56 protein-coding genes (1 of these 56 running past the window's edge) are annotated in these 56039 nt (G+C 62.3%); 22 read left to right on the top strand and 34 right to left on the bottom strand.

Annotated elements, in window-relative coordinates:
• Positions 1–851, top strand: an 851-nt coding sequence (locus LJE98_RS13540; protein ID WP_229575758.1) for a porin, incomplete at its 5' end; no start/stop codon positions are given.
• A gap of 125 nt (positions 852–976) precedes the next feature.
• On the opposite strand, the gene LJE98_RS13545 is transcribed toward LJE98_RS13540, so the two are convergent.
• Both LJE98_RS13545 and LJE98_RS13550 read right to left on the bottom strand, forming a co-directional pair.
• The gene (locus LJE98_RS13545; protein ID WP_229575759.1) at positions 977–1837 is read right to left on the bottom strand and encodes an alpha/beta fold hydrolase; all 861 of its coding nucleotides are present in this window, start codon (positions 1835–1837) and stop codon (positions 977–979) included.
• An 87-nt stretch (positions 1838–1924) separates the two neighbouring features.
• Positions 1925–3994, bottom strand: coding sequence for a lytic transglycosylase domain-containing protein (locus LJE98_RS13550; protein WP_229575760.1), 2070 nt, complete (start codon positions 3992–3994; stop codon positions 1925–1927).
• A gap of 221 nt (positions 3995–4215) precedes the next feature.
• On the opposite strand from LJE98_RS13550, the gene dapA reads away from it, so the two are divergent.
• The gene (gene dapA, locus LJE98_RS13555) at positions 4216–5100 is read left to right on the top strand and encodes a 4-hydroxy-tetrahydrodipicolinate synthase (protein WP_229575761.1); all 885 of its coding nucleotides are present in this window, start codon (positions 4216–4218) and stop codon (positions 5098–5100) included.
• A gap of 366 nt (positions 5101–5466) precedes the next feature.
• Here the strand turns inward: dapA and LJE98_RS13560 are convergent, their stop codons facing one another.
• Positions 5467–5811, bottom strand: coding sequence for a hypothetical protein (locus tag LJE98_RS13560; protein WP_229575762.1), 345 nt, complete (start codon positions 5809–5811; stop codon positions 5467–5469).
• 324 nt (positions 5812–6135) lie between these two features.
• On the opposite strand from LJE98_RS13560, the gene smpB reads away from it, so the two are divergent.
• Entirely contained in the window at positions 6136–6612 is a 477-nt protein-coding gene (gene smpB, locus LJE98_RS13565) for an SsrA-binding protein SmpB (protein WP_229575763.1), read from the top strand.
• 312 nt (positions 6613–6924) lie between these two features.
• Here the strand turns inward: smpB and LJE98_RS13570 are convergent, their stop codons facing one another.
• Complete coding sequence (locus LJE98_RS13570; protein ID WP_229575764.1) at positions 6925–7509, bottom strand: NYN domain-containing protein; 585 nt, start codon at positions 7507–7509, stop codon at positions 6925–6927.
• Between the two features lie 295 nt (positions 7510–7804).
• Between LJE98_RS13570 and rpoZ the strand changes: the two genes are divergently transcribed.
• From rpoZ to era, 8 genes are all read left to right on the top strand, one after another.
• The gene (rpoZ, locus tag LJE98_RS13575; protein WP_229575765.1) at positions 7805–8206 is read left to right on the top strand and encodes a DNA-directed RNA polymerase subunit omega; all 402 of its coding nucleotides are present in this window, start codon (positions 7805–7807) and stop codon (positions 8204–8206) included.
• A gap of 97 nt (positions 8207–8303) precedes the next feature.
• Positions 8304–10532 (top strand): RelA/SpoT family protein, encoded by a 2229-nt coding sequence (locus tag LJE98_RS13580; RefSeq protein WP_229575766.1) that lies wholly within the window; start codon positions 8304–8306, stop codon positions 10530–10532.
• Positions 10533–10762: 230 nt separating this feature from the next.
• Positions 10763–10912: a DUF3563 family protein gene (locus tag LJE98_RS13585; protein WP_229575767.1), complete on the top strand. Its 150-nt coding sequence runs from the start codon at positions 10763–10765 to the stop codon at positions 10910–10912.
• 126 nt (positions 10913–11038) lie between these two features.
• On the top strand, positions 11039–11620 hold the full coding sequence (locus LJE98_RS13590; RefSeq protein ID WP_229576018.1) for a DUF2062 domain-containing protein: 582 nt from the start codon (positions 11039–11041) through the stop codon (positions 11618–11620).
• A 1-nt stretch (position 11621) separates the two neighbouring features.
• Positions 11622–12026: a holo-ACP synthase gene (gene acpS / locus LJE98_RS13595; RefSeq protein WP_229575768.1), complete on the top strand. Its 405-nt coding sequence runs from the start codon at positions 11622–11624 to the stop codon at positions 12024–12026.
• A gap of 97 nt (positions 12027–12123) precedes the next feature.
• On the top strand, positions 12124–12861 hold the full coding sequence (gene lepB, locus LJE98_RS13600) for a signal peptidase I (RefSeq protein ID WP_229575769.1): 738 nt from the start codon (positions 12124–12126) through the stop codon (positions 12859–12861).
• Positions 12858–13583: a ribonuclease III gene (gene rnc, locus LJE98_RS13605; RefSeq protein WP_229575770.1), complete on the top strand. Its 726-nt coding sequence runs from the start codon at positions 12858–12860 to the stop codon at positions 13581–13583. Before lepB ends, rnc begins: the two co-directional genes overlap by 4 nt.
• 10 nt (positions 13584–13593) lie before the next feature.
• Positions 13594–14535, top strand: coding sequence for a GTPase Era (gene era / locus LJE98_RS13610; protein WP_229575771.1), 942 nt, complete (start codon positions 13594–13596; stop codon positions 14533–14535).
• Positions 14536–14556: 21 nt separating this feature from the next.
• Here the strand turns inward: era and LJE98_RS13615 are convergent, their stop codons facing one another.
• The gene (locus LJE98_RS13615) at positions 14557–15720 is read right to left on the bottom strand and encodes an AbrB family transcriptional regulator (RefSeq protein WP_229575772.1); all 1164 of its coding nucleotides are present in this window, start codon (positions 15718–15720) and stop codon (positions 14557–14559) included.
• A 105-nt stretch (positions 15721–15825) separates the two neighbouring features.
• Here LJE98_RS13615 and LJE98_RS13620 point away from each other — a divergent pair, with 105 nt between their 5' ends.
• Both LJE98_RS13620 and recO read left to right on the top strand, forming a co-directional pair.
• Positions 15826–16461 carry a TetR/AcrR family transcriptional regulator gene (locus tag LJE98_RS13620; protein WP_229575773.1) on the top strand — a complete coding sequence of 212 codons (636 nt, stop codon included), beginning with the start codon at positions 15826–15828 and terminating at the stop codon, positions 16459–16461.
• Positions 16462–16514: 53 nt separating this feature from the next.
• Positions 16515–17288 carry a DNA repair protein RecO gene (recO, locus tag LJE98_RS13625; RefSeq protein ID WP_229575774.1) on the top strand — a complete coding sequence of 258 codons (774 nt, stop codon included), beginning with the start codon at positions 16515–16517 and terminating at the stop codon, positions 17286–17288.
• Here recO and LJE98_RS13630 read toward each other — a convergent pair.
• The 5 genes from LJE98_RS13630 to LJE98_RS13650 form a co-directional block, all read right to left on the bottom strand.
• Positions 17216–17470, bottom strand: coding sequence for a hypothetical protein (locus tag LJE98_RS13630; protein WP_229575775.1), 255 nt, complete (start codon positions 17468–17470; stop codon positions 17216–17218). The two genes, recO and LJE98_RS13630, sit on opposite strands and share 73 nt — an antisense overlap.
• Positions 17471–17871: 401 nt before the next feature.
• Positions 17872–19092: an MFS transporter gene (locus tag LJE98_RS13635; RefSeq protein WP_229575776.1), complete on the bottom strand. Its 1221-nt coding sequence runs from the start codon at positions 19090–19092 to the stop codon at positions 17872–17874.
• A gap of 135 nt (positions 19093–19227) precedes the next feature.
• Positions 19228–20073 (bottom strand): MOSC domain-containing protein, encoded by an 846-nt coding sequence (locus LJE98_RS13640; protein ID WP_229575777.1) that lies wholly within the window; start codon positions 20071–20073, stop codon positions 19228–19230.
• 13 nt (positions 20074–20086) lie between these two features.
• Complete coding sequence (locus LJE98_RS13645; protein WP_229575778.1) at positions 20087–20740, bottom strand: HD domain-containing protein; 654 nt, start codon at positions 20738–20740, stop codon at positions 20087–20089.
• Between the two features lie 66 nt (positions 20741–20806).
• Complete coding sequence (locus LJE98_RS13650; RefSeq protein ID WP_229575779.1) at positions 20807–23581, bottom strand: DUF2339 domain-containing protein; 2775 nt, start codon at positions 23579–23581, stop codon at positions 20807–20809.
• A gap of 231 nt (positions 23582–23812) precedes the next feature.
• On the opposite strand from LJE98_RS13650, the gene nadA reads away from it, so the two are divergent.
• The 4 genes from nadA (at position 23813) to LJE98_RS13670 (ending at position 27955) form a co-directional block, all read left to right on the top strand.
• Complete coding sequence (gene nadA / locus LJE98_RS13655; RefSeq protein ID WP_229575780.1) at positions 23813–24883, top strand: quinolinate synthase NadA; 1071 nt, start codon at positions 23813–23815, stop codon at positions 24881–24883.
• Positions 24884–24908: 25 nt separating this feature from the next.
• Positions 24909–26501, top strand: a complete 1593-nt coding sequence (locus LJE98_RS13660) for an L-aspartate oxidase (RefSeq protein ID WP_229575781.1) — start codon at positions 24909–24911, stop codon at positions 26499–26501.
• 13 nt (positions 26502–26514) lie between these two features.
• Positions 26515–27420 carry a carboxylating nicotinate-nucleotide diphosphorylase gene (gene nadC / locus LJE98_RS13665; protein WP_229575782.1) on the top strand — a complete coding sequence of 302 codons (906 nt, stop codon included), beginning with the start codon at positions 26515–26517 and terminating at the stop codon, positions 27418–27420.
• A 292-nt stretch (positions 27421–27712) separates the two neighbouring features.
• The gene (locus LJE98_RS13670; RefSeq protein WP_229575783.1) at positions 27713–27955 is read left to right on the top strand and encodes a hypothetical protein; all 243 of its coding nucleotides are present in this window, start codon (positions 27713–27715) and stop codon (positions 27953–27955) included.
• Between the two features lie 58 nt (positions 27956–28013).
• On the opposite strand, the gene LJE98_RS13675 is transcribed toward LJE98_RS13670, so the two are convergent.
• From LJE98_RS13675 to LJE98_RS13715, 9 genes are all read right to left on the bottom strand, one after another.
• The gene (locus LJE98_RS13675; RefSeq protein WP_229575784.1) at positions 28014–28904 is read right to left on the bottom strand and encodes a mechanosensitive ion channel family protein; all 891 of its coding nucleotides are present in this window, start codon (positions 28902–28904) and stop codon (positions 28014–28016) included.
• A gap of 61 nt (positions 28905–28965) precedes the next feature.
• Positions 28966–29928: an NUDIX hydrolase gene (locus tag LJE98_RS13680; protein ID WP_229575785.1), complete on the bottom strand. Its 963-nt coding sequence runs from the start codon at positions 29926–29928 to the stop codon at positions 28966–28968.
• On the bottom strand, positions 29925–30461 hold the full coding sequence (locus tag LJE98_RS13685) for a tyrosine phosphatase family protein (protein WP_229575786.1): 537 nt from the start codon (positions 30459–30461) through the stop codon (positions 29925–29927). Before LJE98_RS13685 ends, LJE98_RS13680 begins: the two co-directional genes overlap by 4 nt.
• Complete coding sequence (locus LJE98_RS13690; protein WP_229575787.1) at positions 30458–31087, bottom strand: HD family hydrolase; 630 nt, start codon at positions 31085–31087, stop codon at positions 30458–30460. Before LJE98_RS13690 ends, LJE98_RS13685 begins: the two co-directional genes overlap by 4 nt.
• A gap of 1 nt (position 31088) precedes the next feature.
• A complete protein-coding gene (locus LJE98_RS13695) occupies positions 31089–31922 on the bottom strand; it encodes a YgfZ/GcvT domain-containing protein (protein WP_229575788.1) in 834 nt (277 codons plus the stop codon).
• Positions 31923–32017: 95 nt separating this feature from the next.
• Positions 32018–32758 (bottom strand): hypothetical protein, encoded by a 741-nt coding sequence (locus LJE98_RS13700; RefSeq protein WP_229575789.1) that lies wholly within the window; start codon positions 32756–32758, stop codon positions 32018–32020.
• Between the two features lie 19 nt (positions 32759–32777).
• Entirely contained in the window at positions 32778–33035 is a 258-nt protein-coding gene (locus tag LJE98_RS13705) for a hypothetical protein (protein WP_168801212.1), read from the bottom strand.
• A 94-nt stretch (positions 33036–33129) separates the two neighbouring features.
• Complete coding sequence (locus LJE98_RS13710; RefSeq protein ID WP_267499063.1) at positions 33130–33507, bottom strand: TIGR02301 family protein; 378 nt, start codon at positions 33505–33507, stop codon at positions 33130–33132.
• Positions 33508–33554: 47 nt separating this feature from the next.
• Positions 33555–33980 carry an NUDIX hydrolase gene (locus LJE98_RS13715; protein ID WP_229575791.1) on the bottom strand — a complete coding sequence of 142 codons (426 nt, stop codon included), beginning with the start codon at positions 33978–33980 and terminating at the stop codon, positions 33555–33557.
• 134 nt (positions 33981–34114) lie between these two features.
• Between LJE98_RS13715 and LJE98_RS13720 the strand changes: the two genes are divergently transcribed.
• Entirely contained in the window at positions 34115–34879 is a 765-nt protein-coding gene (locus LJE98_RS13720; RefSeq protein WP_229575792.1) for an SOS response-associated peptidase, read from the top strand.
• A 73-nt stretch (positions 34880–34952) separates the two neighbouring features.
• Here the strand turns inward: LJE98_RS13720 and LJE98_RS13725 are convergent, their stop codons facing one another.
• The 3 genes from LJE98_RS13725 to LJE98_RS13735 all read right to left on the bottom strand — a co-directional run bounded on the left by LJE98_RS13725 (position 34953) and on the right by LJE98_RS13735 (position 36910).
• A complete protein-coding gene (locus tag LJE98_RS13725) occupies positions 34953–35090 on the bottom strand; it encodes a hypothetical protein (RefSeq protein WP_229575793.1) in 138 nt (45 codons plus the stop codon).
• A 194-nt stretch (positions 35091–35284) separates the two neighbouring features.
• A complete protein-coding gene (locus LJE98_RS13730) occupies positions 35285–36145 on the bottom strand; it encodes a CDP-alcohol phosphatidyltransferase family protein (RefSeq protein ID WP_229575794.1) in 861 nt (286 codons plus the stop codon).
• A gap of 12 nt (positions 36146–36157) precedes the next feature.
• Positions 36158–36910, bottom strand: coding sequence for a phosphatidylserine decarboxylase (locus LJE98_RS13735; protein WP_267499053.1), 753 nt, complete (start codon positions 36908–36910; stop codon positions 36158–36160).
• 190 nt (positions 36911–37100) lie between these two features.
• On the opposite strand from LJE98_RS13735, the gene LJE98_RS13740 reads away from it, so the two are divergent.
• Complete coding sequence (locus LJE98_RS13740; protein ID WP_229575796.1) at positions 37101–38384, top strand: GGDEF domain-containing protein; 1284 nt, start codon at positions 37101–37103, stop codon at positions 38382–38384.
• 17 nt (positions 38385–38401) lie between these two features.
• Here the strand turns inward: LJE98_RS13740 and LJE98_RS13745 are convergent, their stop codons facing one another.
• Both LJE98_RS13745 and LJE98_RS13750 read right to left on the bottom strand, forming a co-directional pair.
• Complete coding sequence (locus LJE98_RS13745; RefSeq protein WP_229575797.1) at positions 38402–40291, bottom strand: ABCB family ABC transporter ATP-binding protein/permease; 1890 nt, start codon at positions 40289–40291, stop codon at positions 38402–38404.
• Positions 40292–40405: 114 nt separating this feature from the next.
• The gene (locus tag LJE98_RS13750) at positions 40406–42472 is read right to left on the bottom strand and encodes an Ig-like domain-containing protein (RefSeq protein ID WP_229575798.1); all 2067 of its coding nucleotides are present in this window, start codon (positions 42470–42472) and stop codon (positions 40406–40408) included.
• A 158-nt stretch (positions 42473–42630) separates the two neighbouring features.
• On the opposite strand from LJE98_RS13750, the gene LJE98_RS13755 reads away from it, so the two are divergent.
• Positions 42631–43251 carry a TIGR00730 family Rossman fold protein gene (locus LJE98_RS13755; RefSeq protein ID WP_229575799.1) on the top strand — a complete coding sequence of 207 codons (621 nt, stop codon included), beginning with the start codon at positions 42631–42633 and terminating at the stop codon, positions 43249–43251.
• Positions 43252–43308: 57 nt separating this feature from the next.
• Here LJE98_RS13755 and rarD read toward each other — a convergent pair whose 3' ends face one another.
• Positions 43309–44205 (bottom strand): EamA family transporter RarD, encoded by an 897-nt coding sequence (gene rarD / locus LJE98_RS13760; protein ID WP_229575800.1) that lies wholly within the window; start codon positions 44203–44205, stop codon positions 43309–43311.
• A gap of 224 nt (positions 44206–44429) precedes the next feature.
• Positions 44430–45335: a LysR family transcriptional regulator gene (locus LJE98_RS13765; protein WP_229575801.1), complete on the bottom strand. Its 906-nt coding sequence runs from the start codon at positions 45333–45335 to the stop codon at positions 44430–44432.
• Positions 45336–45435: 100 nt separating this feature from the next.
• Between LJE98_RS13765 and LJE98_RS13770 the strand changes: the two genes are divergently transcribed.
• Positions 45436–46611, top strand: coding sequence for an MFS transporter (locus LJE98_RS13770; protein WP_229575802.1), 1176 nt, complete (start codon positions 45436–45438; stop codon positions 46609–46611).
• Between the two features lie 11 nt (positions 46612–46622).
• Here the strand turns inward: LJE98_RS13770 and cimA are convergent, their stop codons facing one another.
• From cimA to cysS, 5 genes are all read right to left on the bottom strand, one after another.
• Positions 46623–48239, bottom strand: coding sequence for a citramalate synthase (gene cimA / locus LJE98_RS13775; protein WP_229575803.1), 1617 nt, complete (start codon positions 48237–48239; stop codon positions 46623–46625).
• A 25-nt stretch (positions 48240–48264) separates the two neighbouring features.
• On the bottom strand, positions 48265–49224 hold the full coding sequence (pip, locus tag LJE98_RS13780; RefSeq protein WP_229575804.1) for a prolyl aminopeptidase: 960 nt from the start codon (positions 49222–49224) through the stop codon (positions 48265–48267).
• 1 nt (position 49225) lies between these two features.
• The gene (locus LJE98_RS13785; RefSeq protein ID WP_229575805.1) at positions 49226–49717 is read right to left on the bottom strand and encodes a GFA family protein; all 492 of its coding nucleotides are present in this window, start codon (positions 49715–49717) and stop codon (positions 49226–49228) included.
• Positions 49714–50181, bottom strand: coding sequence for a GFA family protein (locus LJE98_RS13790; RefSeq protein WP_229575806.1), 468 nt, complete (start codon positions 50179–50181; stop codon positions 49714–49716). The genes LJE98_RS13785 and LJE98_RS13790 overlap by 4 nt, the downstream gene beginning before the upstream one ends.
• A gap of 134 nt (positions 50182–50315) precedes the next feature.
• Positions 50316–51800 (bottom strand): cysteine--tRNA ligase, encoded by a 1485-nt coding sequence (gene cysS / locus LJE98_RS13795; RefSeq protein WP_229575807.1) that lies wholly within the window; start codon positions 51798–51800, stop codon positions 50316–50318.
• Between the two features lie 309 nt (positions 51801–52109).
• On the opposite strand from cysS, the gene LJE98_RS13800 reads away from it, so the two are divergent.
• Positions 52110–53351 (top strand): sensor domain-containing diguanylate cyclase, encoded by a 1242-nt coding sequence (locus LJE98_RS13800; protein ID WP_229575808.1) that lies wholly within the window; start codon positions 52110–52112, stop codon positions 53349–53351.
• Here LJE98_RS13800 and LJE98_RS13805 read toward each other — a convergent pair whose 3' ends face one another.
• The 3 genes from LJE98_RS13805 to purF all read right to left on the bottom strand — a co-directional run.
• Complete coding sequence (locus LJE98_RS13805; RefSeq protein ID WP_229575809.1) at positions 53352–54230, bottom strand: DMT family transporter; 879 nt, start codon at positions 54228–54230, stop codon at positions 53352–53354. It lies immediately after the preceding gene.
• Between the two features lie 55 nt (positions 54231–54285).
• A complete protein-coding gene (locus tag LJE98_RS13810; RefSeq protein WP_229575810.1) occupies positions 54286–55026 on the bottom strand; it encodes an SDR family NAD(P)-dependent oxidoreductase in 741 nt (246 codons plus the stop codon).
• 126 nt (positions 55027–55152) lie between these two features.
• On the bottom strand, positions 55153–56039 hold the 3' portion of the coding sequence (purF, locus tag LJE98_RS13815; RefSeq protein WP_229575811.1) for an amidophosphoribosyltransferase. 604 nt of this gene lie beyond the right edge of the window; 887 of the gene's 1491 nt are visible here — the last part of the coding sequence; the start codon falls outside the window, past its right edge — the gene reads right to left on this strand; it ends in the stop codon at positions 55153–55155.

A 56039-nucleotide genomic window follows, 5' to 3' on the forward strand; every position in this document is an offset into this window, starting at 1 on the left:
TGGAATACGTTCGCGTTTGCGACGCCTTCGGCACCGGCTACTTCTACATCCCCGGCACCGAAACCTGCCTGAAGATCTCGGGTAGCGTTCGCTTCGCCTACGATTGGTCCAGCAACGACACTTCGAGCGATGGCGATTTCCAGACCCGCGCCCGCGTCGAGTTCACGACTGCGAACGACTCGGAAATCGGCACGATCGGTTCCTACATCCGTCTGCAGGGCACTTCTGACGACGAAAATGCAATCGTCGAGCAGGCCTACATCACCGTTGGTGGCTTCCGCGCTGGTTACTCGGTCACTTTCGCTGACGACATCGGCATTGCCGGCGAAAACGACTCCTTCATCTCGGGCTCCAAGTTCGACATGGTGTCCTACACCTATTCGTCTGACGCCTTCACCGTCGGTCTCGGCGTTGACGAACTGACGAACGCCGGCTTCGACGACCTCGGCGTAGAAGCCATGGCTTCTGCTTCGCTCGGCGCAGCAACTGTTGCCATCTACGGCGGCTACGACTTCGGCGCTGAAGAAGGCTTCGTCGTTGGTCAGCTCTCTGCTGACGTTGGCCCGGGCTCGCTCGGCATCTACGGCGGCTGGGCTTCTGATCCGTCCGCATACGTAGACACCTACGAGTGGACCGTTGGTGCAGCCTACACCTTCAAGGCGACCGACAAGCTGTCGATCACCCCGTCGGTCAACTACTTCGAAGAGTTCACGGGCGCTGACTACTTCGGCGCTGGCGTTCTCGCCACCTACCAGATCGCTTCTGGCCTCTCCACCGAAGTTACCGTCGACTACAAGGACACGGCAACGGAAGACTGGTCTGGCTTCGTTCGCCTGATCCGCTCGTTCTAATTCGATCTCCAGATCGGATAAGGGAAGCCCGGCCCTGTGCCGGGCTTTTCCGTTTTGAACGTCGAAATGGCGGCGAAGAGCGTTTGGCCGACGCCTTGCGCCAGAACACGCCCCGCGCGGTCTGTCTAGCGCTGCAGAAAGCCGCCAATCTCCTCCGCCAGCCCTGAGAGATGCAGCAGCGGCGCGTGCCCTTGACCTCCGGCCTCGATCGCCACCAGTCCCGGATGCCGCCGCACCATCTCCTCCACGGTATCGCGCGACAGCAGGCGCGAGTGCTCGCCCCGAACCACCATCATCGGTTTCTCTGCCAACGCCGCGAACTGCGGCCAAAGATCGGGCAGGCCCTGGCTGAGGTCAGCGTTCCGGAACTGTTCGGCAATATCGGGATCGAAATCCGCCACCACCTGGCCATCCACTTCCCGGTAAAGCGCCTGCGCCATGTGGGCCCAATCCTCGCCGCCGAGCGCCGGGAACTCCGCCCCATGCGTGGCCCGCAGGATTTCCGCCGCCTCCGCGAAATTCGCCGGCGTCCGTCGGCTCCCGAGATAGCCCTGGATTTGCCGCAGCCCGTCCACGTCCAGCACGGGGCCGATATCGTTAAAAACTAGACGTTCGATGCGCTCCAGATGCGTCATCGCCAGAACATGCAGGATGAGCCCGCCGCGCGAGGTTCCGATGAAGGCAGCGCTTGCGATCTCCATTTGGTCGAGCACGCTGATGACATCTCCGGCTTCCACCGGGATCGTGTAGCGCGCCGGCTGTGGGTCGCGATTGGAGAGCCCGCGCCCGCGCGACGAGATCGCGATCACCCGCCGGCTATAGGGCGGCGCTGCCAGAATGCGGGCGAGATCCTCGAAATCCAGAAGGTTGCGCGTGAGCCCCGGCAGGCAGACGACCGGGATCCCCGGATTGTCGTCGCCATGAATGCGCACATGCAGCGTCAAGCCATCCGGCACGGTGATGAAACGGTCGATGCTGTCGGCCATGTGGCACTCCCTCGCGTCGTGATATCCATGCGAGCCTAGCCGAGGCTGCGCCCGGGGTCATCCATCAATCAGGGGAGGGCGGGCGACCTATCGCCCGAAGCGCAGGTCGTGCACGATGTCGGTCTTCTGGCCAAGCCGGCTCTTGTAGACCTGATAATTTTCCATCACCCGCATGACGTAATTGCGCGTTTCGGGGAAGGGAATGCGCTCGATCCAGTCGACCACCTCGTCGATCGACTTGCCGCGCGGATCGCCATAACGTTCGATCCATTCAGGCACTTTGCGCGGACCGGCATTATAGGCAATGAAGGTCAGGATATAGGAGCCGCCGAAAGCGTCGATCTGCTCGCCGAGATAATGGGCGCCAAGCGTGGCGTTGAAGCCGGGATCCCGCGTCAGCTTGTCCGGTTGATAGGCGATGCCGTGCCGTGCCGCGACCCCCTTGGCGGTGGAGGGCAGGAGCTGCAACAGCCCGCGCGCATTGGCCGGTGAGACGGCCGCCGGATTGAAGGCGCTCTCCTGACGGGCGATGGCATAGGCGAGCGCCTTGCCGGAGCCTGCAATATTGGCGCTGGGCGGGATGACGCCGACGGGGAAGGCAAGCGCGGGAACATCGATGCCCCGCGCATAGGCCGTCTTGCCGATCTGTAGCGACAATTGATGCCCGCCTTCCGATTTTTCCGCCCGCGCGCTGAGAAGTGCGAGTTCGCCGGGACTGTCCAGCTGATCGGCGAGCGCCCGGTAGAGGCTCTGCGCCCGCCAGCCATGGCCGGCCGCCTCGTAACGCGCGATCGCCTGGATCGCCTCGCGGCCTTGGAAACGCTGACGGTCTTCGTCGCTGGGCTGCGGATAGGGGATCTGAATGCCGGGCCTGTCGATGCGCGCCGCTGCGAGTTGACCGTAGAAGGTGCTCGAATGCTGGGCTGCGCGGGCGAAATGCTCCCCTGCCTTGCCGTCCTTCAATGCTTCCGCGGCGCGGCCCAGCCAGTACCAGGCCCGGCTTGCCGAAAGCGGCCGGTTCGAGACCTCGAGGATGCGGGCAAAGTGCCGGCTTGCGGTTTTGGGATCGTTGAGGGCGCGCAGTGCATACCAGCCGGCATGGAATTCGGCGTCTGCAAAATCCGTCGCTTCGGTCGCCACATGACGCGAAACGATCTTGTACGCCTCACGATACTTCCCGAGATCGGCGAGCCCCCGCGCAACGATCCGCTGCTCGTCCCACCAGGCCCCGCCATTGATCAGCACTTTCGCATCGCGCGGCATCTGCGCGATCAGTTTGGCCGCCTCTTCGAAATCCTGGGCACGCCGGAGGGTCTCAAGGCGGATGAAGAGCAGGGCAGGGTCCTTTGCCCAGGACTTGTCGACGGCTGCAATCAGCGCATCGACATTCTTCGCGCGCGAGATCAGACCTGCCCAGGCCTTGTACAGCGATTGTGCCTCACCGAGCGTGGCAAAGCGTTTCGCCTGGCTCGCCCGCTCGCGGTAGAGCAGATAGTCCATGCGCGCGCGATGGTCGGCCGTCGTCAGCAGGCCGGAAAACTCCGATATCACCCGGTCTTCGGTCTCGACATCCAGTGCATCGCCGCGCCAGAGGTCGCGGATGAGGCTGGTGGCCCTCGCCTTGTCGCCGCTGGCGAGATGGGCGCGCGCCAAAAGCATCGTGCCTTCGGTCGTCTCGGGCGCAGTGTCGCCGAAGGCGGCGAGCACGGCGGCGGGCGCCGGGTTTTCGCGGAAGAGCGCCTTTTCCGAATTCGCCCGGAAGGATTTGAGCCCCGGCCAGCCCTGAAGCTGCCGCTGGGCGCCCGCAATCTCGGTCGCCGGCACGTCGCCGAGCCCCGACATTGATATCGACCAGGTCAGCATCTGCCGGTCGAGGCTGTCGGGCATGCGGTTGCGGATGGCGATCGCCTCGGCGCCGTTGCGGTTGGACAGCGCGTCCAACCCTGCCTTGAGCTGCGGATTGACGGCCGCCAGCCGCTCACCGCGCGGAATGGCGCCTGTCGTCTCGAACGAAGGGGGCGTGGCCCTAGCAGGCGCAAAGCCCAGCGGCTTGACTGCAGGCACCGGAACGGAGGCCGGTTCCTGGCCCAGCACAGGCAGCGGCAGCACGGCAAGGCCGAGGCCGAAAACGGTAGCTTTGAGAAAGGTCGTCTTCATCCACACACCGCAACCATAAAACAACGCCGCCAGTAGGCGGAGAACGTGGTTAACAAAGCCTTGACGTGGTCGTTCACATTCTCTCGAACGAAGCCTCGGAAAACCGTCACAAATCTCCCTTGCATGCGCTTGTCGCACCCGAAGGTGCGAAGTAATGTGCCCCCGATTTAGGTTCAGAATGCGGCCGAAGCGTGGATCTCGGCCCCCGAGGAGTTCATTGCATGTATCAGGGATCCATTCCCGCACTCGTCACGCCGTTCACAGATGCCGGTGCTGTCGACGAGCAAGCCTTCGCCGCCCATGTCGAATGGCAGATTTCCGAAGGCTCCTCCGGCCTCGTGCCCGTCGGCACCACGGGCGAATCGCCGACGCTGTCCCATGACGAACACAAGCGCGTGGTCGAGCTTTGTGTCGAAGTGGCGAACAAGCGCGTGCCCGTCATTGCCGGCGCCGGCTCCAACAACACGCTTGAGGCCATCGAGCTTGCCCAGCATGCCGAAGCCGTCGGCGCCGATGCGCTGCTCGTCGTCACGCCCTATTACAACAAGCCGACCCAGAAGGGCCTGATCGCCCATTACAAGGCGGTCGCCGAAGCCGTCTCGCTGCCGATCATCATCTACAACATTCCCGGCCGCTCGGTGATCGACATGTCGCCCGAGACGATGGGCGCGCTCGCCAAGGCGCACAAGAACATCGTCGGCGTCAAGGATGCGACCGGCAAGATCGAGCGCGTCTCGGAACAGCGCATCACCTGCGGCGCAGATTTCGTCCAGCTCTCGGGCGAGGATGCAACGGCGCTCGGCTTCAACGCCCATGGCGGCACCGGCTGCATTTCCGTCACCGCCAATGTCGCCCCGCGCCTCCTGGCCGAATTCCAGGCTGCGACCTTGGCCGGCGATTACGCCAAGGCGCTTGGCCTTCAGGATCGCCTGATGCCGCTGCACAAGGCGATCTTCCTGGAGCCCGGCCTCTGCGGCGCGAAATATGCCCTGAGCCGCACCCGCGGCATGAACCGCACCGTCCGCCTTCCGCTGCTGGCGACGCTGGAAGCCTCGACGGAAGCCGCGATCGACGCGGCGCTGAAGCATGCGGGGCTGGTGAACTGAGGGGATGACAAAAGGCCGGCGGAGACGCCGGCCTTCTTGGTCGGGCTGTGCGGAAGCAGTCAAACGGCTTTCGGGTTGGCCTGACCAAGTTCTCTATCGAGGGCATCTGTGGTTGGATTGGAGCTAGGGTCACCAGACCAACCGTCGCGTACCCAACCCCACCTTAATTCGCCCATCCTCCATTCCATATCCATGCCAACCGCCACGCCACGCCGGAGCGCAGGCGATCCCCGACAAAATTCCAGGTGAGACGGAAGACAAGACCATGTCCTCCAGAGGCTCGCAGCGAACCGTCCCGCCGCAAAAACAAAACGACAGGTCACCAAAGGCAACCTGCCGCATAAAGATCATTCGAAGAAAAACGGATCAGAAGTCGAGCTCGAGTCCATTTTCGCAGAAGTCGAACTTGGCCGGCTCCGACTCGCTGCCGTCGGCAAACGTTGCCTTCACCCACTGCGCGCAGCTTTCGCCATTTGTGCTCTGATCCCAGACGAGATCGACAGTCGATCCCGGCTTGATGCCGCTTCCGATGTCGAAATAGCCCCAGTCACTTTTGTTTTCCGACACCAATATTTCGGTAATCGCCGTGCTGGTCGAGTTGCTCGCCGTGAACGAGAATTCGTTGGCTTGGGCGGCAGTAGACACCATCCCGTTACCGGCAACTGCAAAAGCAATTGCAAACAGGCCGAGACGAGCGCGATTGAAATTCATGTTCTGTCCTCAGATCAATGTGGTTTGGATGCCGCTTCTTCTTGCACTGTCCTTCCGGAAAGTCGACGTAAATGATGTCCTTTGTGAAGTCCCCCCAAAAGCGGTTCTTCAGCATCTTACAATGCTGCGATGCCGATCGGATGCGGCGCGCAGATCTATCCGATGCGAGATGTCGATGCCCGTCGCCCGCGCTGTCCCGCGCGCGGGTGCTCCCCCACCTTTATTTCCCCCCCATCCTCCATTACATACGGATGATAACAGCCACGCCCCGCCCGGGCGCAGGCGACAGACGACAAAATCCCGGGCGAAACGGAAGATTAGACCATGGCCCCCAAAGGCTCGCAGCGCACCGTCAACAAGATCGTCGCGGAAAACCGCAAGGCGCGCTTCAACTACGAGATCATCGACACCTACGAGGCCGGTCTGGTTCTGACCGGCACGGAGGTCAAGTCGCTGCGCGAGGGCAAGGCCAATATCGCCGAATCCTATGCCTCTGACGAGGGCGAGGAGATCTGGCTGATCAATTCGCATCTGCCGGAATATCTGCAGGCGAACCGTTTCAACCACGAGCCGCGCCGCCGCCGCAAGCTGCTTCTGTCCAAGCGCGAGATCAACCGTCTGCGCGTCTCGATCAATCGCGAGGGCATGACGCTGGTGCCGCTCAAGATCTATTTCAACGAGAAGGGCCGGGCGAAGCTGGAACTGGCGCTCGCCAAGGGCAAGAAGCTGCACGACAAGCGCGAGACCGAGAAGGAACGCGACTGGAATCGCCAGAAGCAGCGCATTCTGAAGACGGGCTGAATCTGATGGCGCGCGCGCATCTGAACGTCACCCTCGGCCCCATCGTCTGCGAGACGATCTGAACTGTTTCCCGAGAGTTTTAAGGGCAGGGGTGTCGGCAAATACCGCCCCTCTCTGCCCTGCCGGGCCTCTCCCCCAGAAGGGGGAGCGTGGCTGACCAGCCGGTCTCTCGCCCGTCTTTCGGCTCGCTGAACAAAGCGGCATCCACACGCACCGCACCCCCCTCGTGAGGGGGACGTCTCGCAGTGACAAAGGGGGGGCTTCTTAGACGTGCGGCGCAGCCGGAAAATCCGGGAAAGAATCCAAAGACCCTCAGTGCTCGTCTTCGCTCGCCGTTGCCGGTTCCGGCGTGCGCGGCGTGCCGCGTTCGGACGGATCGCGGCCGATTTCGGCTTTCAGCGTCACCAGGTCGATGAAATGGTCCGACTGGCGGCGCAGGTCGTCGGCGATCATCGGCGGCTGGGTTGCCATGGTCGAGACGACAGAGACCTTGCGGCCCTTGCGCTGCAGCGCTTCCACCAGCGTGGTGAAATCGCCGTCGCCGGAGAACAGGACCAGATGATCGACCGTCTCGGCCTGTTCCATCGCGTCGATGGCAAGCTCGATATCCATATTGCCCTTGACCTTGCGGCGGCCCATGGAATCGGTGAATTCCTTCGCCGGCTTGGTCACGACCTTGTAGCCATTATAGTCCAGCCAGTCGATCAGCGGGCGGATCGAGGAATATTCCTGGTCCTCGATGAGGGCGGTGTAATAATAGGCGCGCAGCAGATAGCCGCGCTTCTGGAAGGCTTTCAGAAGCTTGCGGTAATCGATGTCGAAGCCGAGGCTTTTGGACGCGGCATAAAGATTTGCGCCATCGATGAAGAGGGCAATTTTCTCGCGCGGGTCGAACATTTCGATATCCTTACGTCAAATATAATCAACTTCGGCAATCGGCAATCAAAACAATACCTTGCCTCTCAAGATATGACCATGACTTTACATTATGAAATGATCATATAAAAATCTATCTAGGGCATCGTTTGGTGCAATCCAAGCAGCCTGTGGTTGAAACGTGGTGTAGAAAGCCTCTTTTTCGGCCCCTATTTTTGGGCTTGGAGGCGTGTCGGCACGAAAAACTTGAATTTGCCGTCCATTGCCTGTATCGCACCCGTCAATCCCACGCATTCAAGATCGCAAAGGACAGGCAATGGCCCGTGTCACCGTTGAAGATTGCATCGACAAAGTCGAGAACCGCTTCGAACTCGTTCTGCTCGCGAGCCACCGTGCCCGCCAGATCTCCCAGGGCGCGCCGATCACCATCGATCGCGACAAGGACAAGAACCCGGTTGTAGCGTTGCGCGAAATCGCCGACGAGACGCTCTCGCCCGACGACCTGAAGGAAGATCTGATCCATTCGCTGCAGAAGCACGTCGAAGTCGACGAGCCCGAGCAGGAGCCGAGCTCGATGCTGGCTTCGACCGGCACCGCCGGCAAGGGCGACGAAGAGGACGATCTGCCGGAAACGGTCACTTTCGACCAGATGTCGGAAGAGGATCTTCTGGCCGGCATCGAAGGCCTGGTTCCGCCGGAAAAGAGCGACGATTACTAATCGTCAACCTGTCGGAATCTAGTCTGTTTCTGACTGTAGGATCTTGTGCGCCAGTCTCGTCGACTGGCGCGCTTTTTCGTTTGTGGAGACGAGTGGAATGATGCGGCAATACGAGCTCGTGGAGCGGGTGCAGGAATACAAGCCCGACGCCAACGAAGCTCTGCTCAACAAGGCCTATGTCTACGCCATGCAGAAGCACGGCAAGCAGACACGCGCCAGCGGGGACCCCTATATCTCCCACCCGCTCGAAGTTGCCGCCATCCTCACCGACATGCATCTCGACGAATCGACGATCGCCGTTGCCCTCCTGCACGACACGATCGAGGATACATCCGCCACCCGCGGCGAGATCGACGAACTCTTCGGTGAAGATATCGGCCGCCTGGTCGAAGGCCTCACCAAGATCAAGAAACTCGACCTCGTCACCAAGAAGGCGAAGCAGGCGGAAAACCTGCGCAAGCTTCTCCTCGCCATTTCCGACGATGTGCGCGTGCTGCTGGTCAAGCTCGCCGACCGCCTGCACAACATGCGCACGCTCGAACACATGCGCGACGACAAGCGCGCCCGCATTTCCGAAGAGACGATGGAAATCTATGCGCCGCTCGCAGGCCGCATGGGCATGCAGGACATGCGCGACGAGCTGGAGGACCTGTCCTTCCGCTACATGAACCCGGAAGCCTATGAGACCGTCACCCAGCGGCTGGCCGAGCTTTCGACCCGCAACGAGGGCCTGATCACCAAGATCGAGGACGAACTGCGTGACCTGCTCGTGGCGAACGGCCTGTTGAACCCATCTGTCAAGGGACGGCAGAAGAAGCCTTATTCGGTCTTCCGCAAGATGCAGTCGAAATCGCTCTCCTTCGAGCAGCTTTCCGACGTCTATGGCTTCCGCATTCTCGTCGATGACATTCCCGGCTGCTACCGCGCGCTCGGCATCGTGCATTCGCGCTGGCGCGTCGTGCCCGGCCGTTTCAAGGATTATATCTCGACGCCGAAGCAGAACGACTACCGCTCGATCCACACCACGATCGTCGGCCCGTCGCGCCAGCGCATCGAGCTGCAGATCCGCACGCGGCGCATGCACGAGATCGCCGAATTCGGCATCGCTGCCCACACGCTCTACAAGGACGGCGAAAACGGCGAGGCCAACGAGCCGCTGCAGCGGGAAAGCAATGCCTATTCCTGGCTGCGCCACACGATCGAGGCGCTGGCCGAAGGCGACAATCCGGAAGAATTCCTGGAGCATACCAAGCTCGAACTCTTCCAGGACCAGGTCTTCTGCTTCACGCCCAAGGGTAAGCTGATCGCGCTCCCGCGTGGGGCAACGCCGATCGACTTCGCCTATGCGGTCCATACCAATGTCGGCGACACCTGTGTCGGCGCCAAGATCAACGGCTCGATCATGCCGCTCGTCACCCGCCTGTCGAATGGCGACGAGGTGGAGATCATCCGCTCCGGCGTGCAGGTGCCGCCTGCCGCCTGGGAAGAAATCGTCGTCACCGGCAAGGCCCGCGCTGCCATCCGCCGCGCCACCCGCATGGCGATCCGCAAGCAATATGCAGGCCTTGGCCAGCGCATCCTCGAGCGAACCTTCGAGCGCGCCGGCAAGATCTTCTCCAAGGATACGCTGCGTCCGGCGCTGCATCGCCTGGGGCAACGCGACGTGGAAGACGCGATCGCCTCGGTTGGCCGGGGCGAGACCTCCTCCCTCGACGTTCTCAGGGCCGTCTTCCCCGACTATCAGGACGAGCGTGTCACGGTGAAGCCGTCCTCGGACGACGGTTGGTTCGCCATGAACAGCGCCAATGGCATGGTCTTCAAGATCCCGGGCCCCGCCCATCCGAAGGGCGATGTGCCGACTGCCGGCGATGGTCCGGACCCCCTGCCGATTCGCGGACTTTCGGGCAATGCGGAAGTGCATTTTGCCCCCGCAGGTGCCGTTCCGGGCGACCGCATCGTCGGAATCATGCAGGATGGCAAGGGCATCACCATCTATCCGATCCAGGCCTCTGCCCTGCAGCGCTTCGAAAACGAGCCGGAACGCTGGATCGACGTGCGCTGGGATCTCGACGAGGCGAACAAATCCCGCTTCGTCGCCCGCATCCTCATCAACGCGCTGAACGAGCCGGGTACGCTGGCGACCGTTGCCCAGTGCATTGCCCGTCTCGACATCAATATCCGCGTCCTGAGCATGATCCGCATCGCCACCGACTTCACCGAGATGGGGATCGACCTGGAGGTCTGGGACCTGCGCCAACTGAGCCAGCTCCTGAGTGAACTGAAGGAACTCGACTGCATCTCGACGGTCAAGCGCGTCTACGACTGAGCGGAAGAAGCGAACTTCGGCTTGTGACTCGGGCGGGCGTGGTTCGCCCGCCGCTCGAAAGTCAGGCGTTCTGCCTGTCGTTTCATCACAATCCTGCCCAAATCGTAAACCTCGGCCCCCTTGCCATGCGCTTGGTGCATGGCTGGCTTCAGTTCTTGTCTCTGGTGGATTGTGCGACGCACCATTATCTTCCTTTCAACAGATGAAGATAAAGAACTGAGGACAAAACGATGTTTACTCCGATCCGCAAATTCGCCCGCGCCCTTCGCGTTCCGACGACTGCCGAGCGCGAAATGAACTACCTGAACGGCGCCCGCGATCTCGTCGATCTGGAATATCGCCAGCGCGAAATCGACCGTGGCATGTTCCGCCGCGGCTGATGCGCCGACCGACCAGATCTGGTCAATGCTGTGACGCCGGTTGAACGCCGGCGTCTTTGCTTTTTTGGCGACTTTCAGAACCTGTTTTCCTTGCCGAAACCATCCCGGATCAACTACATATCCCGCATGCTGTTTCGACGACGCCACCCGGTTTCCTACCTGACGAAGTTGCGTGAGCTTCTCTGGCCGCGGCGTGGCTTCATCCGCTCGTATCACTATCTGACCAAGCGCATCCTGCGTCTGTCGGCGACACCGCATGCCATTGCGGCCGGTGTGGTTGCCGGCGTTGTCGCTTCATGGACGCCCTTCATCGGGCTGCACTTCCTGCTCGCCTTTGCCTTCGCCTATCTGATCGCCGGCAACATGGTGGCCGCTGCCATCGGCACGGCCTTCGGCAATCCGCTGACGTTTCCGCTGATTTGGGCGGCGACCTGGGAGGTCGGGCATCGGCTGATCGGCAAGGGCGCGCCACTCGGTGATAGCATCGATCTGGAACGCAAGTTTTCTATCGGTGCGATCGAAACCATGTGGCAGCCGATCTTGAAGCCCATGTTGATCGGCGCGATCCCGCTGGCCGCCGTCAGTGGTGTGATCATCTATTGCGTGATCTACTTCACCGTGGCGAAGTTCCAGGCGCGGCGTCGGGAACGTCTCGCCGCAAAGGCGCGTGCGCGGCTTGCTAAAGCACTCCAGGAATCGAGCGTCTGACATGATCATCGGCATTGGCAGCGACCTCGTTGACATCAGACGGATTGAGAAATCGATCGACAGGTTCGGCGAGAAATTCACAGCACGCTGCTTCACCGATGAAGAGCAGGCGCGCGCGAACGGCCGCAAGGACTGCGCCGCCTCCTATGCCAAGCGCTTTGCCGCCAAGGAAGCCATGGCCAAGGCACTGGGCACAGGCATCGCCGAGGGCGTGTTCTGGAAGGAAATGGGTGTCGTCAACCTGGCCAACGGCAAGCCCGGCCTCGAATTGACCGGTGGGGCCGCGAAATGCCTGGAACGCCTCCTGCCTCCAGGGCATGTCGCCCAGATCCATCTCACCATCACCGACGAATTTCCCTATGCCCAGGCATTTGTCATCGTCGAGGCCCTGCCGGAAAACCGGTGAGTTAACTGGTCGCGCTGGTCGAGGGGGCTACGCGGTTGCCGCGCTCGCCCGAACCGACTAGAGAGAGCAGGATTTTCGCAAGAAGGAACCGACCCGCGTGAGCGAAGAAAAGAAGCAAAGTGCCCTTTGGGAAAACGTCAAGGTCATCATCCAGGCCCTGCTCCTGGCCATGGTGATCCGGACCGTGTTCTTTCAGCCCTTCACGATTCCATCAGGCTCGATGATGCCGACGCTGCTGGTCGGCGATTACATCTTCGTCAACAAGTTCTCCTACGGCTATTCGAAATATTCGCTGCCCTTCTCGCCGAACCTCTTCGAAGGCCGTATTTTCGCCAGTGAACCGGAGCGCGGCGACATCGCTGTCTTCCGCTTCCCGCCGAATCCCAGCATCGACTACATCAAGCGCGTCGTGGGTCTGCCCGGCGACCGCATCCAGGTGATCGGCGGCGTGCTGCAGGTCAACGGCAAGCCGGTGCCGAAGATCCAGGACGGCGTCTTTACCTCCGACTACCGCATGGATCCCGGCACCGATGTGCCGGTCTTCCGTGAGACCCTGGACAATGGCGTGAGCTATGACACGCTCGACCAGGCCCAGGATACGCGCGGCGATGACACGCGCGAATTCATCGTGCCGGACGGCCATTATTTCATGATGGGCGACAACCGTGACAATTCGCTCGACAGCCGCTTCGACGTCGGCTTCGTGCCGGCCGAGAACCTGATCGGCAAGGCGTCGCTGATCTTCTTCTCGCTCGGCAACGACACCTCGTTCCGTGAAGTCTGGAAATGGCCCGCCAACATGCGTTGGGATCGTCTGTTCAAGGTGGTCGAATGAAGAACAGGAAGACGGACGGCGAGCAGGACTGGGCGCAGCTGGAAGCTGCGATCGGCCACACATTCGCCGACCGGGAACGCCTGATCCGGGCGCTGACCCATGCCAGCGCCCAGGTCTCGCGGGGGAAGAAGGGCGATTACGAACGGCTGGAATTCCTGGGGGACCGGGTGCTCGGCCTTTGCGTAGCCGAAATGCTCTTCACCACCTTCCGCGATGCGACCGAGGGTGAGCTCTCGGTCCGCTTCAATCAGTTGGTCAGCGCCGAGGCCTGCGCCTCCGTTGCCGACGAGATGGAGCTGCACCGCTACATCCGCACCGGCTCTGACGTGAAGAAGATCACCGCAAAGAACATGCTGAATGTACGCGCGGACGTGGTCGAAAGCCTGATTGCAGCAATTTACCTGGAAGCCGGATTGGAGGCCGCGCGCGGCTTCATCCTGAAATACTGGAAGGATCGCGCGGCCCATGCCGATGGCGCCCGCCGCGACGCCAAGACCGAATTGCAGGAGTGGACGCATGCCAAGTTCGGCAAGCCGCCCATTTACAAGGTTGCCGATCGCTCCGGACCGGATCATGATCCCCGCTTCACGGTGATCGTCGAGATCCCCGGCCTGAAGCCGGAAACTGGCATTGACCGTTCCAAGCGTGCCGCCGAACAGGTGGCCGCGACCAAGATTCTCGAACGCGAAGGCGTATGGGCCAAGCCCACAGACGCCAATTGATTGGACGCCCATGACCGACACTGAGACAGAGGACGGCGGCGAAGCCATCGTCAACACCCCGACCCGATCCGGCTTCGTTGCCCTGATTGGCCCGACCAATGCCGGCAAGTCGACGCTGGTCAACCGCTTCGTCGGTGCCAAGGTGTCGATCGTCAGCCACAAGGTACAGACGACCCGCGCCGTGATGCGCGGGATCGCGATCCACAAGAACGCCCAGATCGTTTTCATGGACACGCCCGGCATCTTCAAGCCACGCCGCAAGCTCGACCGCGCCATGGTGACCTCGGCCTGGGGCGGGGCCAAGGATGCGGATATCATCCTGCTGCTGATCGACAGCGAACGGGGGCTGCGCGGCGATGCCGAAGCGATCCTGGAAGCGCTGAAGGATGTGCCGCAGCCGAAGATCCTCGTTCTCAACAAGATCGACCGGGTGCGCCACGAGGACCTGTTCAAGCTTGCGGAGACGGCAAACGAGTTCGTCAAATTCGATCGCACCTTCATGATTTCAGCCACGACCGGCTCGGGCTGCGAAGATATCATGGATTATCTCGCCGAGACTTTCCCGGAAGGCCCATGGTATTATCCGGAGGATCAGATTTCGGATCTGCCGATGCGCCAGCTCGCCGCCGAGATCACCCGCGAGAAACTCTTCCTGCGCCTCCACCAGGAGCTTCCCTATTCCTCGCATGTGGAAACCGAGAGCTGGGAAGAGCGCAAGGACGGCTCGGTGCGGATCGAGCAGGTCATCTATGTCGAGCGCGACAGCCAGAAGAAGATCGTGCTCGGCAAGAACGGCGATGCGATCAAGGCGATCTCCACGGCTTCCCGCAAGGAAATGTCCGAGATCCTCGAACAGCCGGTGCACCTCTTCCTCTTCGTCAAGGTGCGCGAGAACTGGGGCAACGATCCCGAGCGCTTCCGCGAAATGGGTCTCGAATTCCCGCGCGACTAAGTTCAATTGCGCGAAGGGCGCTCAGCCCTTCGCCACCCGCCTCGCGACGAAATCCGAGATTGTCGGTCCGATCAGGATGATCAGGATGAGCCGCATGGTCTGCAGCGCCATGATGAAGGACATGTCCACCGGCGTCGTTGCTGCAATGATTGCGATGGAATCGAGCCCGCCGGGGCTGGTCGCGAGATAGGCGGTCAGCGGGTCGATATCATGCAACGACCAGAGCAGGAAGGCGAGGCCGCCGCTGAATGCCATCAAGACCAGGATGGAACCGACGATCTGGGGCAGGGCGCTTGCCGCATGCCTGAGGATGCGCCGGGTGAAGGACAATCCGATCCGCCAGCCGATGACCCCGTAACCGAGCGCAAGCAGCCATTCGGGCAATTGCAGCGTGATGTAACCCATCACATGCAGCGCGGTTGTGGCGACGAGCGGCAAGAGCATGGTTCCGGCCGGTATGCGAAGCCAGGCTCCGACCAAAGCGGCGGCGAGGGCCGCAGCAAGGGTCAGGCCGAGATCGAGCCAGTCCGTTTCCGGAAACCAGACGACTGTTTGCGCAGCTCCACCTTCGACATTGAACACGAACGCCGCCATGAGCGAGGCGCCCGTCGCGACAAAGGCGACGCGCAGATACTGCATGAAGGCCACCAGCCTCGGATCGCCGCCATGCGCCTCGGCCATCAGGACCATGGCGGAGGCGGCGCCAGCGGACGTGCCCCAGATCGCGGTCGTACCGGGCAGGATCTTGGCCCTTGCCATGAAATAGCCGAGCAGGCTGCTCGCCGCGATGATGGAAAGCACGACCGAGAGGAAGATTGGCCAGTCCTCGGCGACGGTCGAGAGCGTACCGAGGTCAATGGATCTGGCGACGATGCAGCCGATCAGCGAATGGGCGAAGATATAGGGAAAACGATGCACGGAGAGCCGGGCACCGTTGGTGGCGACCAGGATGGCCGCGACCATCGGGCCGAGCAGCAGCGCGCCCGGGATATGCGCCAGATACAGTCCGCCGGAGATGGCAAGGGAGAGCGCGAGAAGTGCAGCCCAGCGGACAAGGAGGGGAAGTGGCGTCAGCAATCCGGGTTGCGGCGGCGGGCTGGCCGCGGTTGCAGCCGTCGTGCCCTGATTTGCAACGCCATCCGGGTTGACCGGCGAAAGCGTCACGGGATCCTTGTCCGAAGCCATGAGCGTCTCCGTCCTTCGTCTGAGAACCTTTTGCCGGAAAGTTCTGGACGAAAGCGTGATTTCATCAAATAAATGAGGCGCACCTCACAAACGAGTTTTATGAGCATGACCTCGCAAAAGTCAAGTTCGGCCAGGCTTCAGACCGCCCCGACGCCGACAGCCAAGGAGCCGAAACGCAAGCGTGGCATCGCACGGGTGGCGAAGCTTCTCGATGCCGGTGCCGCCGTCTTCGCCGAGCAGGGCTACAAGGCAGCGACCATGACCGAGATCGCCGCCCGCGCGGGTGCGCCGATTGGCTCACTCTACCAGTTCTTTCCCAACAAGGACGTGCTCGCTGACGCGTTGATCGCCCGCTACGCCGAGCATGTCGAGGCGGCGCTCGACCGGATCAGGGCGGAAGCCCGCGAACTGGACGGGACGCAGCTTGGTGACCGTTTGCTCGATGTCCTCGTCACCCATGCGACAGAGCGCAGTCTGGCGCTGAGCCTGCTTGATGCCCGCTGGGAACAGCCGGGCGTTCGTCCGGGAATCCTGCGGGAGAACCTGCGGCGGCGGATTGCGGAAATCCTCAGCATCTGGCGCCCGGATCTTGCCGAGGATCAGGCGCAGGCCATGGCGGTGGTCCTCTTTCAGGCGATGAAGTCGCTCGTGCAACTACATGAAGAAAAACGCTATCCCGGCAAGGCCGAGGCGATTGCGCAGTGGCGCGGCTGGGTGCAGCGTTATCTCGGCGAAATCTGATCACGCCGCCGAAAATCCTCGCGCTCTCTGGTGCTCTGCGATAAAACCCGACCATGCAATGGACAGACGAGGCGATCCTGCTCGGGGTGCGTCGGCATGGCGAAACAAGCGTCATCGCCGAAATGATGACTCGCACCCGTGGGCGCCATCTCGGCATGGTGCGCTCCGGCCGGTCACGGACCATGCAGCCCGTCTTGCAGCCCGGGAATCGTCTCGAAGTCACCTGGCGCGCGCGACTCGACGAACATCTTGGTGAATACCGGATCGAACCGCTGACGCTGCGCGCCGGACGGCTGATGGAAAGTGCCACCGCCGTCTACGGTGTGCAGGCGCTGGGCTCGTTGCTGCGTCTCCTGCCTGAACGGGATCCGCATCCGCATCTCTTCGAGGCACTGGATGTGATTCTCGACCATCTGGAGGAGCCGGCGACGGCCGGCGAGCTTTTCGTTCGCTTCGAATTGGCGCTGCTGAACGATCTCGGCTTCGGACTGGATCTGGAGGAGTGTGCAGCGACCGGTGCACGCAACGATCTGGCCTATGTCTCGCCGAAATCGGGCCGGGCAGTGAGCCGGGAGGCAGGTGCGCCCTGGGCCGACAAGATGCTTGCCCTGCCGGATTTCCTGACGCCAGGCACGAACCGTGCGGCCGATCCGGAGACCCTGGTCGAAGCCTTCAGGCTTACAGCCTATTTCCTGGATCGGCACGTCTATGTGCCGCGGGGGCTGGAGCCCGGCGCGGCACGCGAGGGTTTCTGTCAGGCCGCGTTGAAGACCTTGCGGTCGCTGGAGGCGCCTGGCTCGTTGGCGGCGCCGAAGAACACGGCCTGATCCACCGGCGCGGAATTCGCCATGTGCTGGTGAATGGCCATCTGCAATTCGCTGACGCTGCGATAGACGCCGCCATCCAGCTCGATGACCGGATATTTGACGGCGATGAACTTGATCCGATCACCGTCGGGTATGGTGATGCCAACCGGAACTCCGGCATATTCGATAACTTGCTTCTTCATAACGAGTATCCCCGCGCGTGCATATTGGCACGGCGCTGTTTCATGAGTCGTTTGTGGGTATCAGGCTTGGGGCTGCGTCACATTCGACAGGAGCAGGCGTAATGGCGTTTCACCATCACGAGGCACGGGGTCGTCTGCCAGGATCGGATGGCATCAAGAAATACAACCTGCATTTCGCTGACCTCCTTCTTTTGGCTACGGCCTCCAGAATCGAGGCCGTTCATGGTTCGTCGTCAGTGTCCGAACCAGCTCGCACAAGGTAGGTGCTGGGTCCGAATCCGTCAACGGGCATTGATCAGAAAATAAAATAATTTTCTGTGACAGTGCCCGTTGATCGAATTCATGGGAATTCTGATCCGGCACAGAGGAAATGCCGGAATTTGATCTCACTTTGGGCGTAATTACGCTGCGGCAACGACCGGGCGTTCGACCGCTTTCTCGGTGATAGGCCAATGCACTATAGCCGCGAAGATCCCGAGCGCCACACCCAGCCACCAGACCTGGTCATAGGTTCCGAACTGGTCATAGAGATAGCCGCCCATCCAGACGCCCAGAAACGAGCCGATCTGGTGGGACAGGAAAACGAGACCGCCGAGCAGCCCGAGATGACGCGTGCCGAACATGATGGCGACGAGTCCATTGGTCGGTGGCACGGTGGACAGCCAGAGAAGGCCCATGACGGCGGCGAAGATGACAACCGAAAACGGTGTTTGCGGCAAAAGCAGGAAGAGCGTCACCGTGATCGAACGGCCGATATAGATATAGGCGAGGAAATAGGGCTTCGAGTAACGCTGGCCGATCCAGCCGGCGGCCAGGGATCCGATAATGTTGAAGAAGCCGATCAAGGCCATGGCGATGACGGCATAGCTTGCCTCTATGCCGATATCGCCGAGATAGGCCGGGAAATGCGCGGTGATGAAGGCGACCTGGAAGCCGCAGACGAAGAAGCCGGTGGTGAGCAGGAGATAGCTCTTATGCGCGAAGGCCTCCTTCAGCGCTTCCGCCACCGTCTGCTTGTACTGGTTGCCTGACTGGCTGCCGGACTGCGCATTGCCGCGCAGCGGAAAGGCCAGGAGCGGCACAACAAGCATCATCACGGCAATGATGACGAGACTGTCCGACCAGCCGAAGGCCGAGATGAAACCTTGGCTGAGCGGCGCAAAGAGGAACATGCCGGCGGAACCCGCAGCCGTGCCGATACCGAACGCCATCGAGCGTTGCTCCGGCGTCACATTGCGCGCGAAGGCGGAAAGAATGACGCTGAACGATCCGGCGCCGATCGCCGTGCCGATCAGCACGCCACCGCCGATATGCAACCAGATCGGCGCACTCGCAAAGGCCATCATCACGAGGCCGGCCGCATAGAGAACGCCCGACATGACAAGCACGCGACCGGTGCCGTATTTGTCGGCAAGCGCCCCGAAGAACGGCTGGCTCACACCCCAAAAGAGGTTCTGGAAGGCCATGGCGAGACCGAATGTCGAGCGGTCCCAGCCACGATCGGCCAGCATCGGCAACTGGAAGAAGCCCATGGCCGACCGCGGCCCGAACGTCATCACGGCGATCAGCGATCCCGCGAGAATGATGAGCCAGGGCAAGGCCGGACGGCTGGTGGTCGTCATGGGGGTTTCTCCTCTATCGACCACACAATAGCGCAGTCGATCCATGAGCAGAAACGCCATTTGATGAACTGGCCATCAAGCGATTTGATGAATGTCAGGGGAAGGACCGGGCGGCCGGGATCCAATCCGACAATCTCACCGCTGCTTGATCGCCCACGCCTCCCGGCTCCCGAGCACCGTCACCGCATCCCCGACCCGCACCAGACCCTCGCCCTGCGGCACGGCGTTCCAGCCAAACAGCGGTCCCGGCACGCGCCGGTCGGCTGACATTCTCAAGCGCCCCATGGCCGGCATCGGGTTGGCGCCCGCGCGGGATCCGGTCCGCTGGTCCTGCGTTGTCATGATGCAGCGCGGGCAGGGTTTGACGAAATCGAAGCGGATGCCGCCGATCTCGAGACCCGTCCAGGCATCCTCCGCCCAGGGCTCGTCGCAGTCGACGACAATATTGGGCCGGAACCGGTCCATGCCGACGTCGCCTTCGCCATGTCGTGCCATGTCCTCGTTCAGTGCCCGGAGCGAACCTGATGTCGTAACGAGGATCTGGTAGCCGTCGGCAAAGCCCATGGGCGAATTCTCGCCGGCCCATTCCGCGCTCGCCTGACGGCGGCTTTGGCCATCGAGAAAGACGAGTTTGACGGGCCGTGCAAACCAATCCGAGAGCTTGTCGTTGATGCTGTCATGCGCGACGGCGGCACTGACGATCGAGCGCCAGATCGCCACATCCATGCGGTTGTCCGGCTGCGGCGGCGCGACCATCATCTCACGCCCGTCTTCAAGGCGAAGCGTCAGATAGGCCGCTGCCGGCAGGGCGGTGAGGCGCGCAAGCTCAGGCAGTTCTCGCTGGGTGATGAACTGGCCCGAGGGATCGACCAGCATCATGCGGCGGTCGCCGGCAAGCCCCATGGCATCGATGCGCGCCTGTGGCAGGGCAATGCCGCGGGTGCTCTTGAACGGATAGATGAAGAGATTGGTGATCTGCATGGTGCCGTGCCCTTCAGATTTCGTCGCGGAACATGGAGAGGAAAAGAGTGAGCCGCTCATGCCGCTCTTTTGCGAGCTTTGCGCCCGTTTCGGTCTGGAAGCCGTCGGAAAGCTTGAGCAGCTTGGCCGGAAAGTGGTCGATGGCATAGGATCGGTCGTCGAGCGGTCGATGCTCGGCGCCGGGATCGGCGGGATGGTAGAGCCCCGAGCCCATGCGGCCGGCGATGTAGAAGCAGCGCGCCACGCCGACCATGCCGATCGCGTCCAGCCGGTCGGCATCCTGCAGCATCCTCGCTTCCAGGGTTTCCGGCGGGATGTTGGCGGAAAAGCTATGCGTCAGGATCGCATGCGCGACCGCCGCGATCTTCGCCTCAGACCAGCCGAGCCCGGCAAGGATGCCGCTCGCTTTCTCTGCCGCAAGCCGCGACGCCTGCGACCGGAGCGGCGAGCTCTTCTCGACGGCGACGCAATCATGCAGCAGGACGGCAGCCGCAAGGACCTCGGCATCGCCGCCTTCACCCACCTGGATCTTCAGCGCATTCTTGAAGACGCGGTGGATATGGGCGAGGTCATGCGAACCGTCGTCGCCTTCTGTCGCATGGGAAAGCAGATCGGCGGCGAGCGCCACGTGGGGGGCAAAATCAGCGGCGGTGAGAAGGGCGGTCAAGTGTCAGTCCCCGTTTCGAATGGTCGCATCTAGCCTTGCGACCACTCTCTGTTCAACCGCCCTTGATCAGATCACCGTCGGCGCCTCCTTGTCGTCCGTCGTGGGCCTCTCTGCCGACTTGCCTCTCAGGATCTTCTGGTAGAAGAGCCCGATGCCGATCAGGACAAAGCCGAGGCCGATGAAGGAGAGCGCGCGCAGTACGCCTTCGAGATTCGCCATGTCGATCAGGAAGACCTTGGCCACGGTCAGCATCACGATGACCGCAGACGCGATGCGCAGGCTTCTTGCATCGAAGCGCGAGCCGAGCGCGAGCAGCCCGACACCGATCGCAAGCCAGGCGACCGAATAGCTATAGGTCTCAGCCTGCTCGAAGCCCTTCCAGTAGGCAATGAACTCGCCCTGCCAGAAGCGCCGCACCGAAAGCGTCACCCAGGCAAAGCCGAGCACCGCACCGGACAAGGCCAGCAGGATGACATAGGGCAGTGGCCGCTTGTCTCGCGCATAGAAGGCGAGACCTGCATAGGCGAGGCCGGGCAGGAGATAGCCGATCAGCAGCAGATTGATCAGCGGCCAGCTGCCGGTGCTCTCGCCGGTGAAATAGGGATTGAGCGCACCGAGATGCAGGCTCACCGTCTGGGCGATGGCGACCCCGCCTGCAACCATCGAGCCGTAACGGAAGACGGGGCTCGGCGATTTGAGATCAAGCGTCATCAGGATGCCCGAGAGCCCGACGACCAGCAGCGTGTAGATCGACTGCTCACCAAGCGTCGGAACACTGGAATCAAGCACACCGCCATTCATGGCATGGCGAACGAGGATGGCGATGGCGAGAAGGCCGAGAAGGCTGGCGAGCCCCTGCAGCGCATGGCGGGCGCGTTGAGCCGGCCAGTTCCGGATTTCGTAGGCCGAGAGCAGCGCAAGCAGGGCCGGGATCCCGTAACCGGGCAGCAGCGGGTTGAGGATCGGGGTGCGCGATAGGGCATCCGGCCCGACCAGCGTCGGATCCCAGGCGACGCGGACCAGAACTCCGCCGAGTGAGATGACCATGACCCAGGCAAGCCCGCTCCATGGGCGCCGGCGCGTCGCCATCAGATAGGCGAAGCCGAGCAGCGCGAGCAGGATCGTGGTGACGATCCCGTCGGTCAGCGCATGCAGGGCAAGCGCGAAGGCTGCGAAACTGCCGAAGAGAAGCAGGTCGATGCCACGGCGGAAGCCGGGCAGCGCGCCCTGACGGTATAGAAACTCGCAGGCGCCGAGCAGCACGGCGCCGAGGCCGATGGCAAAGAGGCCATGCGTCCAGTCCCGGGCATAGACGCCGTAGAACACGAAGGTGATCGACGCGAGCAGCACCGGCAGGAAAGCCGTGATCGCAGCCCAGACCGTCGAGAACAACGGGTCAGCGGCATGGCGGCGGCGCATCTGCGCAAGTCCGAGAAGCACGAAGACGGCGGCGAGACCGAGGAAGATGAACATCACCGGACCACCGAGCTTCACCGCGACAGTGTCGTCCGTGCCGAAACCGAGCAGCAGGATCTGTGCCTGAGTGATCAGGCCGGACGTCATGACAGCACCGAGAAGAGCGCCGACGGCCGCGATGGCTGTGGGCCAGAAGGCGCCGAACCGTGCACTGCCGGCGGCAGACAACGCCGCGATCAGCGCCGCAAAGCCGAAGAGCGGCAGCGAGACCGTCAGCCCGCGCTCAAGCATGACGAGTGCCGGCAGGAGAACGGCGAGCGACAGGGTGATGTCGAGGCCGAGCGAACCGGTGGCCATCCGGCCCCCGATTGCTTCGAGCGACAGCCTTTCCTCCGGGCCTGCCGGATCATCCGCCGTCGCCCCGGGCCAGATGAGCACCCAGGCGGCAGTCATCGCGAGCAGGGAGAGGGTGATTGGGGTGATGTCGTCCAGTTCGATGAGCGCGATGAGGGCCCAGATGCTTAGCAAGGCCTGCGCAATCGATGGCACGATCAGCCAGCCTTTCATGCGTGACGCGAGCGTCGTCGCCACCTGGGCGACGGTCAGAAATAAGAACAGCGTCCAGAGGCTGGGCGCTGTCGTCGAGATCAGGAGCGGGGTGACCATCGAGCCCGCCAGCCCCAGGCCCGCCAGCGCTTGCCCATGCAGCAGTGAGAGGCCGAGCACGCCAAAGGCGGTGAGCGCCAGAAGCAGGAATGCGAGCGTCGGGCCAATGAATTCGTAGATGCCGTGGGCCGCATAGATCGAGCCGAACAGCGAGACTGCGCCCGCTGCCGTCAGAATGCCCGGCACCATGGCATTGGCGTAAAGCACCTCCGCCTTTGGCAGCGCATTGCGGCGGATGAGGTCACCGAGCGCGATCAGGGCAAGGCCGAAGAGGGCAGCGAGCGTCAGGCGAACGCCCGGGCCGAGCAAGCCGCTCTCGATCGAATAGCGCACGAGAAAAACACCGCCGAACGCCAGCGCGAGACCGCCGGCCCAGACCGCCCAGCGCGCGCCGAGCAGGTTCTCGATACTTTCTGCCGGTGCTTTGGCGTGGGTTTCCTGACGCGCCGCAGCGGGAAGCAGATCTGCGTCGGTGTCCGGAATGGAGGCGGACTCGCTTTGTCGGGGTGCTCCATCGGCGACTGGCTCATCGCGAACAGTTGCCGCTTCCGTATCGAGCGGCAGAACCACCACCTGGTCGGGATCGGTCTGCGCATTTTCGACAGCGGGGCTCGCGAGCTCGCCAGCCGATCCGCCCAGCCGAAAAAGCTTCTCCCTGATGTCGCCGAGTTCCTTCTCGAGCCTATCGATCCGTTTGGTCGAGCCTCTGAGGAGGATGAAGAGAACGCCAATCAGGATCAGCGGCAGCAGTTCGAACATTGAGCCTCGCAGCACTTTGCGGAAGGAGCGGACAAACTAGCGGTTTTCTTGGCAAGGGAAAGCGTTCTGCGTCACGGCGTGGCCGGAGCGGAGGCGCTCGCTCGGCACGGTGTGCCAGAACCTCACTTGCAATCCCGCCCGAAAATTTCTACATCCGCAATACCGGTGATCACCGGTTTTCTTTGGAATTTGTTATGCTCGAAGTGAGCATAACCGAGGGAGGAAATGGCCATGGGATCGCAGCAGATGCCACAAACCCGTCCCGTATCCCGTTCGGCAGCCGAGCGTTTTGGCGTCTGGGAACGCCCGGATCTGACCTATACGCCGGCCGTGGCGAAGGAGACCGAGCACCTCTATGAGCGTGTCCGCGATTTCATCCCTGCGATCGAATGGCCGGTCTTCGCGCCTTATATCCATGCGATCAACCGCCTGAAAAAGGAACGCGGCGCGGTCATCCTCGCGCACAATTACCAGACGCCGGAGATCTTCCACTGTGTCGCCGACATCAAGGGCGATTCACTGCAGCTTGCCCGCGATGCGGTCAGCGTCGATGCCGAGATCATCGTCCAGTGCGGCGTGCATTTCATGGCCGAGACCTCGAAACTGCTCAATCCGCAGAAGACGGTCCTGATCCCCGATGGGCGCGCGGGCTGCTCGCTGTCGGAATCGATTACCGGCGCAGATGTGCGGCTGCTGCGCGAGCGCTATCCCGGCGTTCCCGTCGTCACCTATGTGAACACGTCTGCCGACGTGAAGGCGGAGACGGATATGTGCTGCACCTCGGCCAATGCCGTCGACGTCGTCAACAGCTTCGACAGCGATACCGTGCTCTGCATTCCCGATGAATATCTCGCGATGAACGTCGCCAACCAGACACACAAGAAGATCCTCACCTGGAAGGGCCATTGCGAAGTGCACGAGCGCTTCACCGCCGATGAGCTCCTCGAATACAAGAAGGCCGACCCGCGCATCGAGATCGTCGCTCACCCGGAATGCCATCCGAGCGTGCTGGCCGTTTCCGACTTTGCCGGCTCGACCAAGGGCATGATCGACTACGTGAAGACGAACCGGCCGGCCCGGGTGCTGCTCGTCACAGAATGCTCCATGGCCTCCAATATCCAGGTCGAACTGCCGGAGGTCGATTTCGTCAAACCCTGCAACCTCTGTCCGCATATGAAGCGCATCACCCTGCCGAAGATCCTCGACAGCCTGCTTTTCATGACGGAGGAAGTGACGGTCGATCCGGCAATCGCCGGTCGGGCTAGGCTTGCCGTCGAGCGGATGATCAATCTGAAGAATTGAATACCAGCCGGCCGGGGAGGGCTGAATGGCGACCAACATCGAATCCATGCGGCCGCAATCCTGGCAGGGCATCGACGACATCGTGGTCGTCGGCGGCGGGTTGGCCGGCCTCTTCTGCGCGCTGAAACTGGCACCACGCCCCGTCACGATCCTCGCCGCTGCCCCGATCGGGCAGGGGGCGTCGTCGGCCTGGGCGCAAGGCGGCATCGCCGCTGCCATGAGCCCCGGCGACAGCTTCGACAAGCATCTGGCGGACACGGTCGTTGCCGGTGCCGGACTGGTCGAGGAAAAGATGGCACGGCTGATGATTTCCGAAGGGCCTGATCGCGTGCATGATCTGCTCGCCTATGGGGTGCCGTTCGACCGCGATCTCGAAGGCCATCTGCTTTTGTCGCGCGAAGCCGCCCATTCCGAGCGGCGCATCGTCCGTGTCGCAGGTGACCGCGCGGGCGGAGCCATCATGGAGGCGCTGATATCAGCCGTGCGCCGCACGCCTTCGATTCGGGTGATGGAAGGTTATGTCGTCGAGGAACTGATCGCCGAAGGCCGCTTCGTGTCCGGCGTCGTCGCCCGGCCTGACGCCGGCCAGTCGAAGAGACGCGTGGCCTTTCCCGCCCGCGCCGTTGTGCTCTGCTCCGGCGGCGTCGGCCATCTTTACCAGGTGACCACCAATCCGGCCGAGGCCCGCGGCACCGGTGTCGGCATGGCCGCCAAGGCGGGCGCCGTGATCGCCGATCCGGAATTCGTCCAGTTTCACCCAACGGCCATCGACATCGGCCAGGATCCGGCCCCGCTTGCGACCGAAGCGCTTCGCGGCGACGGGGCTGTTCTCGTCAACCGCGCCGGCCGTCGTTTCATGGCCGACCTGCATGCCGATGCCGAACTTGCACCCCGTGACATCGTCGCGCGGGGTGTCTTTGCCGAAGTGGCGGCCGGTCGCGGTGCCTTCCTTGATTGCACCAAGGCGATCGGCAAGGATTTCGCCAAGCGTTTTCCGACCGTTCATGCCTCCTGCATCGCGGCGGGCATTGATCCCGTGACGCAAGCCATCCCGGTCGTGCCGGCCGTGCACTACCACATGGGCGGCGTGCTCGTGGATGCCGATGGCCGGACCTCGCTCGACGGGCTCTGGGCCGCAGGCGAAGTCACCTCCAGCGGCGTGCACGGTGCCAACCGGCTCGCCTCCAACTCGCTTCTCGAAGCCGTGGTCTTTGCCGGGCGGATCGCGGATTCAATCAAGGGCATGATGCCAGAATCCGCCCTTTACGAATGGGGGCGGACGGCCGGCGAAAACGACGATCTCGTCACCGTGGAGGATAGTCCCGAACTGTCGGCGCTGCGCGGCCTTATGAGCGCGCATGCCGGCGTGATCCGCGACGAGGCTGGCCTCAAGCTTCTGATCCAGGAACTGGTCGGGCTCGAGCGCAAGCGCCCGCGTGTGCGCTTCTCCAACATCACGGCAACCGCCAAGCTGATCGCTGTCGGCGCCTATCTTCGCACTGAAAGTCGCGGTGCCCATATGCGCGCCGATCATCCGCAGCCGCAAGAGGCGCTGCGCCACCGTACCTATCTGACGCTCAAGGATGCAACCCGCATCGCCGCCGAACTGGCCGGCTGAGGAGAATACGCTGATGACCAGAAGCCTTCGCCCGCAATTGTCGCCGCTGATGATCGAGGATCTCGTCCGCAACGCCTTGCTGGAGGATCTTGGCCGCGCCGGCGACATCACCACCTATGCCACGATCGGTCCGGAAAAGACGGCGACCGCCGAGCTGAACAGCCGTGAACACGGTATCGTGGCGGGACTACCACTCGCCGAGGCCGCCTTCCGCCTGATCGATCCATCCGTCCGATTCGAGGCGCTGGTTGCCGATGGTGACGCGGTTGCTCCAGGCGAAGCGATCGCCCGCGTCTCTGGCAATGCCCGTTCGCTGCTGTCGGCAGAACGCGTTGCCCTGAACTTTCTGATGCATCTCTCGGGTGTTGCCAGCTACACGGCGCGTTTCGCCGCCGAGATCGCCCATGCGACTGCGCGCGTCACCTGCACCCGCAAGACCCTGCCGGGGCTGCGGGCGGTCGAGAAATATGCCGTGCGTCTGGGCGGTGGCTCCAACCACCGGTTCGGTCTGGACGACGCGATCCTCATCAAGGACAACCACATCGCGGTATCCGGCGGTGTGGCCTCCGCGATAGAGGCGGCCCGCGCTTATGCGGGCCATCTCGTGAAGATCGAAGTGGAGGTCGATGGCCTCGACCAGATGCGTGAGGCGCTGACGGCACGCCCAGATGTGATCCTGCTCGACAATATGGGCCCTGACCTGCTGCGCAGCGCGGTTGCAATCAACCGGGAACATCATGGTCTGGCCGTCGAAACCTATCCTTCGGATGTCCGTCGCGTGGTGCTGGAAGCCTCGGGCAATGTCAACATCGAGACCATCCGGGCCATCGCCGAAACCGGCGTGGACTACATCTCGACGTCGAAGATAACCATGGCGGCCCCGACCCTGGACGTCGGTCTCGACATAGTGATTGCATAAGTCGACCAAAATTTGCACCGAGTTTTGCATCGCAGCAAATACAAGCTCCTGCAACGTTCCCGAAAACAGAGTTAAGTCAATAGCTTGGTCTTTTATGAGCGGAAGCTTCGCTACTTTTCACCCGTGATTCCTGGTTTTTGACCATGAAAATCGAATCTCATACCCCGGTAACCAAGGTTTCGGACGGGTAAATCGGATGCGGAATCTGGGCATTGATAGGTAAAGCGTGGGGGTTTGCATGCCGACGATGACTTTGTCGCCTGATAGCGCTAACGATGAAATGACTTCGATCGTGAATGCTTCCAAAATGGGGGCCTGTGCTGTGGTCGACCTTGCCGAATGCGAGGTGGGTCTTTCCCGTCAGCCTGGGATACCGTCGAGCATGCTTGACCGTCCCTATGCGACACCGAATGCGGAAACCGGCTCTACGATGACGCAAGACGAAACGGTCTGCGTCCTTGAAGTTCTCGCTGAGATGCAGCGCATCATAGACAGGCATCTGGAAAAGACCGAACAGGCGCAGCCGAAGCGCTGAGCCTGTCGTCTTGATCCTCGACCAGATCCTGAGCCAAGGCTGTGGCGGCAGACCTGGTTCAGGTTTCCTTCGCCCGGGCGTCGACGAAGCGTTCGGGCAGGGCGACCACTTGCGGCGTGCCGTGATAAGTCACCTGCGGGAACGGGATGGAAATCCCGTTCTCGTCGAAGGACTTCTTCACATTCTTGATCATCTCGCGTGACGTCGGCCAGTAATCCGGGGCCGCAGTCCAGTACCACAGAGTGATCACAACCGCGCTGTCCCCCAGCTGATCGACATGGGTGGAGATTGCCGGTGTCTCGAGAACACGCGAATCGGCCTCGGCATGATCGCGCATGATCTTTTCGGCCAGGTCGATATCGTCCTCATAGCCGATTCCGACCTTCAGTTCGAAACGGCGTGTCGGCAGCCGGCTGAAATTGGTGATCGGCACATTCCAGAGCGTCGAGTTCGGCGCCAGCCGGTAGAGGCCGTCTGGTGTCTTGAGCTCGGTAGCGAAGAGGCCAATCTCGACGATGATGCCCGAAATGGAGCCTGTATCGATATACTCCCCGACCCGGAACGGGCGAAGGACGAGCAGCATGATGCCGGCAGCGATGTTCTGTAGGGTTCCCTGCAGTGCGAGGCCGATCGCGAGGCCCGCAGCACCAAGGGCCGCGATGATCGAGGCAGTCTGCACGCCGAACTGGCCGAGCACGGTGACGAAGACGAGAATGAGCGCGCCGTAGCGCACGACGGTGGCGAAGAAGCGCGCAAGCGTTTCGTCGAAGCCGCGGATCTTGCTCAGGCCCGCATGGGTCCAACGGCTGAGCAGAGCTGCCAGCCACCAGCCGACGAGAAGAAGAAAGAACGCCCCGACAATGGAGAAGGAATACTGGACGGCGAGCTGACTCGCTTGGGCCAAGGCTGCCTGAGTCGCGAGGATTGCTTCATTCGTCTCGAATTCCATGCCGTCATGCTCCATGTCTGTTGGCCGTCCCAAGGGCTAGATGGGGCAGGACGGCACGAGGTCAACCACTGCTTCGCCCGCCAACCTTGAGGCCGGGTGCCGGGCGTTCTTCGAGAACCTTGCGGCGAAACCGGAAGAGGGCCGCCGGACGCCCGCCTGTCGCTGACAAGGTCGAGCCGGTCGGCTCGACGAGCTCCGCACCTTCGACGAGCCGTCGAAAATTCTGCTTGTGCACATGCCGTCCGGCGATCGCCTCGACCGTCCCTTGCAGATCGGTCAGCGTGAACTCCGGCGGCATCAGCTCGAAGATCACGGGGCGATACTTGATCTTGCTGCGTAGCCGCGCGAGCGCGGTGGCCGCAATACGCCGATGGTCGTGCCGCATCGGTCGCCCGAGAAGCGTTGAGGTTCGCCGGATTTGCGCGCGCCCGTCCAGCACGGCTTCCTCCACCAGCCCGGCTTCATAGAGAAGTTCGTAGCGCTCAAGCACCCGCTCCTCGTCAAAGGGGAAATCGTCGAGACCGAAGGCCAGCTTCAGACGCGAGCGGCGCGAAACGGCGGCGGGCGCCTCTTCGGCCCAGGCCCTGAGCGCCGGGAGCATGGCTCCGTCGAGCAGCGCCGGGCGCCCCTGTCGCCAGTCTTCCCAAGGCAGATAACCGTACCAGTCCCGCCACCGCGCGCCGGAGAGCTCCAGTCGCGCATCGCGGTCGCTGTCAAGCCGGGTCAGAGCGAGATAGCCGACCGAGACGACATGCGGCCCCTGATCGCCGGGCATTTTGTGGCGGCCACGATCGCCGAAAGTGTAGAGCTGCTCGATGTAACCGAGTTCCAGCGCCGTCTGGGCCTCGACCGTGTGGCGGAGCGACATTTCCATCGTCCGGTGCCTGTTCGGATCGAAGGGGCCGAAGGGCAGGGCGTCGAGCGCATCGCCATCCTCGCCGACGACGAGAAGGCGCGGCGTGCGGGAATTGATCGCGACGATCGCGGCATTGAGGCCGATTTCGATCTCCGCCGGTGTCGTCATGGCATGCTCGGCTCGCATAAGGGCAGCGGCAGCGCAAACGGCGTGTTGCCATCGGCATCGGCGCCGCGTCCGAGCGCCTTGACGGCTTTTGCGAGCCGTCCACCGCGCTGAAGCATTTCGTCGCCGATCTCGACAAGCCGCATATTCGGCGTGGCAAAGGGCGAGGCGGCGCGCAGCCGCCGTGCCAATGCGTCGTCGTCGTCGTCGGGTGCGACGGCAAGGCTGGCGATCATCGCGGCTGCCGGCGAGCGTGAAACGCCCATCCAGCAATGCACGACGAGCGGCAAGGCCTGGTCCCAGTCTCTTGCGAATGCGATGATCTCGGCCACATGCGCTTCCTGTGGTGCGATCAGGTCGCCCGTGCCGGCAAAACTGATATCGTTCATCGCGAGTTTCAGGTGCCGCTCCGCCTGGATGACCGCCGGCCGGTGGAAATCCTGATTTGCGGCGAGCAGGCTGATCATCTCGCGCGCCTTGTGACGGACGGCCATTTCCGCAATGCGGGCGAGCGGCGAGACAACGATCAGGCTCATGCGCGTGCCCAGGTCGAGGATTGTCTGGCAGCCTCGATTTCCTCGAAGCGCTCCAGGAATTTTGCCTGTGCCTGATAGGCGGGTAGCGGTTCGATCAGGATCGTGTCGCGGGTGAAGCCCTTGGGCTGCCCGAAGAATTTGCGGGCTTCCACCTCCGCAAATCCGGCAAGCACCGTCGCCTCGAAATAGGCGGCGATCATGTCGGCCCTCTTGATCAGATCCTTGAGGGCCGCCTTCGGATGTGCCGGCAGGCCGAAGCGCAGATGCACGGCCGCTTCCAGCCGCTTCTCCACCACCTTGTAGCCTCCGCCCACCACGGCCTTGAACGGGGAGATCATGTCCCCGATCACATATTCCGGGGCATCGTGCAGAAGCGCGACCATCAGGTCGTCCGAGGTGGCCTTCGGGTTGCAGCGGCGAAATATATCCTCGACGATCAGGCTGTGCTGGGCGACCGAGAAGGCGTGGTCGCCGGAGGTCTGGCCGTTCCAGCGCGCCACACGGGCAAGGCCGTGCGCGATGTCGGTGATCTCCACGTCGAGCGGCGAGGGATCGAGCAGGTCGAGCCGCCGGCCGGAAAGCATGCGCTGCCAGGCACGGGCGGACAGGGGAGCCGGAGCACCCATGTCACGCCTCCTCCGAGGCAGTCGGGAAGCTGAGCCCGCTCCAGCCGGGAAGGGCAAGGGTGACGGGCACCTCTCCCGCAAGGATCGCTTCACCCGCGTTGATGGCTTCGCCGGCCTTGTCGATCCGCACGATCGCCAGCCCGCGTGAACCCGCGACGGTGCCCAGCGCGCCGATCTGCTTGCCGCCGATCGTGATGTCCGTCCCGCTTGCGGGAAGGGCCGTCTCGGCCGAGACAATGACCACGCGGCGACGTGCGGTCGCGCGATGCTGCATGCGCGAGACAACCTCCTGGCCGACATAGCACCCCTTGCGGAACGAGACGCCGCCCGACTTGTCGAACAGGATGTCATGCGGGAATGCGTCCTGCAGCGCGTAGTCGAAGCCCGATTCGGGCACGCCGTGGAGAACGCGCAGCGCGTCATATCCCTCCCGGTCACCGGCGTCGTCGACATGCCCCGGCTGACGGCGCACTTCGGTTCCGGCAAGCGCGAATCGCTGATCGGGCACACCGCCGCCCGCGCCGCCCCAGCTGACGGTCGCACCTGTTTCGACCTGCGTGTCGATCGTCACCGGCGCGCGCAGTTTGTACATCGTCATCCGCCTGACAAAGGCGTCCGTCTGATCGGCCCGGATGTCGATCAGGAAGCTGTCCCCGTCGCGTGAAATCAGGAAGTCGAAGAAGATCTTGCCCTGCGGCGTCAGCAAAGCGCCCGGCCGCAGCTCGTTATCCGCCAGTGCGCCAAGATCGGTGGTGATGAGGTTTTGCAGAAAATGCTCCGCGTCCGGACCGGCAATTTTCACGAAGGCACGATCGGGCAGGAAGGCTGAAGGCATGAGGGTCACCGGGCTGTTGCTCTGCGGACTGAGTTAGGCGCTGCAAGTCTAGACGACAAGCAGTCCGCATCACAGCCCACAGTTTGCGCCGTCGCTCAGTCACCGACGGTGATGAACTTCCATCGACCGTCTGGAGTGATCCCGACGCGAAAGAAGTTGTAATTGCCATATTCCTGCATCTCGGCAACGTCGCCGGCTGTGACGATGCGGAGCAGCTCGACCTTTTCCCGCGGCGTGAGCAGACCAAGCGACTTGCCGGCGAAATAGGGCCAGACATAGGTCTCTTCCGCAGAGCCCTGGTCGAGATGCACGAAGCCGGTCGTGAGGATATCGAGCAGGATCGCGAGGATTTCCATACCCTCGCTGTCGCCCGAAACCGCCTTGAGAGCGTCGACCGGATCCTGATCGGGATCTTGCAGCGGTACGCTCGTCTGGTCCGGTCCCGGATTCATCAACGGCTTCAGCTTCGAGATGTCACCGGTCTTCGCCGCCTCGATGATCAGTTCACGCATCCGCCGCACAGGCTCCGGCGCCTTCTCGATGTCGTAGATGACCTCGACCGGCGGTGTCTCCGGCTCGACGCTTTCGACCTCTTCCGGATCCGACCGCTTGATCAGCGGATCCGGATCCGGGATGACGGGAAGACTATCCTCGATCACATCCTGTTCGTGACCGGGCAGGGGGGCAACTGTGTCCGATGGCGTGTCGCCGGATGGCGGAGTGATGTCCCTGATATCGGAGAGCGCAACGGCTGGCAGCGCCAGCGCGGTGGAGGCGAGCATGAGCGTCAACGCGCCCGTCAAGCGAAAGAGCCTGACCCGCGACGAGATCATCATTCTGTCCCTCGATTGCTGATTATTGAAGCTGGCGTTCTGGCGAGAACTCACCGGCGAGCAGCCGGGCCTTGAGAGCATCGAGAATGGCTTCCGCGCCGTGTTCGCCATGGATGCGGATCGTTTCGCGCATGGCGAGCGCAAAGGCTGCGTCCGCAATGATTTCCGGCTCTATTCCGTCAGCCATGCCGTCCGCCCAGGCTTCGTTCTGGTATTCCAACGCAGCCTGCATCTTTTCGTGCACGATCATGTCGTCGATTTCGTTGCGGCGCGGTTCCATGGGCATTCCTCGAAGCACTTACTCAGTCCTTAACGACCCTATCAGCCTTTTGCCAAAACGACACGGGGGCAGACCAAAAGAGGTGAATTATTCGTTAATTTCCGAAGCGTGCGGTAATTTCTGTGGCAAGTGTTGCCCCTTCGTTACGGTAATTCTGCTCTGCACGAACAGCCGCCGCCGTGCAAGAGGTGTAGACGGAGGCGAAGGATCGGTAACCGCGATTATAGGCCGCCGTCAGCCGCGCGCGCCGTGTCGGCTCCGCCTTCGTCTCGGCATCGAGCAGGGATTGCAGCGACTGTCGCCATTCCGGTTCGCCATCGTCCTTGCAGAGATTGCGCAGGTAATGCACCGCACCGATGATTTCCGAAAGCCGTGCCAGGCGGTCGTCATAAGGAGTCGACTTCGCCGCTTCGGCCGGCGGCGGAACGGTGATCACGCTGCCTTCCTGGGCGATCGATTGCCCGGCGAACATGGCGAGCAGGAGAAGAGCTGCGGCCCGAAGGTTGGATCTCGTCTGGGTCACGCCGTGCTCCCTGCGCGAAGGCTCGGCGCCAGCCGGACGATGCAGTCGCGTACGCTCTCCGGAATGGGAAGATCGAGGATCTCCTGCGGCAGAAACCACTCGGCCTCCAGCGCATCGCTCTGGGCCTGCGCATGTTGTTGGTCGTCCGCATCCACCCGGAAAACAGAGAGCATGAAATGGCTGCCGGAGACCCCGGTCTCGGGCTGGAGCTCCACGATCTCGAACAGGCGTGGATTGCGACCGATAAGCCCCGTTTCCTCGAAGAGTTCGCGCAGGGCGGTCTCAGCCGGTGTCTCGCCGGGTTCGGCCCGACCTCCGGGAAAGGCATAGAGGTCGGCGGCAGGCGGATTGCCGCGCCGCACGAGGAGAAAGCGCCCGGCCCGTTCAACGATGGCGGAAGAGGCGAGGCGGGGCATGCTCATTAAACAAGAACTCCGGTCGAAAGCGAGACTGCGCCGCGCGAAGCAGTGCAGTGTGATTATCGCGGGCTTTGGGCCCCCCTGCAAGCACGGCGTCGCGCCTTGACCCAGGTCGATGCGACTGCCATCTAATCCACATGTGCGGACGTTTTGCCCTGACAGCGAGCCCTGAAGAAGTGCGCGAGATCCTCGGTGTGATCGAGCTCGACGGCTTTCCGCCGCGCTACAACATTGCGCCGACGCAACCGATCCTCGTTGCCGTCGCGTCGCCACCGGCCGATCCGGGGTCAAACCGGCCGGATCGCATGGCGCTTCTGGTGCGCTGGGGCCTGATCCCGTCCTGGGTCAAGGACCCCAAGGAGTTCACACTTCTGATCAATGCCCGCTCTGAAACGGCAATTGAGAAGGCTTCCTTCCGGGCCGCCATGCGTCATCGTCGCATCCTGGTGCCAGCCTCGGGCTTCTACGAATGGCATCGCCCCTCCAAGGAGAGTGGCGACAAGCCGCAGGCCTACTGGATCCGCCCCAAGACCGGTGGCATCGTCTGCTTTGGCGGCCTGATGGAGACCTATATGTCGAAGGACGGATCCGAACTCGATACCGGCTGCATCCTGACCGTTGGTGCGAATCGGTCCATATCGCAAATTCACGACCGCATGCCAGTCGTGATCGCGCCGCAGGATTTCACGCGCTGGCTCGACTGCCGACATGGCGAGCCCCGTGATGTCGTCGATCTGATGCGTCCGACCGATGAGGATTACTTCGAGGCGATCCCGGTTTCGGATCTCGTCAACAAGGTCGCCAATGCCGGACCGGAGCTTCAGGTTCCGGTAGAGCCCGCCCCCAAAAAGCAGAGGCCCGCCTCGGACAGGTCCGGCGACGGGCAGATGAGCCTGTTCTAGCGAAATTCCAGCGAAACTCAGAACCGGTTTTGCGTCCGGAATTCTATGGGAACAAAGAGAGAGGGCAAGGCCCTCAGGCGAGCTTCGGTGTCGGCTTGCGCTTCAGCATCAGGGCTGCTGCCAGAACGGCCTTGAGGCCGAGCGGGCGGTAATTCAAGGCGAGATTCTCGGGTGCCGGCTTCTGTTGCGCGGCTTCGGTCTGCGTCGTCATCGTCATGTTCCTTGGAGTGTTTCCTGACCGGTATTCTTTTGTTCGCGGCTCTCTCTGCGGAGAACATGACAAAAGCGTGACCGGAGCAGCGAAACAAATCAATTTTGAAGAAAAAGAGTAGAAATGGAGAGCCCCGCACGACCTTTGCGGTCTGGCGGGGCTGGAAACTCTTCAAACTCAGGGAGAAACGCGTCTCAGACTCCCCGGTCGATCTCCGAAAGTCCATTTTCAGCTGATTCTTCATCGATCGTCAGCGTGCCGTAACGGCGATGCCAGTTCCGAGCCCCGAAAGGCAGTGAGCAGAGATAGAGAAGCACGCTCACGACCAGAACTTCCCAGGTGAAGCTCATCAGAAGTGCGACATAAAGCACGACGCAGAGGATCATCGGCAGCACGAAATCCCGGCGGATATGGCTCGTCTCCGACTTTCCCGACCAGACCGGCAGGCGGCTGACGAGGAGATAGGCGATCACGATCGTATAGGCGGTGCTGGCATAGGCGAAAGCGCCGACGGGAGCCACGCCGAGGAACCCGAGATAGACCGGAAGCAGAACGAGTGCCGCCCCGGCCGGTGCCGGCACCCCGACGAAGAATTCCGATTGCCAGGCCGCCTTGGTCTCGCGCTCGTCCATGACATTGAAGCGCGCCAGACGAAGGCCGGCGGCGATGGCGTAGATAAGGGCCGCGATCCAGCCGAGGGAACGGGCCTGGTCGAGCACGAAGACATAGAGCACGAGGGCAGGGGCGACGCCGAAATTGATGATGTCGGCGAGCGAATCCATCTGTGCGCCAAACTTCGAGGTCGCCTTCATCATGCGCGCAACCCGCCCGTCGATGCCGTCGAGGAAGGCAGCGGCCAGAACCATTGCTACCGCCAGCTCGTAGCGGTTCTCGAAGGCGAGGCGCACGCCGGTCAATCCCGCGCAGATGGCGAGCACGGTGATCAGGTTCGGAATGATGAGCCGAAGCGGGATTTCACGAAGCCGCGGCCCGCGCGCACCGGCATCGGTTGCGGCTGCGGGTCGTGTCTCGGTCGTCGAGTTCGGGGCTTCCATCGACATTCTTCCTTAGCTGCGGCGGCTGATGGTCGGCCCCTTGGTCGAACCGAATTCGGCAATGACAGTCTCGCCGGCAATCGCGGTCTGGCCGAGCGAGACGCGCGGCTCGAAGCCGGCCGGCAGGAAGACGTCGAGACGCGAGCCGAAACGGATGAGGCCAAAACGCTCGCCTGCATCCAGCGGTTCGTTCGGATTGGTCCAGCAAATGATCCGGCGAGCCACGAGACCGGCGATCTGCACGACGCCGATCTGGCCGTTCTTGCTGTCGATGACGAGGCCGTTGCGCTCATTGTCGACACTCGCCTTGTCGAGTTCGGCGTTGAGGAACTGACCTTCCTTGTAGGCAATCGCCGTCACGCGGCCGCGAACAGGCGCGCGGTTCACATGGCAGTTGAAGACGTTCATGAAGACCGTGATGCGCAGCATCGGTTCATGGCCGAGATTGAGCTCCTCCGGCGGGATCGACATCTGCACCGAGGACACACGGCCGTCGGCCGGGCTGATGACAAGATCGTCGTCCTGCGGCGTGACGCGCTCGGGATCACGGAAGAAGTAGGCGCACCACAGCGTGAGCACGAGGCCGACCCAGAACAGCGGATCCCAGATCCAGCCGAGCACGAGCGAAGCGACAAAGAAGGCAGCAACGAAGGGATAGCCTTCCTTGTGCACGGGAACGATCGTTTTACGGATGGTTTCGAACAGGTCCATGGGGTCCTCGGTCTTTGAAATGTTTTGCCCGTGACTACTCTGAAAGCCGGACATGGGCAATGCTGACAGCCAAATCAAGCGGGTCTTAGGAACATGTGACAATCTGCACGTGGCCCAAAAAAAGATTGTCGTGTTCTTATCCCGTCGAGATTTTGTAAATAACTGCACCCTAAAAAAGAGGGATTAGATTTAACAGTGAGCCAGGACTGGTGCCCTGGAAGGCCGATCGGGAAGAGGACTGAGATTGCAGCTCGCCAGAACACCCATATCGTATACGGATACGGCTTCACTTGTCACGATTGGCTGGTATTCCGCTGGCGATTTGCCGCCACCTTCCTCGATCGCAGCACTTGCTCCCGTCTCCGTGCGGACGCTGGATGATCTCGCCGCGCTGTCGATCTGCTTTCTCGATGCGGCAAACAGCAATGCCCTGGACACCCTGCAGCGTCTGCGGAACACCTACCATGATGGTGTCTATGTCGTCGCCATCACAGGAGCCGCAGCGCCGGATTTTCAGGCCGAACTCTTCGAGGCAGGCGCCGATGATTTGCTCCTCGAGGACGGTGCCCATCACGTGTTGCGCTGTCTTCTTCGCGCAAAACGCCATCTAAGCCTGGTTGAGGCTCAAGAGCGAGCGCGAGAAGCGCTTCAGGAACGGCTGGACACCTGGCAGGACGGCCTCGATCATCTGCCCACGCCGATCTACCTCAAGGACGTCGGCGGCCGCTATCTGGGCTGCAACATGGCCTTTAGCCAATTTATCGGCACCAGTCGCGACGAGGTGATCGGGCACACGCTTGCCGAATTCCTGCCGCAGGACGTCGCAGAGGCCCACCGCCAATCCGATCTCGAAGTGATGCGCAGGGGTGGGGTCATCCGGGTCGAAACGGATATCCGCGTTCCCGAGACCGGCAATCGGCACATCATGCTGCACAAGGCCTGCGTCGCCTCCGGTGATGGCGTTGTGCGCGGCATTGCAGGCCTGGTGCTCGACATTACCGAACGCAAGGAACTGGAAGCGATGCTGATCGCTGCGGCAGAGCGCGACCCGCTCACCAATGCCTATAACCGGCGCAAGTTCTTCCAGGTCGCCACGTCGGCGGCGGAGCTGGTGTCCGGGGGCGGCGGTCGCTTTGCCGTCGCCGTCATTGATGTCGACCAGTTCAAGTCGATCAATGACGAATTGGGTCACGGTGAGGGGGATCAGACCCTCTGCTTGATCGTCGACAGGCTGCGCGCCCAGGAGGCGGAGGGCGTGTTGATCGCTCGGGCGGGTGGCGAGGAGTTTTTTGCCTTCTTCTCAGGCGAATGCGGCCTGCGTGCCGCAGAGATCCTTGAACGCATGCGAAGCGATATTGCCCGCCATTGCACGGTCTCCACCGCAGCGGGGGCCGCCGGAACGATCAGCATCGGTCTCGCGGACTTCGATCCGCGTGAAGAAACCATCGATCACGCGCTTCGGCGCGCAGACCTTGCCCTCTACCGCGCGAAACGCGACGGCCGAAACAGGCTCTGCAAGGCGGATTGAAGTCCGCCTCGGTCTGATCAGGTCGCGGGCGGACGCCGCACGACCACGCCCAGTTCGTCGCTTTCGCGCACCTGCCGCAACATTTCTTCCGCCTGGGTTGCTTCCCGCTGGCGATTCCACATCGAGGCGTAGAGTCCGTTCTGTTCCAGCAGTTCGGCATGGCTGCCGCGCTCGGCGATTTCGCCCCCCTTCAGGACGATGATCTCGTCGGCTCCCACAACCGTCGAAAGGCGATGGGCGATGACCAGTGTCGTGCGGTTCTTCGACACGATGTCGAGCGCCGACTGGATCTCGTGCTCTGTCGTGGTGTCGAGCGCCGATGTCGCCTCGTCGAGGATCAGGATCGGCGGGGCCTTGAGGACCGTGCGCGCAATGGCGACACGCTGCTTTTCGCCGCCGGAGAGTTTCAGTCCGCGTTCGCCGACCTTGGTCTCGAAGCCCTCGGGCAAATCCTTGATGAAGTGCGAGATTTGCGCGATTTCGGCCGCCTGGACAATGTCTTCCTCTGCAGCGCCAGGGCGGCCGTACCGGATGTTGTAGGCGATCGTGTCGTTGAACAGCACGGTATCCTGCGGAACCATGCCGATGGCTGCGCGAAGCGACTTCTGCGTAACGTCACGCACATCCTGCCCGTCAATGGTGATCGAGCCCTTCTGGACGTCATAGAAGCGGTAGAGCAACCGGGAAATGGTGGACTTTCCCGCACCGGAAGGCCCAACCACGGCAACTGTCTTGCCGGCCGGCACTTCGAAAGACACGCCCTTGAGGATCGGACGATCAGGGTCGTAATGGAAGTGCACGTCCTTGAAGGCGATGGCTCCCTGAGCAATGGCGAGCGGCTTGGCTCCGGGACAGTCGACAACCTCGGCCTCGACCTCCAGAAGCTCGAACATCTGCTCGATATCGGTCAGGCCCTGGCGAATTTCGCGATAGACGAAGCCGATGAAGTTGAGCGGGATCGAGAGCTGCATCAGCATGGCGTTGACGAAGACGAAATCGCCGATCGTCTGTTCGCCCCGCTGCACGGCGAGTGCCGACATCACCATGATGATCGCGGTACCCACGCCGAAGATCAGGCCCTGGCCGAAGTTGAGCCAGCCGAGCGAGGTCCAGACCTGGGTCGCCGACTTCTCGTATTTTGCCATGGAGGCATCGAAGCGCCTGGCCTCCATCTCCTCATTGCCGAAATACTTCACGGTTTCGAAGTTCAGGAGCGAATCGATCGCCTTGGTATTGGCATCCGTATCGCTCTCATTCATCGCGCGGCGGATACCGATGCGCCAGTCGGAGGCCCGGATGGTGAACCAGATATACGCCCAGACGGTAAACGCGGTGACGCCGAGATAGGAGAAGCCGTAGGTCCACCAGAAGATCGCGGCCGTCAGGATGAACTCGATCAGCGTCGGGATCGAGTTGAGGATCGTGAAGCGCACGATCGTCTCGATGCCCTTGGTGCCGCGCTCGATGATGCGGGACAGACCGCCCGTCTTGCGCTCCAGATGGAAGCGCAATGACAGTTGGTGCATGTGCACGAAGGTCTTGTAGGCAAGCTGGCGCACGGCATGCTGGCCGACGCTGGCAAACAGCGCATCACGCAGTTGGTTGAGACCGACCTGTGCGATGCGGGTGAAGTTGTAGAAGATGACGAGCGCAACAGCGCCGAGCAGGAAGGTCGGCAGGATCCCGGCCATGTCCAGGCGGCCGTCAAGCGCATCCGTGGCCCATTTGAAGAAGTAGGGAACGAGGATCAGGACGAATTTCGAAATAATCAGGAAGACGGTGGCCCAGACCACCCGCATCTTCAGATCGAGCCGGTCGGCCGGCCACATATAGGGCCAGAGGTTGACGAGGGTCTGCATGGGGTTGCCGTCGTCGGCCGATACCGTTTTCTTCTTCGCTTCCGCCATCCCCGACCCTCTCGATTGCCTGCAGATTAAAAAGCGGCGATCCCTTTGGGGGATCGCCGCCGACACTCACTTAGGTTTCCGCTTCCGCGAATACAATAACAGAACTGTGAAAGCTCAGTTCACCGGCTCGCCGAGCAGTCGCTTGCGATGGATCTCCTCGGCATTCGGAAGGGCTTCACGCGGTACGGTGAAGATCTGGCCGGGTTCGATGCGATCCGGATTGTTGATCGTGCTTTCATTGGCAAGATAGATGGTGGTGTAACGGACACCCTGACCATAGACGCGCCGCGAAATCTGCCAGAGCGTATCGCCCCGACGGATAATCACGCTGTTGTCGCTCTGGGCGAGCGGAGCCTGCTGGATCGTCTTCGGCTCGGCAGAAGAAGCGGTGGCAGGGGGTGAGGCCTCCGGGGCAGTGTTGACCGATTCTGTTGTGCCAAACAGAGCGGGTTCCGCCAGAAGGTCGCGGATGAGCGCGACGAGTTTTGGCAGGGCGGCGCCAAGGGCGTCCACATTGCCTTTCGGCAGGCCTTGAAGGAGATCCAGCGCCTCCTGCGCCTTGACCGCCTGGGCGCCGACCGCCGCCGTGAATTCGGGCGCAGCGCCCGCCTCGGCGCGGAAGCCGGCGATGGACTGCAGGCCGATTTCGGTGGCCGAACGGGCAGCGGCCGCCTGTTCGAGCGCCGGCTTCTGGCCGTTCGAGAAGAGGTTTTCCAGAATGGTCATTGCCTTGGTAAGCGAGATGCGGAGGCGCTCGAACTCGACCTGCTGCGGGCCGGCAGCGGCAGCGGCTGCCGGGTTGGCGGTCTGCGCGACGACGGAAACCTGATCGCCGGCGGGACGCTCGAAGGGAACCGAGGCGCGCACGACGACCTTGCCGGTGGCATCGAGCAGTTCGACCTCGATGATATGGTTGCCGACTTCCAGCTTCATCTGCCCTTCGATGACGAAATTGCCACTGGCATCGCTCGCCACGTCCCCGATCAGCGCCTTGTCGGCAAAGCCGCGAACAGTGGCCCCCGCCGGTGCCTTGCCGGCGACGAAGATGCGGTCTCCCTCGATTTCAACGGCAGTGACCTGAACCTCGGTTGCACCGGGCAGGGCAGGCGCGGGGTCGATCGACGGCTGGCTTGCCGGTGCGGCCGCAGTTTCGCTGCTGCCGGGCATGACGGGCGCAGAGCCTGCGAGTTCGCTCGCTGCAGCCGGAAGTTCGGGCAGGGACACGCCACCGGCGGCTGCGGTTGGGCGCGCGACGCGATCCGTGGTCTGGGCTGCAGCCGATTGTGTACCGGCGATCTCGGAACCCGGAAGTGTAATCATACGGCTTGCTGCGCCCGGCTTGGAGACCATGGCAAGCAATTCGCCCTTGCCGCCTTCCGGCACAGAGACCGTTGCGACTTCCTCCGAGGTCACGACCGTGCCGTCAGGACCGGTGGCTCGGATCTGCAGCGAATGGTCGCCTGGGGCGAGCGGTTCGTCAAGCACGGCCGCGAAATCGCCGGTCGCATCGACCGTCTGCGAGGAGATAACCCGCTCGCCATCGAGGATTTCGACCTTCGCCCCGGCGGTGGCATTGCCGGCAATGACGGTCGAACCATCCGGCTCGACGCGCAGGACGTCGAAGCGTGGGGTAGCCGGGTCGGCGTCTTCGACAACTGGGGCAGGGGTGACTGGATTGCCGAGCAGGGCCTCCTTGATGGAGGCAACCATGCTGGCGGCCTTGGCCGGATCGGCGGGCAGTTGCTGCAGAAGGGCAAGGGCACGGGCCGCATCGGCCTGAACCGCCTTGATGCCGTCGGTGAGGGTGACATCCAGCCCTTGAGGGATCTCGATCGAAGCCAGCGCCTGGACAGCTCCCTGCGCAAGCGTGCGTGCTGCCGTATATGCTTCGATGCCAGGCGTGCGACCGTCGGCGAAGAGGGCGGAGACGCCGTCGACCGCCTTCACCGCCTCGGCCTTCAGCCGATCCATCTTCTGGCTTGCTGCGCTCGCGACGTCTTCCACGCCAGCTTCGGCCGTGGCAGCAGCCTGCTCGGCAGCAGACGTGACAGCGTCGGCAGCAGCGTTGACGGTCGGCGCGTCGGAGGACGGCGCGTTGATGCGCGGCATGATGACGAACACCATCAGCAGGCTGACAATGGCCAATACGAGCAGCACCACCCAGAGGGCACGGTTCTTCATGTCTCAAGTCTCCCGGCGGAACAGCCGCCATATCCCTTGGAATTGCTAGCCTTAACTGCTTGTTTCGACAAGCGTCGCGACCCGATTCCACCCGGTTGGCCCGCGGTTTTCTGCCAATTTTGTTGACCTTGCGCGGATGAGCCTGTTTTTTGCCCATCATGAGTGAACAGAAAACCCCGATTCGATCCGTCTGCGTCTATTGCGGCTCACAGCCCGGACGCGACCCGTCTTTCATGGACGCTGGCCGCATGTTCGGCCGCGCGCTGGCCGAGAGCAACCTTCGGCTTGTCTATGGTGGCGGCACCAAGGGCATCATGGGCGCGGTCGCAGCCGGTGTCCTGTCTGCCGGGGGGCATGTGACCGGCATCATACCCGAATTCCTGGTCGACATGGAAGCGACGCGCCATTCGCTGGGGCAGCTCAACGAATTGATCATCACAAAGGACATGCACGAGCGCAAGCACGCCATGTTCGAGCGCTCGGATGCCTTCGTCACGCTGCCGGGTGGTATCGGCACGCTCGAGGAGATTGTCGAGATCATGACCTGGGGCCAGCTTGGCCGTCACACCAAGCCGATGGTCTTTGCCAATGTGAACGACTTCTGGAAGCCGATGCTGGAACTCGTCGACCACATGTCGGCCTCGGGCTTCATCCATACGGCCCATCTGGTTCGCCCGCTGGTCATCGACCGGATCGAGGATATCGTGCCGGCGATCGAGGCGCGCTGGGCCGAGACCGGAGCGCCCGAGGGCGACCCGGAGACGATTTCCAGGCTTTGATACCAAGTCTCGAGCCTACGGGTTCCGGTCATCGAGATCTGGTGGCAGACGAAGCGGTCAACGCTGCCGCAGCATCGGCAGCGTATAGATCACGAGAGCAGACCAGATCAGCGGGAAGGCGACAGCCTTGGCCGCGCTGAAAGGTTCATTGAAGACAAAGACGGCGGTGATGAAGATCATCGACGGCGCGATATACTGCATGATGCCGATCGTCGACAGCCTGAGCAGCTTTGCCCCATTGGCATAGAGGATCAGCGGGATGGCCGTGACCAGCCCCGCGGATGCGAGCAGGATGGAATCGCTCGCGTTGCCCATCAGGAAATGCCCGCCGCCCTGCAGGTTGAGATAGACGAGATAGCCGAGCGCAATCGGCGAAAGCAGCAGAACTTCCAGCAGGAAGCCCTGGTTCGGTCCGATCGGCAGCGTCTTGCGGAAGAAGGCGTAGAAGCCCCAGGAGAAGGTAAGCGCCAGTGCCACCACCGGCAGGCGCCCAGCTTCCACGGTGAGGATGGCCACGGCGAGCACCACGAGAGACAGGGCCGCGATTTGGGTGCGCTTGAGCTTTTCCTTCAGGATCACCGCGCCAAGCAGGATCGAGAACAGCGGATTGATGAAATAGCCCAGCGCCGTATCGAGCGCGTGTCCCGTGCCGATCGCCCAGACATAGATGCCCCAGTTGACGCTGATCAGCGTCGCGGTCACGGCGGCCATGCCGAGCATGCGCGGATTGCGGATTGCTTTCTTCAAGTCATCCGTGCGCTTCAGCACGATCAGGAGCAGACCTGCGACCGGGACGGACCAGAGGATGCGATGCGCGATCACTTCGGCCGGCGAAATATGCGAAAGCGCCTTCATGTAGAGCGGCAGGAAACCCCAGAGCAGATAGGCGGAGAGCGCAAACAGGAAGCCGTTGAGGCTGTCCTTGTTCTCGGCGGGGGCAGAGGCATCGGCCATGGTGTTTCCTGACTTTTGTTATGCTTTGGAAACGGCCATACGCCTGCCGGGTTGCGCGCGCAAATTCATTTGCGTGAAGGATCCTTCATCCGGCGCGATCAGTGGCGTGCAACCGATCGGTTCCGGCGTGTTCATGAACTTCAGGGCGACCGAACCCATCAGCGATCGGAATGGAGCGTTTTCGGCTCCGGCGGGGACGCGGAAAGTCTCCCAGCATCTGCGTCTCAGGAAACACGCCCGTGCTTGGCCAGGAAGTCCAGCATCACCCGAATGCGCGCCGGCAGGTGGCCACCCTGGCCGACATAAACGGCGTGGAAGGGTTCGCTGAGCCGGGTCCGTGGATCATCGAGTACCGTCACCAGCCGCCCGGCCTTCAGGTCTTCGGCCACGGTGAACTGCGCGAGCTGGACGAGACCGGCACCGCCGATGGCAAAGTGTCTGAGCGCTTCGCCGTCGCTGGCACTGACCCTTCCGACCACGGGCACCTGAACGATTGTCTCGCCGTCCGGCGCGGACCATTCCCGTCGAGCCCGCACATAGCCGAAACCGAGCCGGTTGTGGCGCTCCAGGTCAGATGCGGTTTCTGGAACCCCGTGGCGTGCCAGATAAGCGGGCGACGCAACGATGAGCAGCGGCGTTTCGCCGAGCTTTCGGGCCACCAGGCTGGAATCGCGCATGGCGCCTGCGCGGATGGCGATGTCGGCCTGTTCTGCGAGCAGGTCAATGACGAGATCTGTCTGGGCGACTTCGACTGAAATGCCCGGATAGGTTTCCAGGAAAACCGCCAACAGCGGCGCCAGGACATGGGTGCCATAGGCCGCGCTGGTATTGATGCGGATCAAGCCACGGGGATCATCGAGATTGGCCGCACTTCGCTCGGCCTCCTCCATGTCCGCGAGGATCCGAACAGACCGCTCGTAGAAGGATCGACCCTCTGGTGTGAGCAGCAGCTTGCGCGTGGTGCGGTTGACCAATCGCGTGCCGAGTCGCGCCTCGAGCCGCGCGACCAGTTTGCTGACGGCCGACGGTGTCATGCGAAGATACCGCGCGGCGGCTGAAAATCCGCCTTGTTCGACCACCTGCACGAACACTTCCATTTCGCCGGAACGGTTGATCTCCTGCCTTGCCATTGTGAATTCATTTCATGAATGTTGTGCTTCAACGAAGACTATTTCATCGAGCGCGGGCTGTCTATCTGAGGTGCATCCAAGTCAACAGGAATGCATCTCAATGCCTCTCGCTCTCTATGCCCTGACCGTCGGTGCCTTCGGCATCGGCGTCACAGAATTCGTCATCATGGGCTTGCTCATCGATGTCAGCGGCGATCTCGGCGTCTCCATCGCGGCAGCCGGCATGCTCATTTCCGGTTATGCACTGGGCGTGGTCTTCGGCGCACCGATCCTGACCGTCCTGTCCAGCCGTTGGCCACGCAAGACCGTGCTCATCGCGTTGATGGTGATTTTCACCATCGGCAATATCGCCTGTGCGCTGGCACCCAACTACGAGACCCTCATGGCGGCAAGGCTGCTTGCCGCCCTGTCGCATGGCACCTTTTTTGGTGTCGGCTCCGTCGTCGCGACGGGTCTTGTGGCGCCGGAGCGCCGCGCATCCGCGATCGCCATCATGTTCACCGGCCTGACGGTCGCCAATATCGCAGGCGTTCCCTTCGGAACCTGGCTCGGCCAGGAATATGGATGGCGCACCACATTCTGGGCCGTTGCCGTGGTGGGTGTCGCCGCACTTGCCGTACTTGCGATCTTCCTGCCCCGCGATGACAGCAAGCCAGAACCTCAGGACTGGCGCTCGGATCTCGCCACGATGGCACGCCCCCAGGTGCTGGCCGGGCTCGCGATCACGGTACTCGGTTATGCCGGCGTCTTCACGGTCTTCACCTATATCGCGCCTGTTCTGACCCAGGTGACGGGCTTTTCAGACGCTGCCGTATCGCCGATCCTTCTGGTCTTCGGGGTCGGCCTGATCATCGGCAATCTCGTCGGCGGCAGACTGGCCGACCGCAATCTCGACCGGTCCATCTTGCTGACGCTCGCCGCTCTGAGCCTCTCCCTCCTGGTCATGGCTTTCGTCCTGCCGGAAAAGGGCTTGATGGTCGCGATGGTCGGCCTGGTCGGCGCCGCAGGTTTCGCCACGGTCGCACCGCTTCAGATGCGGGTCCTCGAAAAGGCGCAAGGTGCGGGCCAGGCGCTGGCCTCCAGCTTCAACATTGCGGCCTTCAATCTCGGCAATGCCATCGGCGCCTGGGGCGGCGGTCTGGCCATCGACCATGGCCCGGGACTTTCAGCCCTGCCACTGGTGGCGGCGGCATTCCCGATCGCAGCCCTGTTGCTGTTTTTCGCAGCCCAGCGCTACGAGCACAGAGGTCAGAGCCGCGAGCGGATCGCAGCCTGACGGCGAAGCTCTTACTCAGCCGCGATCTGGCCCGCCAGTTCGCGGTTTTTCATCAGCTTGTAGACGATCGAATCCATCAGCGCCTGAAAGGAAGCGTCGATAATGTTTTCTGAGACGCCCACTGTCCACCAGCGGGCGCCGGTGGCGTCGGTGGATTCGATGAGAACGCGGGTGATGGCCTCGGTGCCACCGTTGAGGATGCGCACCTTGTAATCCGCCAGTTCGAGATCCAGGATTTCGCCCTGATACTTGCCGAGATCCTTGCGCAGCGCAATGTCGAGCGCGTTGACCGGCCCGTCGCCCTCGGCAACCGACATCACCGTCTCTCCATCGACCAGCACCCGGACGACCGCTTCCGACACCGTCTTCAGCAGCCCATGACTGTCGAAGCGGCGCTCGACCATCACCCGGAAACTCTCGACCGCGAAGAAATCCGGCACGGTGCCGAGCGTCTTCAACGCCAGAAGTTCGAAGCTCGCATCTGCGCCTTCATAGGCATAGCCCAGTGCTTCGCGTTCCTTGACGACAGAGATCAACGTATCGAGTTTCGGATCATCCTTGGCAACCGTGATGCCGCGGCGCTTCAGCTCGTTGAGGAAGTTCGCCTTGCCGCCCTGGTCGGAGACCATGACCTTGCGGAAATTGCCGACACTTTCGGGCTCGACATGTTCGTAGGTCTTCGGATCCTTGAGAAGCGCCGAGGCATGGATACCGGCCTTGGTGGCGAAGGCGGAGGCGCCGACATAAGGGCTCTGGTGATGCGGCGAGCGGTTGAGAAGCTCGTCGAAGGCGCGCGACAGACGGGTCAGACCGACCAGCTTCTCCCGGTCGATCGAGGTCTCGAAGCGCGAGGAATAGGTCTCCTTCAGACAGAGCGTCGGGATGATCGTGACGAGATCGGCATTGCCGCAGCGTTCGCCGATGCCGTTCAGCGTGCCCTGGATCTGCCGCACGCCGGCCTCGACGGCGGCGAGCGAATTGGCAACCGCCTGGCCGGTGTCGTTATGCGCGTGGATGCCGAGCGAGGAACCGGGGATGCCGGATGCGATGACCGCCGAGACAATGTCCCGGATTTCCGGCGGCTGCGTACCGCCATTGGTGTCGCAGAGCACGACCCAGCGGGCGCCGGCGTCGTAAGCCTCCTTGGCGCAGGCCATCGCATAGTCCGGATTGGCTTTGTAACCGTCGAAAAAATGCTCGCAGTCGACCATGGAAAGCTTGCCCGCCGCGACCACGGCCTTGACGCTATCGCGGATGCTTTCGAGGTTTTCCTCATTCGTGCAGCCGAGCGCCACCTTCACGTGATAGTCCCAGCTTTTCGCCACCAGACAGACGGCATCCGCCTTGGACTGGATGAGCTGGCTCAAGCCCGGATCGTTGGAGGCAGAAACGCCGGCGCGCTTGGTCATGCCGAAGGCGACAAAGCCGGCCTTCTGCGTGCGCTTTCTGGAGAAGAATGCCGTGTCGGTGGGGTTCGCGCCGGGATAGCCGCCTTCGATGAAGTCGATGCCGAACTCGTCCAGCATCGTCGCGATAGCGATCTTGTCCTCGACCGAAAAGTCGATGCCCGGTGTCTGCTGGCCGTCACGCAGCGTTGTGTCGAACAGGGTGATCTTTTCAAGCGTCATGCGAGTGCCCCTCCGGCATGCCAGTTCAGTTCTTTCCCGCAAACCGATCCGTCGCCCGGATCAGCTGGTCGAGGATCCCAGGCTCGAGAAACGCGTGGCCCGCTCCCTCGATCAGATGGAAATCTGCCTTCGGCCAGGCCTTGTGCAAAGCCCAGGCATACTTGGCCGGGCAGGGCATGTCGTAGCGGCCATGGATGATCACGCCGGGAATGTCCCGGAGCTTGTCGGCATCGCGCAGGAGCTGCCCTTCCTCAAGCCAGCCGGCATGGACGAAGAAGTGGTTTTCGATGCGTGCAAAGGCCAGCGCAAAATCGGCATCGTAGAAGTGGCCGGAATAATCAGGGTTCGGCAGGAGCGTGATGGTCTCGCCCTCCCAGGTGCTCCAGGCGACGGCGCAGCGCAACTGCTCCTCGCGGTCGGTGCCGGTCAGACGCCGGCGATAGGCGGCCATCATCTCGTGGCGTTCGTTATCCGGGATCGGGGCAACGAACCGCTCCCACTTGTCCGGGAACATCTCGGAGACGCCGAACTGGTAGTACCAGTCGAGCTCGGCCCTGGTCAGCGTGTAGATGCCGCGCAGCACGAGCTCAGAGACGCGCTGCGGATGCGTTTCCGCATAGGCGAGCGCCAGCGTCGAGCCCCAGGAGCCGCCGAAGACGAGCCATGTGTCGACGCCCATCATCTCGCGCAGGCGTTCGATATCCGCGACGAGATGCCAGGTAGTGTTGGCTTCGATCGAGGCATGCGGGGTCGACTTGCCGCAACCGCGCTGGTCGAACAGGATCACATCGTAAAGCGCCGGATCGAAGAGGCGGCGCTGCGAGGGGCTGGTTGCGCCGCCAGGGCCGCCATGCAGGAACACGGCCGGCTTGGCGCCCTTCGTGCCGATGCGCTCCCAGTAAACCCTGTGGCCGTCGCCGACATCGAGCATGCCGGTCTCGAAGGGTTCGATGTCGGGATAGAAGCCGCGCAATTCGCTCGTCATGTCAAATGTCCTTCTTCGGTGGCCAGGCCGCCGTATCGTGATCGGGATGCTGCCGCGATGTGGCGGCGATCCCGGCATTTCCCGCCGGAAGGTCCGAACGGTCCGTCGGTTTTTCGGGGAGGGAAAAGAGTTTGTCGAACCAGGAGACGCGACTTTCGACGCCGTCCTGCGAGACGGGCTCGGCGAGGTCCGGCTTGTCGAGGCTGCCGATCGTCACACTGATATAGGGCGAGCCTTTGGTGCGGAAGAAAAGCGGCGTACCGCAGTCCTTGCAGAAGCCGCGTCCGCACGGGTCAGATGACTGGAACCAGCTCGGTTCGCCGCGCATCAGCAGGAAATCCTCCTGCCTGGAGCCCGCAAGCGCCATGAAGACATTGCCGCTCGCCTTCTGGCACATGCGGCAGTGGCAGATATGCGGATAGCCGAGTTCACCCACGATCTTGTAGCGGATCGCGCCGCACTGACAGCCGCCGGAATGCACCTGTCGGGTCATTGGTCATCCTCCGGTGGCCATATCGTCGTGTCATGGTCGGGATGCTGGAAGCTCTCGATCGAGGCGAAGAACGCCTCCATGTCAGGGCTGGTGAAGGCCGGTTTGTCGAACAGCTGGTCAATCCACGGCAGGCGCTGGTGATGGTTCACCTGGATCTGCGGCTCGAAATGCTCCGGGTGGTCGAAGGCGCCGATCGCCAGCTCGACGCCATTCGGATGCTGATAGGTGAGCGGCGTGCCGCATTTGGCGCAGAAGCCGCGTTTGACCTTCGCAGACGAGCGATAAAGCATCGGCTGTCCGCGCGTCCAGGTCAGATGCGCCTGGTCGGCGGTGACGAAGGCGCCGAAGAAGGAGCCGAACTGCTTCTGGCACATGCGGCAATGACAGATCGACGGCCGTCCGAGCTTCGAGGCCTGGAACCGGATCGCGCCGCATTGGCAGCCGCCGCTATGAATCTCGCTCATCCGGTCTTCCTCACTGCATCGTCATGTAGACGGTAACGCCGATAATCACCGCGGCAATCAAGGCACCCTTGGCGATCAGGCCATAGAGCAGCCATTTCGGCATCTTGGTGTTGGGGTTCGGCTGGGTCATGCAGCTACCGCTTGACCTCCCATGTCGTCACCCGCTCGCCGGTCTCCTTGTCCTTGCCGTCCTTGAGCTGGATGCCCTTGGCGGCGAGCTCGTCACGGATGCGGTCCGCCTCGGCGAAATTCTTCGCTTTGAGCATTTCAAGCCGCATATCGACGAGCGCCTGGACGGCGGCGGAGAGGTCGTCGCTCAGCTCTGCCTTCTTCGGTGCAACACCCAGGAGGGCTGCCGAGGCGGCGAACAGAGATAGCTTCGACGGGTCGGCATTCGCCGCCTGGGCGAGCGCGTGAACCGCCTGAACGGCAGCAACCGTATTCAGATCGTCCGAGAGTGCCTCAAGAACCGATGCATCCGGTGCCGTGTCCCCGGCGTCACCCGCTGGCCACTTCGCCAGCAGCCGCTCCGCCTCCTCCAGCCGCTTGACCGAAAAGTCGATCGGCTCGCGGTAATGCGTCATCAGCATCGCAAGCCTGAGAACCTCGCCCGGCCACTTGCGCCCGCCAAACTTCTCCGTCGCAAGCAACTCGTTGATCGTGACAAAATTGCCCTCCGACTTCGACATCTTGCGGCCCTCGACCTGCAGGAAACCGTTATGCATCCACACCGTCGCCATCAGATCGTTGTCGAAGGCGCAGCAGGACTGGGCGATCTCGTTTTCGTGGTGCGGGAAGATCAGGTCCAGCCCGCCGCCATGGATGTCGAACTGGTGCGGCTTGGCCTTCGCCCTGGGAGACAACCGGTCCTTGATCTCTTCCCAGAGATAGCGGTCGGCCATGGCAGAGCATTCGATATGCCAGCCGGGACGGCCATGGATCGGATAAACAGTCTTTTCGAAGGTGAAGCTCGCGGGCCAGCCGGGTTCGGTGTCGGCGGACTGCTTCCACAACACGAAATCGGCCGGGTTCATCTTGTGGTTCTCGACCGCGACACGCGCGCCCGCCTGCTGGTCCTCGAGCTTGCGCTTCGACAGCATGCCGTAATCCGCCATTGAGGCGGTCGAAAACAGCACTTCGTGGCCCTCCGAGCCTTGCGCCACATAGGCATGGCCCATGTCGAGCAGGCGCTGGATGATCACGATCATCTGGGGAATGTTGTCGGTCGCGCGCGGTTCGACGGTCGGCTTCAGGCAGCCGAGCGCCGCCACATCCTCGTGGAACTGGCTCTCCGTCTTGCCGGTCACGGCCCGGATCGCCTCGTTGAGGCTCATCGAACCATCGCCAATCTGGCCGCCGAAATCGCGCAATGCCCGCGCGTTGATCTTGTCGTCGACGTCGGTGATGTTGCGCACATAGGTGACCTTGTCCGCACCATGGATGTGGCGCAGCAGCCGGTAGAGCACGTCGAAGACGATGACGGGGCGCGCATTGCCGATATGGGCGAAGTCGTAGACGGTCGGCCCGCAGACATACAGGCGCACATTGTCGGGGTCGATCGGCTCGAAATCGACCTTCTCGCGTGTGAGCGTGTTGTAAATCTTGAGGCCGCCAGCCATGTGAAACTCCCAGAATGAATGGACCCGGCTGGACCGGGTCGTTTGTCATCTGGGTCTATGCAGGAGACGAAAACGGCCAGGCCAGCGAAGCGCTAGCGAATAATGGTCCCGCAAATGATGCAGAGGCTCGTTTTCATGACGCGCTTTATGGCGCGCGTCGCGATTTTGGTCAAGGGCAGTCGGCGTGTGCTCCGATATGGAGGTCCGGAGTGCCTCGCTCCGGACGGACTTTGGGGAATTAAGGCTTTCTCAACGGAAATACCCCAATTCTAGGGGGAAATTTTCCCGCCCTCGGAGATGATCTTCGGCATGGACCAGACGCTGCATCTGCCCACCATCATGGTCGTCCATGCGGTGATCATAATGATTTCCACCCTGGCTACGATCTACATGTGGTTGCGTTATCGCGGCAGTCACGTGCTTCCAATCCTTGTAGCCGCAGGTCTTGCCGGCTGTGCCGCCATGCTCCTTCATGCAAATCGCGGCACTTTGCCACTCACCCTTTCGTCCGGATTGGGAATCGGCCTCGGCATTTTCGCCGTCGGCCTCTTTTGGCAGGCGGTGGTCGTCTTCGAAGGCGGGCGCCTGTCGATTGCAAAGGCCTCTGCGGGTGGGCTTGCGTGGATCCTGCTTTGGTTCACGCCAATGCTGCAGAATTCGATCGAAGCCCGGGCCGCGACATTGTCTCTGCTCCTGGCCGGCTATTGTTTCCTGACGGCGCAGCTAACCCTGGTGCGCGCAAAGCACGAACCACTGCCTTCGCGGTCGATTGCGGCAACCACAGCCGGCTTGCGTGGCCTGCTGTGGCTGGCGGCCGTGCCGCTCAGTGTCTTCGTTGCTCCGCCCTATGCCGAGGATGGAAGCACGGCACAGTGGTTCGCCCTCGTCACTCTGGCGAACTCCATGCTGAATATCCTCTCGCTGGTCTCGCTGCTGGTCATTGCCAAGGAGCGCGACGAGCGGCGCTATCGCCTGGCCTCCGAGCGTGACCCCCTCACCAATCTCCCGAATCGTCGCACCTTCGTGACCGAGGCCGCCGAAATGCTCCACGAAGCCGAAGGCGGCGCGAGCCTCCTGCTCTTCGATATCGATCATTTCAAGTCGGTGAACGATACCCATGGTCATGCAGCCGGCGACCAGGTCCTCCTCGCCTTCTCGCATGCCATTGACCAGCGCATGCCGAAGGGCTGGCTCTTTGCCCGGATCGGCGGCGAGGAGTTCGCCTGCCTCATGCCACGCATGAGCGCGCAACAGGCGGTCGCGGTCGCCGAAAATCTCCGTCTCGCCGTTGCCGACATGGCGATGCCGGGCTTGGGCGCTTTGCGGATTGCGGTGAGCATAGGCGTCTGTGAAGCGACGCAACGGGGAACGGGGCTTGACACAATGCTCGCCAGTGCGGACGCTGCCCTTTACCGCGCCAAGGCGGATGGTCGCAATTGCGTACGGCTCTACGAGCCCGCGACCCTGCTTGTCGAAACAGGCCAATCGATTGCGCTGGCCGATCCGCAGCCGCGCCTGGGACTGGCGCGCATCCGGCGACGCTCTGCCTGATCAGGTCGCAGTCCGCGGCAAGCGCAGGAGACCCAGCACCAGCGCACAGCCGAGGATGATTACGACGCCCCCGAAGAGTTGCACCGTCGTCAAGGCCTCGTCCAGCACCAATGCGCCAACAAGCACTGCGACCACGGTAACGGCAAACTCGACGCTGATCGCCGCCGTCGCCCCGATGCTTTTGACCAGGCTGAAGTAGAGAACATAGGTGAGGGCGCTCATCAGCGCCGCCAGCGCCACGAGATAGAGATAGTCCAAGGCGACCGGTGTGCCCGGCACGGGCACGAACCAGAGAAGTGGCAGCGTCAGCATGCCACCGGCGATGAAGGAGCCGATGGTCACTTCCCAGGGGCCGGTGCCGGAAAGATGCCGGCTGGCATAATTACTGCCAAAGGCGGAGGAAAAGGTCGAGCCGATCATCGCGAAGCAGCCGAGCAGGAACCCACCGGTGACGGGCACGGCCGGAAAGCCGACCAGCATGACGATGCCGATCGTCCCGAGCACGAGACCGAACACACGCGCCTGCGTGATGCGTTCCAGTCCCCAGAGCTGGGCGATCACCATGGAAAAGAGCGGGATCGAAGCGACGAAGATCGCAGCCATGGCCGTCCCGATCAGCGGCGTCGCATAGGACAGCCCGATCAGCTGCCCCGCCACCGTGGTGGCGCCGACAACAGTGAAAGGCAGCCAGCCGGCGCCAAAGTCGAGCCGCCGCCGCATCATCCTGGCGATCGCATAGAGCAGGGCGCCCGCTATGAAGCAGCGGAAAGTGACCGCGCCGATCCAGCCGAATGCGTCGACCACATGCAAGAGAAGCAGGAAGGAAAGTCCCCAGGCCAGTGACAGATAGGCATAGGCTGCAAAGTCTCTGGGGGCCATGCGCTGGTCTCGAGATTTGGCGGCACTCGGGCCGCAGATGAGAAGGCCGAAACTCTTATTCCGGCATCCGGTAGTCGACGATCCTGCCTTCGCGCACCTGGTAGAGCTTGCCGGTTTCCGTCTGCTCCGGGCCGACCAGCGGCAGAAGCTTCTCGGCGACTTCGGAAGGGTGAGGCAGGGTCTCTGGATCTTCGCCCGGCATGGCCTGCGCACGCATGGCGGTGCGAGTGGCACCGGGGTCGACGCAAAGGATACGCAGCGGCAGGCGTTGTGTCTCGGCAGCCCAGGTGCGGGCAAGGGCTTCGACGGCGGCCTTGGAGGCGGAGTAGGGCGCCCAGAACGGACGGCACTTGTGAGCGGCGCCTGAGGACAGGATCAGTGCGCGGCCCTGATCAGACTTGACGAGCAGCGGCTCCAGCGAGCGGATAAGCCGCCATGTGGCTGTGACGTTGATCGTCATGACCTTGTCGAACACCTTCGCCTCGACATGGCCGATCGGCGCGATGACGCCAAGAACGCCCGCATTCAGCACGGCGATGTCGAGCTTGCCCCAGCGCTCGAAGATGTGGCCGCCGAGCTGGTCGATGGCAGCCATGTCAGAGAGGTCGAAGGGCACCAGTGTCGCTGTTCCGCCGACCGCCTTGATCGCATCATCCAGATCTTCCAGACCGCCCACGGTGCGCGCGCAGGCAATGACGTGGGCGCCAGCCTTGGCCAGTTCGATCGCGGTGAAATAGCCGATGCCGCGCGAGGCGCCGGTGACGAGCGCGATTCGTCCCTTGAGGTCGATGGTCATGATCTGTCCTGTATTCCCAGAGCACTTCCGATGAAAACCAGCTCACCGGAAATCCCCTGTCTCCTTGATTCGACGCAGTCCGGACACAAAACCGCTGACGCACTTTTGCTGGACATGTTCTTAAGCTCAGCCGTTGGCGGCGAGCATGCTTTCCTTGCGGCCCGGCTTCTCGCTCTCCTTGTCGACGAGACGCGTCGGGTAGTCGCCGGTGAAGTAGTGGTCGGTGAACTGCGGGTTTGCCGGATCCCGCGGCGCGCCGCCGACTGCGGTGTAGAGACCGTCGATCGACAGGAAGGCCAGCGAATCCGCACCGATATACTTCGCCATGGCTTCAATGCCGAGATACTGGTTGGCGAGCAGCTTTTCGGCATCGGGGGTGTCGATGCCGTAAAAATCCGGATGGAAGATCATCGGGCTTGCGACCCGGATATGCACTTCCTTTGCGCCAGCGTCGCGGATCATCTGCACGATTTTCAGCGAGGTCGTGCCGCGCACGATGGAATCGTCGACCAGCACGACGCGCTTGCCTTCGATCATCGCCCGATTGGCCGAATGCTTGAGCTTGACGCCGAAGGCGCGGATCTGCTGGGTCGGCTCGATGAAGGTACGACCGACATAGTGGTTGCGGATGATCCCGTATTCGAAGGGAATGCCGCTCTGCTGGGCATAGCCGAGGGCCGCCGGCGTGCCGCCATCCGGCACGGGCACGACGACATCGGCCTCGACAGGCGCTTCGAGCGCGAGATTCATGCCGGCATTCTTGCGCGTCGTGTAGACGTTGCGGCCAGCGACGACGGAATCGGGGCGGGCGAAATAGACATATTCGAACAGGCAGACGCGTTCGGGCAGCGGACGTGCCGGCATGCGGGATTCGATCGTCACCGAGCCATCGGCCTGGGTTTCGCAGATGATCACTTCGCCGTTCTTCACGTCGCGGACGAATTTCGCGCCGATGATATCGAGCGCGCATGTCTCCGAACAGAAGATCGGCTTGCCGTCGAGGTCGCCCAGGA

The organism is Rhizobium sp. 'Codium 1' (assembly GCF_020889605.1).
Classification (GTDB): domain Bacteria; phylum Pseudomonadota; class Alphaproteobacteria; order Rhizobiales; family Rhizobiaceae; genus Allorhizobium; species Allorhizobium algae.

Excerpts from the sequence above, each read along its gene's own strand:
- LJE98_RS13640 (WP_229575777.1), bottom strand. The coding sequence starts at position 20,073 with ATGCAGATCACCAATCTCTTCATCTATCCGTTCAAGAGCACCCGCGGC.
- LJE98_RS13790 (WP_229575806.1), bottom strand. The coding sequence starts at position 50,181 with ATGAGCGAGATTCATAGCGGCGGCTGCCAATGCGGCGCGATCCGGTTC.
- nadC (WP_229575782.1), top strand. The coding sequence starts at position 26,515 with ATGACCAGAAGCCTTCGCCCGCAATTGTCGCCGCTGATGATCGAGGAT.
- LJE98_RS13725 (WP_229575793.1), bottom strand. The coding sequence starts at position 35,090 with ATGACGACGCAGACCGAAGCCGCGCAACAGAAGCCGGCACCCGAGAAT.
- recO (WP_229575774.1), top strand. The coding sequence starts at position 16,515 with ATGCAATGGACAGACGAGGCGATCCTGCTCGGGGTGCGTCGGCATGGC.
- LJE98_RS13720 (WP_229575792.1), top strand. The coding sequence starts at position 34,115 with ATGTGCGGACGTTTTGCCCTGACAGCGAGCCCTGAAGAAGTGCGCGAG.
- LJE98_RS13810 (WP_229575810.1), bottom strand. The coding sequence starts at position 55,026 with ATGACCATCGACCTCAAGGGACGAATCGCGCTCGTCACCGGCGCCTCG.
- LJE98_RS13615 (WP_229575772.1), bottom strand. The coding sequence starts at position 15,720 with ATGGCTTCGGACAAGGATCCCGTGACGCTTTCGCCGGTCAACCCGGAT.
- acpS (WP_229575768.1), top strand. The coding sequence starts at position 11,622 with ATGATCATCGGCATTGGCAGCGACCTCGTTGACATCAGACGGATTGAG.
- cysS (WP_229575807.1), bottom strand. The coding sequence starts at position 51,800 with ATGGCTGGCGGCCTCAAGATTTACAACACGCTCACACGCGAGAAGGTC.
- LJE98_RS13735 (WP_267499053.1), bottom strand. The coding sequence starts at position 36,910 with ATGTCCGGCTTTCAGAGTAGTCACGGGCAAAACATTTCAAAGACCGAG.
- LJE98_RS13750 (WP_229575798.1), bottom strand. The coding sequence starts at position 42,472 with ATGAAGAACCGTGCCCTCTGGGTGGTGCTGCTCGTATTGGCCATTGTC.
- LJE98_RS13675 (WP_229575784.1), bottom strand. The coding sequence starts at position 28,904 with ATGGAATTCGAGACGAATGAAGCAATCCTCGCGACTCAGGCAGCCTTG.
- LJE98_RS13585 (WP_229575767.1), top strand. The coding sequence starts at position 10,763 with ATGTTTACTCCGATCCGCAAATTCGCCCGCGCCCTTCGCGTTCCGACG.
- LJE98_RS13685 (WP_229575786.1), bottom strand. The coding sequence starts at position 30,461 with ATGAGCCTGATCGTTGTCTCGCCGCTCGCCCGCATTGCGGAAATGGCC.
- LJE98_RS13770 (WP_229575802.1), top strand. The coding sequence starts at position 45,436 with ATGCCTCTCGCTCTCTATGCCCTGACCGTCGGTGCCTTCGGCATCGGC.
- LJE98_RS13700 (WP_229575789.1), bottom strand. The coding sequence starts at position 32,758 with ATGATGATCTCGTCGCGGGTCAGGCTCTTTCGCTTGACGGGCGCGTTG.
- LJE98_RS13800 (WP_229575808.1), top strand. The coding sequence starts at position 52,110 with ATGGACCAGACGCTGCATCTGCCCACCATCATGGTCGTCCATGCGGTG.
- smpB (WP_229575763.1), top strand. The coding sequence starts at position 6,136 with ATGGCCCCCAAAGGCTCGCAGCGCACCGTCAACAAGATCGTCGCGGAA.
- LJE98_RS13620 (WP_229575773.1), top strand. The coding sequence starts at position 15,826 with ATGACCTCGCAAAAGTCAAGTTCGGCCAGGCTTCAGACCGCCCCGACG.
- rnc (WP_229575770.1), top strand. The coding sequence starts at position 12,858 with ATGAAGAACAGGAAGACGGACGGCGAGCAGGACTGGGCGCAGCTGGAA.
- LJE98_RS13630 (WP_229575775.1), bottom strand. The coding sequence starts at position 17,470 with ATGAAGAAGCAAGTTATCGAATATGCCGGAGTTCCGGTTGGCATCACC.
- dapA (WP_229575761.1), top strand. The coding sequence starts at position 4,216 with ATGTATCAGGGATCCATTCCCGCACTCGTCACGCCGTTCACAGATGCC.
- LJE98_RS13635 (WP_229575776.1), bottom strand. The coding sequence starts at position 19,092 with ATGACGACCACCAGCCGTCCGGCCTTGCCCTGGCTCATCATTCTCGCG.
- LJE98_RS13695 (WP_229575788.1), bottom strand. The coding sequence starts at position 31,922 with ATGCCTTCAGCCTTCCTGCCCGATCGTGCCTTCGTGAAAATTGCCGGT.
- LJE98_RS13805 (WP_229575809.1), bottom strand. The coding sequence starts at position 54,230 with ATGGCCCCCAGAGACTTTGCAGCCTATGCCTATCTGTCACTGGCCTGG.
- LJE98_RS13680 (WP_229575785.1), bottom strand. The coding sequence starts at position 29,928 with ATGACGACACCGGCGGAGATCGAAATCGGCCTCAATGCCGCGATCGTC.
- LJE98_RS13730 (WP_229575794.1), bottom strand. The coding sequence starts at position 36,145 with ATGGAAGCCCCGAACTCGACGACCGAGACACGACCCGCAGCCGCAACC.
- LJE98_RS13745 (WP_229575797.1), bottom strand. The coding sequence starts at position 40,291 with ATGGCGGAAGCGAAGAAGAAAACGGTATCGGCCGACGACGGCAACCCC.
- LJE98_RS13560 (WP_229575762.1), bottom strand. The coding sequence starts at position 5,811 with ATGAATTTCAATCGCGCTCGTCTCGGCCTGTTTGCAATTGCTTTTGCA.
- rarD (WP_229575800.1), bottom strand. The coding sequence starts at position 44,205 with ATGGCCGATGCCTCTGCCCCCGCCGAGAACAAGGACAGCCTCAACGGC.
- LJE98_RS13660 (WP_229575781.1), top strand. The coding sequence starts at position 24,909 with ATGGCGACCAACATCGAATCCATGCGGCCGCAATCCTGGCAGGGCATC.
- LJE98_RS13765 (WP_229575801.1), bottom strand. The coding sequence starts at position 45,335 with ATGGCAAGGCAGGAGATCAACCGTTCCGGCGAAATGGAAGTGTTCGTG.
- LJE98_RS13715 (WP_229575791.1), bottom strand. The coding sequence starts at position 33,980 with ATGAGCATGCCCCGCCTCGCCTCTTCCGCCATCGTTGAACGGGCCGGG.
- era (WP_229575771.1), top strand. The coding sequence starts at position 13,594 with ATGACCGACACTGAGACAGAGGACGGCGGCGAAGCCATCGTCAACACC.
- LJE98_RS13705 (WP_168801212.1), bottom strand. The coding sequence starts at position 33,035 with ATGGAACCGCGCCGCAACGAAATCGACGACATGATCGTGCACGAAAAG.
- LJE98_RS13590 (WP_229576018.1), top strand. The coding sequence starts at position 11,039 with ATGCTGTTTCGACGACGCCACCCGGTTTCCTACCTGACGAAGTTGCGT.
- LJE98_RS13545 (WP_229575759.1), bottom strand. The coding sequence starts at position 1,837 with ATGGCCGACAGCATCGACCGTTTCATCACCGTGCCGGATGGCTTGACG.
- pip (WP_229575804.1), bottom strand. The coding sequence starts at position 49,224 with ATGACGAGCGAATTGCGCGGCTTCTATCCCGACATCGAACCCTTCGAG.
- LJE98_RS13650 (WP_229575779.1), bottom strand. The coding sequence starts at position 23,581 with ATGTTCGAACTGCTGCCGCTGATCCTGATTGGCGTTCTCTTCATCCTC.
- LJE98_RS13580 (WP_229575766.1), top strand. The coding sequence starts at position 8,304 with ATGATGCGGCAATACGAGCTCGTGGAGCGGGTGCAGGAATACAAGCCC.
- LJE98_RS13755 (WP_229575799.1), top strand. The coding sequence starts at position 42,631 with ATGAGTGAACAGAAAACCCCGATTCGATCCGTCTGCGTCTATTGCGGC.
- cimA (WP_229575803.1), bottom strand. The coding sequence starts at position 48,239 with ATGACGCTTGAAAAGATCACCCTGTTCGACACAACGCTGCGTGACGGC.
- rpoZ (WP_229575765.1), top strand. The coding sequence starts at position 7,805 with ATGGCCCGTGTCACCGTTGAAGATTGCATCGACAAAGTCGAGAACCGC.
- LJE98_RS13785 (WP_229575805.1), bottom strand. The coding sequence starts at position 49,717 with ATGACCCGACAGGTGCATTCCGGCGGCTGTCAGTGCGGCGCGATCCGC.
- LJE98_RS13710 (WP_267499063.1), bottom strand. The coding sequence starts at position 33,507 with ATGTTCGCCGGGCAATCGATCGCCCAGGAAGGCAGCGTGATCACCGTT.
- LJE98_RS13690 (WP_229575787.1), bottom strand. The coding sequence starts at position 31,087 with ATGGGTGCTCCGGCTCCCCTGTCCGCCCGTGCCTGGCAGCGCATGCTT.
- nadA (WP_229575780.1), top strand. The coding sequence starts at position 23,813 with ATGGGATCGCAGCAGATGCCACAAACCCGTCCCGTATCCCGTTCGGCA.
- LJE98_RS13570 (WP_229575764.1), bottom strand. The coding sequence starts at position 7,509 with ATGTTCGACCCGCGCGAGAAAATTGCCCTCTTCATCGATGGCGCAAAT.
- LJE98_RS13550 (WP_229575760.1), bottom strand. The coding sequence starts at position 3,994 with ATGAAGACGACCTTTCTCAAAGCTACCGTTTTCGGCCTCGGCCTTGCC.